Source organism: Campylobacter sp. LMG 17559 (assembly GCF_024723605.1).
Taxonomy (GTDB): Bacteria; Campylobacterota; Campylobacteria; order Campylobacterales; family Campylobacteraceae; genus Campylobacter_D.
In genome coordinates, this window is the sequence record NZ_JANQCZ010000006.1 from 1 (window position 1) to 57523 (window position 57523).

General features: G+C 30.0%; 60 protein-coding genes (1 of these 60 cut by a window edge). 53 read left to right on the forward strand and 7 right to left on the reverse strand.

The window, feature by feature from the left end:
* Positions 1–564 precede the first annotated feature (564 nt).
* A complete protein-coding gene (locus CAMP5082_RS04185; RefSeq protein WP_337205997.1) occupies positions 565–3084 on the reverse strand; it encodes a molybdopterin guanine dinucleotide-containing S/N-oxide reductase in 2520 nt (839 codons plus the stop codon).
* A gap of 1 nt (position 3085) precedes the next feature.
* Positions 3086–3664 carry a cytochrome C gene (locus CAMP5082_RS04190; protein WP_337205998.1) on the reverse strand — a complete coding sequence of 193 codons (579 nt, stop codon included), beginning with the start codon at positions 3662–3664 and terminating at the stop codon, positions 3086–3088.
* Positions 3665–3869: 205 nt separating this feature from the next.
* Between CAMP5082_RS04190 and CAMP5082_RS04195 the strand changes: the two genes are divergently transcribed.
* The 25 genes from CAMP5082_RS04195 to CAMP5082_RS04315 all read left to right on the forward strand — a co-directional run bounded on the left by CAMP5082_RS04195 (position 3870) and on the right by CAMP5082_RS04315 (position 33582).
* A complete protein-coding gene (locus tag CAMP5082_RS04195; RefSeq protein ID WP_337205999.1) occupies positions 3870–7661 on the forward strand; it encodes a type IIG restriction enzyme/methyltransferase in 3792 nt (1263 codons plus the stop codon).
* On the forward strand, positions 7661–9238 hold the full coding sequence (locus CAMP5082_RS04200; protein WP_337206000.1) for a pentapeptide repeat-containing protein: 1578 nt from the start codon (positions 7661–7663) through the stop codon (positions 9236–9238). Before CAMP5082_RS04195 ends, CAMP5082_RS04200 begins: the two co-directional genes overlap by 1 nt.
* A gap of 108 nt (positions 9239–9346) precedes the next feature.
* The gene (locus tag CAMP5082_RS04205; protein ID WP_114640696.1) at positions 9347–10384 is read left to right on the forward strand and encodes an AAA family ATPase; all 1038 of its coding nucleotides are present in this window, start codon (positions 9347–9349) and stop codon (positions 10382–10384) included.
* Positions 10374–10949: a DUF3226 domain-containing protein gene (locus CAMP5082_RS04210; protein ID WP_337206001.1), complete on the forward strand. Its 576-nt coding sequence runs from the start codon at positions 10374–10376 to the stop codon at positions 10947–10949. Before CAMP5082_RS04205 ends, CAMP5082_RS04210 begins: the two co-directional genes overlap by 11 nt.
* A gap of 57 nt (positions 10950–11006) precedes the next feature.
* Positions 11007–12950: a BCCT family transporter gene (locus tag CAMP5082_RS04215; RefSeq protein ID WP_337206002.1), complete on the forward strand. Its 1944-nt coding sequence runs from the start codon at positions 11007–11009 to the stop codon at positions 12948–12950.
* A gap of 42 nt (positions 12951–12992) precedes the next feature.
* Complete coding sequence (locus CAMP5082_RS04220) at positions 12993–14528, forward strand: ABC transporter substrate-binding protein (RefSeq protein WP_337206003.1); 1536 nt, start codon at positions 12993–12995, stop codon at positions 14526–14528.
* Positions 14529–14539: 11 nt separating this feature from the next.
* A complete protein-coding gene (locus CAMP5082_RS04225) occupies positions 14540–15478 on the forward strand; it encodes an ABC transporter permease (protein WP_337206061.1) in 939 nt (312 codons plus the stop codon).
* Positions 15471–16247 (forward strand): ABC transporter permease, encoded by a 777-nt coding sequence (locus tag CAMP5082_RS04230; protein WP_039668901.1) that lies wholly within the window; start codon positions 15471–15473, stop codon positions 16245–16247. The genes CAMP5082_RS04225 and CAMP5082_RS04230 overlap by 8 nt, the downstream gene beginning before the upstream one ends.
* A complete protein-coding gene (locus tag CAMP5082_RS04235; protein ID WP_337206004.1) occupies positions 16244–17017 on the forward strand; it encodes an ATP-binding cassette domain-containing protein in 774 nt (257 codons plus the stop codon). Before CAMP5082_RS04230 ends, CAMP5082_RS04235 begins: the two co-directional genes overlap by 4 nt.
* Entirely contained in the window at positions 17001–17669 is a 669-nt protein-coding gene (locus CAMP5082_RS04240; protein WP_337206005.1) for an ATP-binding cassette domain-containing protein, read from the forward strand. The genes CAMP5082_RS04235 and CAMP5082_RS04240 overlap by 17 nt, the downstream gene beginning before the upstream one ends.
* 119 nt (positions 17670–17788) lie before the next feature.
* The gene (locus CAMP5082_RS04245) at positions 17789–18208 is read left to right on the forward strand and encodes an NAD(P)H-quinone oxidoreductase subunit 3 (protein WP_263679533.1); all 420 of its coding nucleotides are present in this window, start codon (positions 17789–17791) and stop codon (positions 18206–18208) included.
* Positions 18187–18684 (forward strand): NuoB/complex I 20 kDa subunit family protein, encoded by a 498-nt coding sequence (locus tag CAMP5082_RS04250; RefSeq protein ID WP_039619352.1) that lies wholly within the window; start codon positions 18187–18189, stop codon positions 18682–18684. Before CAMP5082_RS04245 ends, CAMP5082_RS04250 begins: the two co-directional genes overlap by 22 nt.
* Entirely contained in the window at positions 18684–19475 is a 792-nt protein-coding gene (locus tag CAMP5082_RS04255; RefSeq protein ID WP_337206006.1) for an NADH-quinone oxidoreductase subunit C, read from the forward strand. Before CAMP5082_RS04250 ends, CAMP5082_RS04255 begins: the two co-directional genes overlap by 1 nt.
* A gap of 1 nt (position 19476) precedes the next feature.
* A complete protein-coding gene (nuoD, locus tag CAMP5082_RS04260; protein WP_337206007.1) occupies positions 19477–20703 on the forward strand; it encodes an NADH dehydrogenase (quinone) subunit D in 1227 nt (408 codons plus the stop codon).
* Positions 20700–20927, forward strand: coding sequence for an NADH-ubiquinone oxidoreductase subunit E family protein (locus CAMP5082_RS04265; RefSeq protein WP_263662748.1), 228 nt, complete (start codon positions 20700–20702; stop codon positions 20925–20927). The genes nuoD and CAMP5082_RS04265 overlap by 4 nt, the downstream gene beginning before the upstream one ends.
* Positions 20924–21640 (forward strand): hypothetical protein, encoded by a 717-nt coding sequence (locus CAMP5082_RS04270; protein WP_337206008.1) that lies wholly within the window; start codon positions 20924–20926, stop codon positions 21638–21640. Before CAMP5082_RS04265 ends, CAMP5082_RS04270 begins: the two co-directional genes overlap by 4 nt.
* Entirely contained in the window at positions 21637–24090 is a 2454-nt protein-coding gene (locus CAMP5082_RS04275) for an NADH-quinone oxidoreductase subunit G (protein WP_337206009.1), read from the forward strand. Before CAMP5082_RS04270 ends, CAMP5082_RS04275 begins: the two co-directional genes overlap by 4 nt.
* Positions 24087–25085: an NADH-quinone oxidoreductase subunit NuoH gene (gene nuoH, locus CAMP5082_RS04280; RefSeq protein ID WP_039619340.1), complete on the forward strand. Its 999-nt coding sequence runs from the start codon at positions 24087–24089 to the stop codon at positions 25083–25085. The genes CAMP5082_RS04275 and nuoH overlap by 4 nt, the downstream gene beginning before the upstream one ends.
* A gap of 8 nt (positions 25086–25093) precedes the next feature.
* Positions 25094–25726 carry an NADH-quinone oxidoreductase subunit NuoI gene (nuoI, locus tag CAMP5082_RS04285; protein ID WP_039629100.1) on the forward strand — a complete coding sequence of 211 codons (633 nt, stop codon included), beginning with the start codon at positions 25094–25096 and terminating at the stop codon, positions 25724–25726.
* Positions 25719–26225: an NADH-quinone oxidoreductase subunit J gene (locus tag CAMP5082_RS04290; RefSeq protein WP_220701703.1), complete on the forward strand. Its 507-nt coding sequence runs from the start codon at positions 25719–25721 to the stop codon at positions 26223–26225. Before nuoI ends, CAMP5082_RS04290 begins: the two co-directional genes overlap by 8 nt.
* Positions 26225–26536, forward strand: a complete 312-nt coding sequence (gene nuoK, locus CAMP5082_RS04295; protein WP_039667768.1) for an NADH-quinone oxidoreductase subunit NuoK — start codon at positions 26225–26227, stop codon at positions 26534–26536. The genes CAMP5082_RS04290 and nuoK overlap by 1 nt, the downstream gene beginning before the upstream one ends.
* The gene (nuoL, locus tag CAMP5082_RS04300; protein ID WP_337206010.1) at positions 26524–28326 is read left to right on the forward strand and encodes an NADH-quinone oxidoreductase subunit L; all 1803 of its coding nucleotides are present in this window, start codon (positions 26524–26526) and stop codon (positions 28324–28326) included. The genes nuoK and nuoL overlap by 13 nt, the downstream gene beginning before the upstream one ends.
* A 1-nt stretch (position 28327) precedes the next feature.
* Complete coding sequence (locus CAMP5082_RS04305; RefSeq protein ID WP_337206011.1) at positions 28328–29797, forward strand: complex I subunit 4 family protein; 1470 nt, start codon at positions 28328–28330, stop codon at positions 29795–29797.
* Positions 29797–31194 carry an NADH-quinone oxidoreductase subunit N gene (locus CAMP5082_RS04310; protein ID WP_263682484.1) on the forward strand — a complete coding sequence of 466 codons (1398 nt, stop codon included), beginning with the start codon at positions 29797–29799 and terminating at the stop codon, positions 31192–31194. Before CAMP5082_RS04305 ends, CAMP5082_RS04310 begins: the two co-directional genes overlap by 1 nt.
* A gap of 24 nt (positions 31195–31218) precedes the next feature.
* A complete protein-coding gene (locus CAMP5082_RS04315; RefSeq protein ID WP_337206012.1) occupies positions 31219–33582 on the forward strand; it encodes a tetratricopeptide repeat protein in 2364 nt (787 codons plus the stop codon).
* On the opposite strand, the gene miaA is transcribed toward CAMP5082_RS04315, so the two are convergent.
* Positions 33573–34448, reverse strand: a complete 876-nt coding sequence (miaA, locus tag CAMP5082_RS04320; protein ID WP_263679521.1) for a tRNA (adenosine(37)-N6)-dimethylallyltransferase MiaA — start codon at positions 34446–34448, stop codon at positions 33573–33575. The genes CAMP5082_RS04315 and miaA overlap by 10 nt on opposite strands.
* Positions 34449–34517: 69 nt before the next feature.
* Between miaA and mqnP the strand changes: the two genes are divergently transcribed.
* From mqnP to purF, 22 genes are all read left to right on the forward strand, one after another.
* Positions 34518–35393 (forward strand): menaquinone biosynthesis prenyltransferase MqnP, encoded by an 876-nt coding sequence (mqnP, locus tag CAMP5082_RS04325; RefSeq protein ID WP_337206013.1) that lies wholly within the window; start codon positions 34518–34520, stop codon positions 35391–35393.
* Positions 35384–35887, forward strand: coding sequence for a hypothetical protein (locus CAMP5082_RS04330; RefSeq protein WP_263708468.1), 504 nt, complete (start codon positions 35384–35386; stop codon positions 35885–35887). The genes mqnP and CAMP5082_RS04330 overlap by 10 nt, the downstream gene beginning before the upstream one ends.
* Entirely contained in the window at positions 35880–36401 is a 522-nt protein-coding gene (locus tag CAMP5082_RS04335) for a hypothetical protein (protein WP_337206014.1), read from the forward strand. Before CAMP5082_RS04330 ends, CAMP5082_RS04335 begins: the two co-directional genes overlap by 8 nt.
* A 9-nt stretch (positions 36402–36410) precedes the next feature.
* Positions 36411–37379, forward strand: a complete 969-nt coding sequence (moaA, locus tag CAMP5082_RS04340) for a GTP 3',8-cyclase MoaA (protein ID WP_263663879.1) — start codon at positions 36411–36413, stop codon at positions 37377–37379.
* Positions 37379–38128, forward strand: a complete 750-nt coding sequence (locus CAMP5082_RS04345; RefSeq protein ID WP_263725174.1) for a 7-carboxy-7-deazaguanine synthase QueE — start codon at positions 37379–37381, stop codon at positions 38126–38128. The genes moaA and CAMP5082_RS04345 overlap by 1 nt, the downstream gene beginning before the upstream one ends.
* Positions 38125–38709, forward strand: a complete 585-nt coding sequence (locus CAMP5082_RS04350) for a 6-pyruvoyl trahydropterin synthase family protein (protein WP_012662122.1) — start codon at positions 38125–38127, stop codon at positions 38707–38709. Before CAMP5082_RS04345 ends, CAMP5082_RS04350 begins: the two co-directional genes overlap by 4 nt.
* Positions 38709–38909: a hypothetical protein gene (locus tag CAMP5082_RS04355; RefSeq protein ID WP_039668882.1), complete on the forward strand. Its 201-nt coding sequence runs from the start codon at positions 38709–38711 to the stop codon at positions 38907–38909. The genes CAMP5082_RS04350 and CAMP5082_RS04355 overlap by 1 nt, the downstream gene beginning before the upstream one ends.
* Positions 38909–39319 carry a hypothetical protein gene (locus CAMP5082_RS04360; RefSeq protein WP_263679516.1) on the forward strand — a complete coding sequence of 137 codons (411 nt, stop codon included), beginning with the start codon at positions 38909–38911 and terminating at the stop codon, positions 39317–39319. The genes CAMP5082_RS04355 and CAMP5082_RS04360 overlap by 1 nt, the downstream gene beginning before the upstream one ends.
* Complete coding sequence (locus CAMP5082_RS04365) at positions 39319–39981, forward strand: 16S rRNA (uracil(1498)-N(3))-methyltransferase (protein ID WP_337206015.1); 663 nt, start codon at positions 39319–39321, stop codon at positions 39979–39981. The genes CAMP5082_RS04360 and CAMP5082_RS04365 overlap by 1 nt, the downstream gene beginning before the upstream one ends.
* 77 nt (positions 39982–40058) lie before the next feature.
* Positions 40059–40259: a 50S ribosomal protein L31 gene (gene rpmE / locus CAMP5082_RS04370; protein ID WP_012662118.1), complete on the forward strand. Its 201-nt coding sequence runs from the start codon at positions 40059–40061 to the stop codon at positions 40257–40259.
* Positions 40259–41077 carry a 16S rRNA (cytidine(1402)-2'-O)-methyltransferase gene (gene rsmI / locus CAMP5082_RS04375; protein WP_337206016.1) on the forward strand — a complete coding sequence of 273 codons (819 nt, stop codon included), beginning with the start codon at positions 40259–40261 and terminating at the stop codon, positions 41075–41077. The genes rpmE and rsmI overlap by 1 nt, the downstream gene beginning before the upstream one ends.
* Before the next feature lie 19 nt (positions 41078–41096).
* Entirely contained in the window at positions 41097–41777 is a 681-nt protein-coding gene (rlmB, locus tag CAMP5082_RS04380; protein ID WP_263693927.1) for a 23S rRNA (guanosine(2251)-2'-O)-methyltransferase RlmB, read from the forward strand.
* Positions 41770–42648: a hypothetical protein gene (locus CAMP5082_RS04385; RefSeq protein WP_337206017.1), complete on the forward strand. Its 879-nt coding sequence runs from the start codon at positions 41770–41772 to the stop codon at positions 42646–42648. Before rlmB ends, CAMP5082_RS04385 begins: the two co-directional genes overlap by 8 nt.
* Positions 42642–43448 (forward strand): hypothetical protein, encoded by an 807-nt coding sequence (locus tag CAMP5082_RS04390; protein WP_263663884.1) that lies wholly within the window; start codon positions 42642–42644, stop codon positions 43446–43448. Before CAMP5082_RS04385 ends, CAMP5082_RS04390 begins: the two co-directional genes overlap by 7 nt.
* Positions 43449–43460: 12 nt before the next feature.
* Positions 43461–44663, forward strand: a complete 1203-nt coding sequence (locus CAMP5082_RS04395; protein ID WP_337206018.1) for an LL-diaminopimelate aminotransferase — start codon at positions 43461–43463, stop codon at positions 44661–44663.
* A gap of 1 nt (position 44664) precedes the next feature.
* Entirely contained in the window at positions 44665–45918 is a 1254-nt protein-coding gene (locus CAMP5082_RS04400; protein ID WP_337206019.1) for a homoserine dehydrogenase, read from the forward strand.
* Entirely contained in the window at positions 45919–46257 is a 339-nt protein-coding gene (locus CAMP5082_RS04405) for a YraN family protein (protein WP_220555475.1), read from the forward strand. It abuts the gene before it with no gap.
* Positions 46258–46308: 51 nt separating this feature from the next.
* The gene (trxA, locus tag CAMP5082_RS04410; RefSeq protein ID WP_012662110.1) at positions 46309–46623 is read left to right on the forward strand and encodes a thioredoxin; all 315 of its coding nucleotides are present in this window, start codon (positions 46309–46311) and stop codon (positions 46621–46623) included.
* Between the two features lie 118 nt (positions 46624–46741).
* Complete coding sequence (gene trxB / locus CAMP5082_RS04415) at positions 46742–47680, forward strand: thioredoxin-disulfide reductase (protein WP_337206062.1); 939 nt, start codon at positions 46742–46744, stop codon at positions 47678–47680.
* A 64-nt stretch (positions 47681–47744) separates the two neighbouring features.
* Entirely contained in the window at positions 47745–48044 is a 300-nt protein-coding gene (locus CAMP5082_RS04420; RefSeq protein WP_070255351.1) for a PepSY-like domain-containing protein, read from the forward strand.
* A gap of 70 nt (positions 48045–48114) precedes the next feature.
* Positions 48115–48843 carry a 4-hydroxy-tetrahydrodipicolinate reductase gene (gene dapB / locus CAMP5082_RS04425; protein ID WP_337206020.1) on the forward strand — a complete coding sequence of 243 codons (729 nt, stop codon included), beginning with the start codon at positions 48115–48117 and terminating at the stop codon, positions 48841–48843.
* Complete coding sequence (purF, locus tag CAMP5082_RS04430) at positions 48844–50184, forward strand: amidophosphoribosyltransferase (protein WP_337206021.1); 1341 nt, start codon at positions 48844–48846, stop codon at positions 50182–50184.
* 3 nt (positions 50185–50187) lie between these two features.
* Here the strand turns inward: purF and CAMP5082_RS04435 are convergent, their stop codons facing one another.
* From CAMP5082_RS04435 to ilvE, 4 genes are read right to left on the reverse strand one after another with little or no spacing between them, the layout of a single operon-like run.
* The gene (locus tag CAMP5082_RS04435) at positions 50188–50718 is read right to left on the reverse strand and encodes a DUF2393 domain-containing protein (protein WP_263663889.1); all 531 of its coding nucleotides are present in this window, start codon (positions 50716–50718) and stop codon (positions 50188–50190) included.
* The gene (locus CAMP5082_RS04440; RefSeq protein ID WP_263702309.1) at positions 50718–51254 is read right to left on the reverse strand and encodes a DUF2393 domain-containing protein; all 537 of its coding nucleotides are present in this window, start codon (positions 51252–51254) and stop codon (positions 50718–50720) included. The genes CAMP5082_RS04435 and CAMP5082_RS04440 overlap by 1 nt, the downstream gene beginning before the upstream one ends.
* Before the next feature lie 17 nt (positions 51255–51271).
* Entirely contained in the window at positions 51272–52342 is a 1071-nt protein-coding gene (locus CAMP5082_RS04445; RefSeq protein ID WP_337206022.1) for a prohibitin family protein, read from the reverse strand.
* Between the two features lie 12 nt (positions 52343–52354).
* The gene (ilvE, locus tag CAMP5082_RS04450; RefSeq protein WP_012662102.1) at positions 52355–53269 is read right to left on the reverse strand and encodes a branched-chain-amino-acid transaminase; all 915 of its coding nucleotides are present in this window, start codon (positions 53267–53269) and stop codon (positions 52355–52357) included.
* A 97-nt stretch (positions 53270–53366) separates the two neighbouring features.
* Between ilvE and CAMP5082_RS04455 the strand changes: the two genes are divergently transcribed.
* The 6 genes from CAMP5082_RS04455 to clpX all read left to right on the forward strand — a co-directional run.
* Positions 53367–53573 (forward strand): tautomerase family protein, encoded by a 207-nt coding sequence (locus CAMP5082_RS04455; protein WP_263727635.1) that lies wholly within the window; start codon positions 53367–53369, stop codon positions 53571–53573.
* Entirely contained in the window at positions 53570–54031 is a 462-nt protein-coding gene (gene bcp / locus CAMP5082_RS04460) for a thioredoxin-dependent thiol peroxidase (RefSeq protein WP_263679502.1), read from the forward strand. The genes CAMP5082_RS04455 and bcp overlap by 4 nt, the downstream gene beginning before the upstream one ends.
* On the forward strand, positions 54025–55098 hold the full coding sequence (locus tag CAMP5082_RS04465; protein ID WP_337206023.1) for an epoxyqueuosine reductase QueH: 1074 nt from the start codon (positions 54025–54027) through the stop codon (positions 55096–55098). Before bcp ends, CAMP5082_RS04465 begins: the two co-directional genes overlap by 7 nt.
* Positions 55099–55166: 68 nt before the next feature.
* On the forward strand, positions 55167–55607 hold the full coding sequence (gene fabZ, locus CAMP5082_RS04470) for a 3-hydroxyacyl-ACP dehydratase FabZ (protein ID WP_039619275.1): 441 nt from the start codon (positions 55167–55169) through the stop codon (positions 55605–55607).
* The gene (gene lpxA, locus CAMP5082_RS04475; RefSeq protein ID WP_337206063.1) at positions 55607–56398 is read left to right on the forward strand and encodes an acyl-ACP--UDP-N-acetylglucosamine O-acyltransferase; all 792 of its coding nucleotides are present in this window, start codon (positions 55607–55609) and stop codon (positions 56396–56398) included. The genes fabZ and lpxA overlap by 1 nt, the downstream gene beginning before the upstream one ends.
* Positions 56391–57523, forward strand: partial view of an ATP-dependent Clp protease ATP-binding subunit ClpX gene (gene clpX, locus CAMP5082_RS04480; protein WP_039619273.1) — the 5' portion only. The gene runs 97 nt beyond the window's last position; 1133 of the gene's 1230 nt are visible here — the first part of the coding sequence; its start codon is at positions 56391–56393; the stop codon falls past the right edge of the window. Before lpxA ends, clpX begins: the two co-directional genes overlap by 8 nt.

Sequence of the window (57523 nt, forward strand, 5' to 3'; positions counted from 1 at the left end):
ATTTTTTATTGTTTTTATTTAGTGGTTTAGTCAGCTTGGTTATTGACTACAGATGGGCTTTAATTCTTATTTTTAGTTGTTTGATTTAGTTTTAGGTTTTTTATTATTCAGCTTGTAAAATAAATTATTTTAGTGTTAGGATGGTATAGATTTTGTTTTATAAGTAGTGTATTTGTAAGTGAGTTTGTGGTGGGTTTTTTGGCGGGATAGTAGTTTTCTAATAGCAATACTTTAATTTGATATTTGAAGCCATTGTGGTTGATAGGTTTTAGTTTTTACGTCTTTGTTTTTATTTGTTTTAATTGCTTATATTTTTTTTTAATCTGATAAATTTGGTTTTTACGTATTTTAGTTAGGTTAGGATTATGTGTTATGAAAATAGTAAATTAGTTGACTAATTTAGTTATTTAGTTGAATTGGTTTATTTTTAGCTTTTTTGTTTTTGGTTGTATTATAAAGTGTTATACGTGATTTTAATTTATAATAAAATCTATAATAAGATACAACATATGGATTGAAAAATCTAGCTTTCTTAGAAGAAATTATCTTCTAAGAAAGAATGCTTTATTCAGCACCTTTTGGAGCTGTAAATGCTGTTATTTCAGGCGGTAATCCTTTGTATTTTTCTATATTTACTAAGCTTGTATGGGAAATGTTTCCGTTTGCTAATTCAGAAGTTGGCATATCAATAGTTAAGACATTTACATTTCCGTATTTGCACATTCCTTCATCATTTGGATCATACCAGCCACCTTCGCATAATCTTACAACATTTGGCATAATGTCTTTAGTTACCACAGCACCTGCGAGAACTTGACCTCTTTTATTGAAAACTCTTACAATATCACCATCTTTGATTCCAAGTTTTTTAGCATCAATAGGATTGATTAAGATAGGTTCTCTATCATTTACTGCATATTTTTCACGCAGTGAAGTATGGCACATTTGTGAGTGGAGTCTATTTGTTGGGTGATTGGTTAGTAGATGAAAAGGTGTTTCCTTGGTAGCATTTCCTAGCCATTCTATTGGTTCCATCCACATTGGATGTGCTTTGCAGTCTTTATAATTATACTTTTCGATAGTTTTTGAGTAAATTTCTATCAAGCCTGATTCAGTGCCTAGAGCATTTAAGATAGGATCTTCGATAAATTCAGAAAATCTAACCCATTCCATGCTTTCTATAGTTGGAGAAAAAGTTATAGGCTCGTTTTTCGCCCAAAATTCTTCAAAACTTGGCATTTTTGGTTCAAATACATCCCCATAAGCTTGAGTTTGTTTTAAAGCGCTATTGTAGTATTCTTTGATAAAATCTTTTGCATTTTTACCATTTTCAGTATAAGCATTAAATACATCATCTCCATACACTTTACAAATATCAGCAAAAATTTCATAGTCATCTTTACTCTCGCCTATTGGTAATACTGCTTGCTTCATTGGAACTATATTCATATTAGAATAATCACCACTCATGGTAATATCATCTCGTTCATAAGAACTTGTGGTAGGCATTACAATATCTGCCATTTTGGCAGTTGGAGTCCAATAAATTTCATTTACAACTATAGTTCTTGGTTTTTGCCATGCTTTTACATTATTGTTTGTATCTTGATGATGAACTATAGGATTTCCACCCGCCCAATAAATAAAGTCAATATCAGGATAGGTTATCTTAGAACCATTATTGTCTATAACTTTCCCAGGATTTAACAAAGCATCAGCTATTCTAGCTACTGGAAAAGAATAACTAGCAGCATTTTGTAGCCATTCGGCACCACCTTGACTAACTCCTGCTTTTGGTAACCCCTTAAATTTTCCATTTTCCCAAATTCCCACAGCTCCTGCTGTAATACCTCCTATAACACCACCTTTGCATGATGGAACCCCACCATTACTATAGTGATAGCTTAAGCCAAAGCCACCTCCTTTAGTACCAATTTGTCCGATCATTGAAGCTAGGGTTATTAACATCCAATGAGGTTGTTCACCATGATGAGCTCTTTGCATACCCCAACCACTCATGAGCATGGTAGGGTTATCATAAAAGCTTTCAGCTAGTGTTTTAATGGTTTTTTCATCAATCCCGCAAATTCTGCTTGCCCATTTTACATCTTTTTTAATACCATCATTCTTGCCATCTAAATAAGCTTTAAATTTATCAAAACCGCTTGTATAATTGTCTAAAAATTCATAATTGACTTTATTTTTTTCGATCAAATGACTAGCCATACCTATCATCATAGCAACATCTGTATTTGGTCTTGGGGAAATCCATTGTGCATTTAAAAATTTAGCAGTTTCAGTTTTTATAGGATCTATACAAATAACCTTAATCTTGCTATTTTTTAATTTTTCAAAATACTGCAAACCCCTTTGGTCGTTTGAAGTCCAAGCTATTCTTAAAGTGGCGATAGGATTAGCACCCCAAATAACTACTATTTTAGAATGTTCTAAAATATTTTCCCATGAAGTTTGTTGTTCATAAACTTCAATAGAGCCTACAACATAAGGCATGATCACTTGAGAAGCTCCGGTTGAGTAATCTCCAGTAGTCCCTACAAAACCACCTGTGATATTTAAAAATCTATGAAGTAATATTCTACAATTTTGCATATTTCCGCTAGATTTCCACCCATAACTTCCACCAAATATGGCTTGAGTTCCTTTTTGCTCTCTTGTTTTTTTAAGTTCTTTTGCTATAAGTTTTATAGCCTCATCATAACTTACACGCACAAATTCATCTTTTCCTCTAAGCTCAGGTTTTGGGTTGTCAGGATTTTCAAGATAACTTTTTCTTACATAAGGATATTTCACACGTGATTTATAGATCATATCTGCTGTATAGTGTTGTAAAGGATTGTCAATTTGTGTTACTTTTTCCCATGGCTCACTTTTGATCACAATGCCATCTTTTATGGTAAGCTTTAAAATTCCCCAATGTGCTGCTGTTATAACGCTTCCATTTTTTACTAAACCTGAATTTATAGTTGAAGCTTCAACATTTTTTCCCATAACTAAACTAGGAACCAGAGGCAATACACTTAAACCAGCACCAATTTTTAAAAATTTTCTTCTATCAAGCCCCATTTTATTTTACCTCCTTAAAATCTTTTGCATTTTTTTGTAAATACTGTATCACTAACCAATGATCTTTTTTATCAATTCCTGTTCTATTTACCATTGATCTAAAAGTAGCAGGCCAACCATTAGTGCTAAATTCACTTTCTTTATGAACGCTATGACAAATTCCACAGTTATTCATATAAAGTTCTTTTGCTTTTATAAACATTTCTTTATTGCTTTTTGTAAAATCTTTCTTATCAGTCCAAACTTCTATGGTAGTTTTATCCCATTTGCCATTTTTACTTTTAATGTAGGTTTTAAAATCAAGTTTTGTATTTTTAGAAAATGCAGCAACTATGATTCTTTGACTATCGTTATAATAAAGCACAGAAGGCGAAGCAGGATTAACATAGCCTGTGATCTTGACTAAAACTTTATCTCCATCAGTTTTTAATATTTCAAAAGGATTTGTAGGTAGCAATCTACCAACAGCTTTTGTGTCATTTTTGCTTAAGTAAAGTGAGCTTACTTCACTTGTAAAAAATTCATTTTTAGCACAAACAAAAGAAACAAGTGCTAAGCAGAAAACCAAAATTTTTCCCATTTTGCCTCCTTGATATTTTTTGATATAAACTTATTGTATATCAATAAAATTAAAAATTTCTTAGCACAAAAATCACAAAATTAAATATTATTTAATAATTTTTTATTGATTTGTAATTTATTTGTTTTTATATTTTCACAAAGTCTTTTCAATCCTTTAAAGTAAATTTTAGTAAAATACAAAATATTTTTTATAAAGGTTAAAAATGCACTTTACTTTGTTAAATGAAAAAGATTTTTTCAACCCCTACTACCGCAAAAAGCAAATCACACAAAATGAATTTGACACTTTTTGTAAGGCTTTAACGCAGTACATAAAAAGACTTGAAAGCTCACAAAGTGAAAATGAAGACTATCTTGTGGCTAATGCACTTAGTCCATTTTTAACCACGCTAAATTTCAAAACCCACATCAAAACCAAGCAAAAAGGCAAAAGTGAGATTGATTTAGCCATCGCTAAAGATGAGCTTAGCAAAGACTTAGAAGTTCTCATCGAAGCTAAAAAGCCCAACTCAAAAGAATTCATCACCCACACAAAGCTAAATTCTAAAGCCTTACATGAGGCTATTTTGTATTATTTTAGAAATAGAGAACATAGCTTTAGCTTGAAATTTATCATCATCACAGACTTTTATAAATTTTACATTTTCAAAGCTAGTGAGTTTGAAGAGCTTTTTTATAAAAACACAAGCTTTAAAAAGCTTTTTGAAGAATTTCAAAGCTCAAATTCACTTTTTAAAGGCAACAACGATGAATTTTACAATGAAGCAAGCAAACTCATAGAAAATTTCAAAGAAAGCTTAAAAGGCTTTTTCATCGACTTGGCGTTTTTAAAAGACAAGCAAAAGTCAAATTTCAAAAACCTAGCAAGCATTTTTAAAACCTTCCACAAAGACTTTTTGCTAAATGAATTTAGTCCAAATGACGCAAACTCACTAAACAACGCATTTTATAAAGAGCTTTTATACATCCTAGGTTTAAGCGAGAGCAAACAGCTTTCTAAATTCATCATCACACAAAGTGAGCAAAGCAAGCAAGCTCAAGGCACGCTTTATCATCTCATAGCGAGCAAACTTCCAAAGCATGACTTTGAAGAGGTGTTAAAATTCATCATACTTTGGCTAAACCGCATTTTATTTTTAAAGCTTATCGAGTCTAATTTAGTTAGATTTAATGATGATAAAACCCTTAAATTTCTAAACTATGAAAAAATTCCAAATTTTACTACCCTTTCACACCTTTTCTTTGATATCTTAGCTAAAGAAAAGCACACAAGAGCGCAGAGTAAATTTAGCTATTTGCCTTATTTAAATTCATCACTTTTTGAAAAACAAGCCATCGAAAAAACCACGCTAGAAATCGCCACTTTAGAAAATGACGCTTTGCTAGAGTATCACCCGCACACGCAGTTAAAAGATGACAAAGGCAAAAGCAAAAAAGGCAAAGTAGGTTTGCTTGAGTATTTGTTTGAGTTTTTAGACAGCTTTGATTTTGGAGCAGATGAGCAAAGCGAAGAATTCATCAAACAAAAAGAACTCATTAACTCAAGCGTTTTAGGAAATGTCTTTGAAAAGCTAAATGGCTACAAAGAAGGTAGTTTTTATACCCCAAGCTTTATTACTTCATATATGTGTAAAGCAAGTATAGAAAAAGTCGTGCTTGATAAGTTTAACCATACTTTTAAGCTAAATGCCACCAAGCTAAGCGAGCTAAGAACCCAGCTACGCCAAGAAAAAATCCCTCAAGAACAAAAACTAGCCTTGTTAAATTCCATACGCATTTGCGATCCTGCGGTGGGAAGTGGGCATTTTTTAGTTTCAGCTTTAAATGTCATGCTTATGGTGCATTATGAGCTTGGTTTGTTTGAAGAGGATTTTTACCTAAGCGTACAAAATGATGAAATTTTAGTGCAAAATCACAAAGGCCAGTTTTTAGAGTATAAACGCCCTGATTTTGACAAAGACAAAACCCACCTCTGTCAAAAAGAACTTTTTGAGCGTAAAAAAGATATCATAGAAAACAACCTTTTTGGAGTAGATATCAACCCAAACTCATGTGAGATCACTAAACTAAGGCTTTGGATAGAGCTTTTAAAACACAGCTTTTATGAAAGTTTTGATGATACAAATTATCATGATCTTAAAACCCTGCCAAACATCGATATTAACATAAAATGCGGGAATTCGCTTATAAGCTATTTTGAAATTCACAAAAGCCTTTCTCACTACCCCAACATCAAAGAACGCATGGATAAATACAAACGCATAGTCAAAGACTACAAAGAAGGCTTTTACACCGATAAATCTCTCATCACAAAAGAGATCAAAAACCTCAAAGAGTCTTTTAAAAATTTCTGCTTAAAAGACAAATTTGCCAAAGAGATCAAGCAACTTACCAACGGCGCTAATGAATACTCTAAAAAATACGGCGATTTTTTAGCACAAGATGAAAAAGATGAGAATTTTAGAGCATTTTTCTCTAAAAATATGTTTGAATTTGACTTTGATGAAAGTGCTGCTAAGAAAGAATTTAAAAAGCTTAAAAAGCTTTATGAGAGTATATTTGACTTAGAAAGTGCAAATCCTTTTGAATGGCGTTTTGAATTTAGCGAAGTGCTTGATGAGGGTGGGAGCTTTCAAGGGTTTGATCTCATCATCGGCAATCCACCTTATATAAGAATACAAGGGCTAGATAAAAATTTATCGCAGTATTATAAAAAACATTTTAAAGTGGCAAGTAAAAATTATGATATATATATTTTGTTTGTAGAGCAATGTTTTAAGCTTATAAAAAATAAAGGCACAATCGCTTTTATAATGCCTCATAAATGGATTAATGCTGATTTTGGGTTAAATTTAAGAAAAATTGCAAAAGATAAGATTAGCAAGATTATATCTTTTGGGGAATTTCAGGTTTTTGATGCTTCAACATATACCGCTTTACAATGGTTTGAAAATAATTCTTCGCATTTGAAATTTATTCAAACGGATAAAAATATCAACTCAAAAGAAGAAATGTCAAATTTTATTTTTAATTTACAAGAAGAAGATTTTAAAATTATAGACAATAAAAAACTATCTTCATCATTTTGGAGTTTTGAAGAAAATTTAAATCAAGAAATTTTCTTAAAAATCAATCAACATATATTGGTAAAGGATTTATTTAGGGTTTTTGTAGGCTTGCAAACAAGCAAAGATAGTGTTTATTTTTTAAAAGATTGCAAAGAAAATAAAAATCTAGTTAAAGGATATTCTAAAGAGCTTAATAAGGAAGTGGAGATAGAAAAAGAAATTTTAAAACCACTTTTAATGGGTGATAATTTTCATAGATATGAAAAACCTGTTTCAAATTCAATGGTTTTGTTTCCTTATTATAAACAAGATGATGTAAATGCTAAAGCAAAAATGTCTCTTTATGATGAAAAGGAATTAAAAGTTAAATTTCCAAAAGCTTGGAGTTATTTAAAAGAGTGTGAAAATGTTTTAAGAGCAAGAGAAAATGGAAGATTTGACAATGCAAAATGGTATCAATTTGGCAGAACACAAGGCATAAACCAAGAGAATATAGAAAAATTACTTTGTCCAGATATTTGTAATAATACTCATTTTGCTTTTGATAATCTCGGAAAATTTTATTTCACTACAACTATTTATGGTTATGTTAAAAATGAAGAATATAAAAATTTAGATTATAAGTATTTAATAGCTATTTTAAATTCATCATTAACTTGGTGGTTTTTGCAAAAAACTAGCGTTGTGATGAGAGGTGGATTTTATAGGATTAAACCAGCTTATATAGAAAAATTTTGCATACCAAAAATAAATTCTAAAAATGAAAAATTAGCAAACGAGCTTATAAGCTTAGTCGATGAGATTTTAGTTTTAAAAGAACAAGACAAAAATGCAGACACCAAAACCCAAGAAGACAAAATAAACTCTATCGTTTATAAACTTTACAACCTAACCGAAGAAGAAATAAAAATCATCGAGGGTAAGTAATGAATGAATTTGATAAAGAAAAAGCTATAGAAGATATAGTAAATGGATTAAATGTAGAGAGAGATAAAATAGTCTATACAAACCTTTTAGATAAATTTCAAATTGGTGATTATTCTGTATTTCACTTGTTTCAAATCAATGAAAGTTGTATTTCTATTACTGATGCTACAATTTTTCAAAAGTATAATTTGCATTTTTTTGCATGTGAAATACCATATTTGCGTTTAGACTTTTTTGAAAATTTTATAAAATTTCAATCATGTGTTTTTAAAATTGATTTTACAATAAGAAGATCTAGTGGAAATATATTAATAGAAGATAGTATCTTTAAAGGACATTTTAATATTTCTCGAATTGAAGAAGAAAAGTGTAAAATACATATCAATGGAAATACTTTTAAAGAAGTAAGTATTTTCTATAATAAATGTTTTAATTTTAATTTCGAAAATAATTCAATTCAGGGTATTACTGTAAATGAAAATTTATTCAAAAATGCTTATTTTAATTATAATATTTTTGAGGAGTGTGTATTTTATAAAAATTCTTTTGAGAAATTATCTTTTTATGGATCTATTTTTAAAAAATCTTTTAAATTTTTTCAAAATACTATAAGAGATAGTTTAAATATTGTAAATGTAAGATTGGATTTTACTTTTAACAATTTACAAAAAATAATTAATGCAAACAATCAAACAAAATTTTTAGAACAAAATGCAAATGATTTTAGAGATTCTTTTAGAAATTTTAAAAGTGCTTTGATAAAAGATAATAATCTTTTAGAAGCTTCAAATTTTCACAAATACGAGCTTTATTGTAAAGAGATAGAGTTAAAAAATAAAAAAGGTAAAACTCTTAAAGATATAGTAGATAAATGGCAACTCTTTTTTTACCGTAAACTTTGTGATCATCATACAGACTTGCTAAAGGTGTTTCATAATCTACTTATAATCATCATGCTTTTTAGCGTTTTTTCTTTTGTGCTTGATAAATTTAAACAACCCAGCATAGAAAATAATGCAAAATATCACATCATTCAAGTAGATACTAACGAAAGTTATATCTTTAAAGAACACAATAAAACGACTTATAATTTTTTATCCTTGAATATAGAGCAAGAATTTAAAAACTTGGATAGTTTATTATCTAAAACTGAGATTTATTTTTCTCTCGGTTTTGTATTGCTAGTGATTTTTGTTGCTTTGTTGAATAAACAATACTTATGGTTTTTGCTTTTGCCTTTGTTTGTAGGGGTGGTTTATTACATAGGATTTCCTGTGTCGATTATTACTCATTTTATGATTATAATGCTATTTGCATGCACTTTTGTATTTATAATGGTTTTTGATAGTAAGCCTGAAAGATTTCTTTTTGTAAGTGTTTCTTATATAGTTTGCATTTTTGCACTACTTGCAAAACCTAGTTTAATGCTTCCTGTGTTTGGAAGCTTTTTAGAAAAAGACACCAACGCTACTTATCCTTTACTGCTTAGTTTATCGGTGGTGTATTTTATACTTGTAGCTTTAGTGATATTCTCACTCCAAAAAACCGCACGTAAAAACTCCATAGTGCCAAGCTAAAGCTTGGCTTTTTTTATTTTGTGTTATTGTAAAAATTTAGCTTAAAAGATATATAATTAAAATCAAAGAATAAATCTAGCATTAAATCAATTTTTCTTAGGAATTTAAATGATTAAAACTATAAAAATTACAAATTTTAGAGGTTTGAAAGATTTAGAAATCAAAGATTTTAAGCGTTTTAATATTTTTGTCGGAGAAAATAGTTGTGGTAAAACGAGTATCTTAGAAGCTATTTTTATGTGTTATAGTCAAGAAGAAGCAAATTCTTTGATAAGAATTCAAAATTTTCGTCGCACTATGGTAATACCTGCTAATCTTTCTAGTATTTTTTATAATTTTGATTTTTTAACACCAGTTAAAATACACTCAAACTATGATGAAAAAAACATCCAAGTTCAAATTCAACCAAAAACTGAAAGTGAAAGCATTTCTCAAGAAAAATTTAAACAAAGTTCTATGCTAGAGCAAAATATCAATGGTTTAAATTTCACAAGAATACACGAAAAAAAAGAATTTAACTCTCATTTTAGTGTTCAATTTAATGGCGATATACAAGATTCCACCAAAAGCGACGAGCAACTTCCACTTTTAGCTTTATACCTTCCAAGTGATATAGAGCAGTGGGGTTTGAAGTATTTTATTGATATTGTAAGAAAAGAGAAAAAAAGAGATGAGCTTTTGGGGTATTTAAGACTTTTTGATGAGAGAATTATCGATATAGAAACACAAGCAAATAGTGTTTTGGTTAATCTTAAAAACATAGAAAAGTTGATTGATATTAATTTTTTAGGTGAAGGGTTTAAAAAATACACTTGCATACTTGCTTTAATGCTAGCAGCAAATCAATGGCATACGCGTTTTTGCGTTTGTATAGATGAGATTGAAAATGGTCTGCATTTTTCTAGCACGCAAAAACTTTTAAAAAGTATTTTAAAATTATCAAAAAAATTAGATTTTCAATTCTTTTTTACCACTCATAGTCTTGAATTTTTAGACATAGCAAGAAAAATTTTAAATGATGAGAGTAAAATATTTAAAGTAGCTTTAACAGAAAAAGGCATTAAGACTTATTCGTATTCTCAAAATGGCGAAGCTTATTTCACTCTTGATAGGATAGATCCTAGAGGAGAAAATAATGAAAATTAATATTTTTGTAGAAGGAAAGCATGATAAAGAATTTTTAGAACAATATTTAAATTTTTTAAAACTTCCAAATGCAAATATAATACCATGTGGAAAAAATCATCTTGATGAAGATGCTATATCTAAAATGGAAGAAGTAAAAGATAATAATGAAAAAATTTTACTTATTTTTGATACAGATAAAAATTTTAACTCAACATTAGAAAGGATTAAAAAAGAAAGTAAAGATTTATTACAAGATGAAAATATCTTTCTTTTTCCAAATAATTTTGAAAATGGAGAACTAGAAACCCTTTTATTTGCCATAGCCAAAGAAGCACAAATTTGTCAGTGCTTTGAAAATTATAAAAAATGCATAGAAAAGCTTAATCCACAATATAGTAAAAATATCCATAAAAAATCAGCTAGATTTGCTTATTTTGAAGCATTAGGTTTTTCTCCATCAAATGATGAAAAAGCTAAAAAAGCAAGAAAAAATTCTTATGCTGAAATTTTTGATTTTAATCACATAGCACTTAAGTCTCTGAAAGATTTTCTCATAAAGCATTATAATAGTTATTGTAAATAGGTTTTTTGCTCGTTTTTAGCTTATGGTATAATGAAAATTATCCAAAAAAGGAGTACCATGCTAAAGACAAGTTTTAAAAAATCAGTTTTTATCCCAAGCATTAGCATTATAATCATCTTAAGTCTTAGTTGTATTTTCTTGCCTAAACTTACAAATGATTTTATCAATCATATCAAAAGTGGTATTTTTGCAAATTTTTCATGGTTTTATGTACTAAGCGTGAGTTTTTTTGTGTGTTTTATGCTCGCACTTGCACTTTCAAAATTTGGCGATATCAAGCTTGGCGATGATGATGAAAAACCTCATTTTAAATTCACTTCATGGCTTGCTATGCTTTTTGCTACGGGTATGGGCGTGGGGCTTATGTATTTTGGTGTGGCTGAACCTCTTATACATAAAAAAGCCTTGCAAACAAGCGATGAAGAAGCTATGCTACATACTATCTTTCACTGGGGAATTCACCCATGGGCTATTTATGGGGTATGTGCTTTGGCTATGGCGTATTTTGGTTTTAGATATAAAATGCCTCTTAGCTTGCGTAGTGCTTTTTACCCTTTGCTTAAAGACAAAATTTATGGTTTTTGGGGAAATTTAGTCGATATGCTAGCTTTAATTGTCACGGTTTTTGGCATTAGCACTACGCTTGGTTATAGTGCTTCTCAGCTTAATGCTGGCTTTTTAAATTTAGGCATTTTAAGCGAACAAAGCTTTTTAGAACAAAGCGTGATTATAATTATCATCATTTCTTTAGCTACGCTTTCATCGATTAGTGGTTTGACAAAGGGCTTAAAAATTTTAAGCGAGGTAAACTTGGTTTTTGCAGTGTGTTTAATGCTTTTTGTACTTTTTTCAACCAACACCATTCAAATTCTTTCGCAATTTAGCTCTAATATTGGCAATTATTTGCAAAATTTAATTTCTTTGAGCTTTAAGACTTATTATTATGAAAAAGAAAATATAGAGTGGTTTAATAATTGGACTATTTATTATTGGGCTTGGTGGCTTAGTTGGGCACCTTTTGTGGGCTTTTTCATCGCTAAAATTTCTCGCGGTAGAACGATAAGGGAATTTATCTTTGGTGTGCTTGTAGTACCTACTAGTTTTAATATACTTTGGTTTAGTATTTTTGGTAATAGTGCTTTAAATTTCAATGATATTTTAAGCCCTTTTACTTCAGCACCTGAAAGCTTGTTTTTTTATTTTTTACAAAATTTTTCTTTTTCTTATTTTAGTTCTTTGTTTGCACTTTTGGTTTTAGCTTTGTTTTTCATCACTTCAGCAGATAGTGGGATATTTGTGCTAAATTCTTTAAGCAGTGGCGGGGTTCATGAGCCATACAAATGGCAAAATATCCTTTGGGGTTTTGTACTTGCACTTTTAGCTACTTCTTTGCTGTATTCAGGTGGTTTGGGAGCGATTTTAAGTATTACTATGATAGTGGCTTTACCTTTTGCATTTTTGCTTTGTTTGATGTGTTTTTCACTGCTTAAGGGTTTAATCGTAGATGTAAATTACTCTTTAACTAAGCTTAGTCAAAGCAGTGTGTATTTTTCAGGGGAATTTTGGCAAGAAAGACTAGCTAGAATTTTAAAACAAAGTAAAGAGCAAGACATACAAAATTTCTTAAATACTAAAGTCAAAAATGCTATGGAATCACTCAGCCAAAGCCTAAAAAACTACGGCTTAAAAACACAAATTGTTCAAGAAAAATCAAGTATAAGTTTGATTATAAAAAAAGAATTTGCAAAAGATTTTATCTATGGAGTGCAAGTAGTAAAAAAACAAGCAAGCCAAAGCATAATCGATGATAAATTTATGCCAACTTATTCTAAAGAATTTATTTTTGAGCCACAAACTTTCTTTGCTGATTCGCGTAATGGTTATAATATAGAGTATTTAAATGAACAAGAAATCATCGTAGATATACTAAAGCAGTATGAGAGGTATTTGCAACTTTTATTTGATGATAAAAATGAAATTTTTACCAAAGCTTATGATTAAAAAGCGTTATAATTTCACTTTATTTTACAAGAAAGGCCTTTTATGTTGAGATTTTTTATCATGCTTTTTTGTGCTTTAAATCTTTTTGCTGCTACGCCAAAAGATACGATTGTTATAGCAGTGGAGAATGAACCAGAGCGTATTAATCCTCTTTTTAGTGAAGATCACGATGTGGCAATTGCTCTTGTGTTTTCAGGACTTACACGCTTTGATGAAAATATGAATCTAGCGCCTGATCTTGCTAGTTCTTGGAAGGTTAGTAAAGATGGGCTTGTTTATGAATTTACTTTAAGAGATGATGTATTATGGCATGATGGAGCTAAATTTAGCGCTAAAGATGTGGAATTTAGTATAAATGCTTTAAAAGATGAGAAATTAAATTCGCCTTCAAAGGTAAATTTTGACGCAGTTAAAGAAGTAAAAATCATCGATGATTATCGTTTGTCCATTACACTTTCAAAGCCTTTTCCTGCATTTTTAGATGCTTTGAGTGTAGGGATTTTACCAAAACATTTACTTGAAAAAGAAAATTTAAACACTACTAAATTTAATCAAATGCCTATAGGAACAGGATCATATAAGCTAAAACAATGGAAAAAAGGCCAATATATGATCTTAGAGGCAAATGAAAATTATCATTTAGCTAAAGTAAAAACACCAAAACTCATACTAAAACACATTAAAGATCCAAGCATTAGTGCTATTGAGCTTAAAAACGGTTCTATTGATGTGGCTTTGGTTGATTTTGCTCTAGCTTCAAATTTTGCAAATGATAAAAACTTTAAAATGCTTATAGAACCTTCGGCTGATTATCGTGCTTTGATGTTTAATTTTAATCATGAGTTTTTAAAAGATCAAAATGTGCGTTTAGCACTAAATTATGCTATCGATAAACAAGCTATTATAAATTCACTTTTGCATTCTTTTGGAAAAGTAGCAAATCATCCTTTAGAAAAATCATGGGCAAATCCTAAAGAATTTGCAAGCTATGCTTATGATGTAAAAAAAGCAAATGAGCTTTTAGCAAAAGCAGGTTTTGTAAAAAATAAAAATGGTGTTTTAGAAAAAGATGGCAAAGAATTTAGCTTTGAAATGTATGCTATGAGTGAAGATCCACTAAGAATAGCTTTGGTAAATATCTTACAAAGTGAGTTTTTAAAGCTTGGCATAAAAGCAAAAGCGGTAGCTAAGCCAAGTGGAAGTTTTGATTATACGAAAATTGATAGCTTTTTGGTGGGTTGGGGTAGTCCTTATGATCCTGATTTTCATACCTTTAGAGTTTTTGCAAGCTCTCAAGATAGTGCTTTAAACTCAAGTGGATGGAATTTTGGCCATTATCAAAATGCTAAAGTTGATGAGGCTTTAACAAAGGCTAGAAATTCACTTGATGTAAATGAAAGAAAAAAACACTATAAAGAATTTATTGATGCTTTATATAAAGATCCTGCGTTTTTATTTATAGCTTATATTGATTATCCTTTAGTTTTTGCTAAAAATATCCAAGGTATAAAACCTCACATTTTAGGTCATCATGGGGTAGGTTTTACTTGGAATGCTTATGAGTGGAGCAAAAATTAGTGCTAAAACTCATTTTCAAACGCCTTTTATGGGCGTTTTTCTTGATGATTTTTGCAAGTTTTTTATGCTTTGTGATGATTTATCATGCTAAAGGAAGCGTGGTTTTTGCTAGTGTGCCTCAAGGAACTAGTATTAAAATAAAAGAGCAAATCGAGCGTAATTTAAATTTAGATAAACCTTTATTAGAGCAGTATGAAAATTGGCTTTTTAATGCCATGAAAGGTGACTTTTCATACTCTTTAATCAGCGGAGAAAAGGTTAGTAAGATTTTAAAAGAAAAGCTTCCTTATACTTTTATACTAGGTGGGTTAGCTTTTTTAGTGCTTTTCATGTTGTCTTTGACTTTGGCGCTTTTGTGTGTGTTTTATAAAGATAGTTTTTTGGATAAATTTATCACTTTTTCAACGATGAGTTTTTTTGCATTGCCTGCTTTTTCTTTATCACTAATGCTTATTTTGGTTTTTGCTGTATTTTTTAAGTTTTTTCCAAGTTCAGCTATTGCAGATATTGGTTTTGAAGATGATGTGTTTAATCGTTTGTGGCATTTGTTTTTACCAGTATGTGCTTTAGTGCTTTCACATTTGGCTGTTTTTGTGCGTTTTATAAGGACAAGTTTGATCGATAGTTTAAATCAAAGCTTTATAGAAAGTGCTTTTGCAAGAGGGCTTAGCAAAACAAGAATTTATTTGCACTTTGTGTTAAAAGATGCTTTTGGTTCTATACTTGCGTATTTTGGTGCTTCTTTTGTGAGTTTTTTAATGGGAACTTATATAGTAGAAAGCGTGTTTTCTTATGAGGGTGTGGGAAATTTGGTGATTAAAAGCATATTGTTTAAAGATTATCCTGTGGTGCTAGCTGTGGTGATTTTTAGCATTTTGGTGGTGGTGCTTGTAAATTTGATCGTAGAAATAATTTGCAAGATGATTAATCCAAGGTTTGCTAATGCGTAAGTTTTGTGTGATGATGATTTTGCTAAGTTTTATTTTAGCACTTTTTGCACCTTTAATAAGTTCTTATGATCCAAATTTAGTAGATTTAAGCAAGGCTAAAATAGCCCCAAATTTAAGTCATATTTTTGGCACAGATTTGCTTGGTAGAGATGTTTTTACACGTATTTTATATGCCTTGCGTGTTTCTTTGTTTGTAGGGGTAATGGCAGCATTTTTTAGCGTACTTTTTGCTTGTGTTTATGTGTTTTTAACAAGATTTTTTGCTTATGCTTTTTTTGCTAGGGTGCTTGATATGCTTTTAGCACTACCTTCTTTGCTTGTGATTATGTTTTTTCAAAGCTTTTTGGCGGGATCTTTGTGGAGTATGATTTTTATCATCGCTTTGGGGCATTTTGCTTTTGTGGCAAAAGTGCTTGATACCCAACTGAATAAATTTCAAAAACTTGAGTTTTATCAAAATGCTATCATTTTAGGTTCTAGCAAGATGAAAGCTTTATTTAGTGAGCTTTTGCCTGCTTGTTGGAATTTGCTTTTTGTGCTTTTTGTTTTAAATATTGCTCATGCTATTACAAGTGAAGCTACTTTGAGTTTTTTTGGTTTGGGTGTAGAGCTTTGGACTCCAAGTTTAGGAAATATGCTAAATGAAGCAAGTAAGGCCGTGTTTTTAGGGTTTTGGTGGATGATAGTTTTTCCAGTAGCCTTTATACTTATGCTTATTTTGCCTTTGCTTGCTTTGGGTAATGATTTGCAAGAAGAGATTAAAGCATGATAGAAATTGCAAATTTAAATCTTAGCTTTAAAGATAAAATCTTACTAAAGGATGTAAATCTTAATTTAGAAGATGGCAAAGCTTTGGCTATCATGGGTAAAAGTGGAGCGGGAAAAAGCTTGCTTTTAAAAAGCATGATTAAGCTTTTTGATAAACACTATAAACTCAATGCACAAAAATTTCAGATAGATCAAAAAGATATTTTAAATTTAAAAGAAAAAGAACTAAATGCATTAAGAGCTAAGGTAAATTTGCTTTTTCAAGATGTTTATGGGAGTTTTTATCCTCTTGTTGATATAGGGAGTTATTTTAATATAGTTTTAAAAACTCATACTAATTTAAGCACAAAAGAGATTAAAGAAAAGGCCTTTTATTATTTTGAGTGTTTAGGGCTTAAAAATCATGATCTTTTGTGGCATTCTTTTATATATCAGTTAAGTGGTGGTATGGCAAGACGTATTCAAATAGCGCTAGCTTTGTTAAGCGAGGCTAAGTATTTATTGTGTGATGAGATTACAAGTTCTCTTGATAGGGCTAATGAAGAAAAAATCATCACTATTTTAAAAGAGTTAAAAGCACAATTTAAAAATCTCATTTTCATCACGCATGATATAAATTTAGCCAAAGAGCTTTGCGATGAGGTGGCCATCATAGAAGATAAAACTTTGCTTTATCAAATGCCTATGAAAGAGTTTTTAAACAATCCAAAAGGTATTTTTGCCAAAGAATTGTTAAATTATTTTGAGAATGAAAATGTTTTTAGAAGTTAAAAATTTAAGCAAATCTTATAAATTTAAAAAACACTGGTATTTAAAAGAAGAAGAAATTTTTGTTTTTAAAGATGTGAGTTTTTCTTTAAATCAAAATGAGAATTTATTGCTTTGTGGGGAAAGTGGTAGTGGCAAAAGCACTCTAGCTAAAATTCTTTGTATGCTTGAACGAGCAAATACTGGAAAAGTTTTATTTGAAAATGAAAATATATTAAATTTAGATTTTAATACTCAAAGAAAATTACGCCAAAAAATTCAATATGTTTTCCAAGATCAAAAGCTAGCTTTAAATCCTTATAAAAGCACTAAAAGACTTTTACTTGATGTATATGAAAATTTTAAACTTAAGCCTGATTTTGAAGAGCTTTTTAAACTTTTTGATGCTTTTGAACTTGAAAAAGATATTTTAAATTTAAAACCCTCTAAGCTAAGTGGTGGTCAAAGCCAAAGATTAGGTTTGATTAGAGCTTTGCTTTTAAGGCCAAAATTGCTTATTTTAGATGAAATCACAGCAGCGCTTGATGTGGTGACTGCTTATAAAATTTTAAACTATTTGCACGCTTTTCAAAAAATGCATGATATTACTTATATATTTATTTCTCATCAAGAAAAAATCTTGCAAGATATATGCCATAAAAAAGTGTTTTTATAATAAAGATAAAAATTGTTTCATTTTGAAATACCTAAAAAATTATTTTTTTGATAATAAGTTTTTATATAGCTAAGTTAAAGTAAAATAAATTTTAATTATGCTTGAATAAAAGGTTTATTATGACGCACGCAACTATAGAGCATCAATACTTTGGCATCTTTGCAATGCTTGTTATTGCAAGTGTTATATTTTTTACTTTGGTGTACATTTCTTCTAAAATAGGATCCAAACTCGCCTCTCATAATAGAAAAAAACTAGGACTTGGGATTTATGAGTGTGGGCCTATGGCTTCTAAGCAAGCAAACAAAATTAATTCTCAATTCTTTGTTTTTGCTTTGATTTTTATTTTGCTTGATATTGAAGTGGTGTTTTTATTTCCTTGGGCGGTAATTTTTAAAGATTTAACCGCAGAGCTTTCAAATTATGGCCTATCTTTATTTGCCTTAGTAGAAGTATTTGTTTTTATTTTATTGCTTGCAATAGGTTTTTTATACGCTTATAAAAAAGGAGCATTCGCATGGCAGAGTATCAAAAAATGAGCAATGCACCAGTTGTTTTAACTACGGTTGATAAGTTAGTGCAATGGGGTAGGAGTAATTCTTTATGGGCACTATCTTATGGGCTTGCCTGTTGTGCTATTGAAATGATGGCAGCAGGTGGTGCAAGATATGATTTTGATAGATTTGGAACGATTTTTAGAGCAAGTCCAAGACAATCTGAAGTAATGATTATAGCGGGTACTTTAAGCAAAAAACATGCTGAATTTACAAGAAGACTTTATGATCAAATGCCTGATCCTAAATGGGTTATTTCTATGGGTTCTTGTGCAAATACCGGTGGTATGTTTAATACTTATTCTACCGTTCAAGGGGTAGATAGAATCATTCCTGTTGATATTTATGTACCAGGTTGCGCCCCACGCCCTGAAACTTTTCAATTTGCTTTGATGATTTTGCAAAAAAGAATTCGTAAAGAAAAAGCAAGCAGAAAAATAGCTCCAAAAAGGCTTATATGATGAGAAAATATAGCGATAAGAAAAATGCTCAGCTAAAAAATTATTATGAAGATAGATTTTACCATGCATCTGCAACTAAAAAACTAAGTACAGAGAGTAGTGTTTTTGAGAGTGATCATCAAATTTTAAGCCAAGAATTTGAGTTAAAAAATTCTTTTATAGAGCTTGATTTTTGGGTGATTGAAATAAATAAAGATGATAATGTTGCTATTCTTAGCAAGCTTAAAAATTTAGGTTATAGTTGTTTTACTGATGCAAGTGCGATTGATTTTGTCGCTCAAAAACAAGGTTTTGAAGTATATTATCAGCTTTTAAATATGGAGAAAAATTTAAGAGTGAGAATAAAGACTTTCGTTGGTTTAAAAGAAAGACTTCAAAGTGTTATGAGTGTTTTTAAGGGTGCTAATTGGTGTGAGAGAGAAATATATGATATGTTTGGAATTTTCATTATCAATCATCCGAATTTAAAAAGACTTTTAATGCCTGATGATTGGTATGGACATCCTTTTTTAAAAAGCTATCCTTTGCATGGTGATGAATTTGCTAAATGGTACGAGATAGATAAAATTTTTGGAAAAGAATATCGCGAGGCTGTAGGTGAGGAAAATAGAGATCCAGGTTTTGTAGATGAAAAAGACACGCTAAACTTTAGCAGAATTTATCATGAGGTTGGTAAAGGCGAAGCCCCAAGAGAAGATAAATACCTACAAGAATATCAAGAAGAAGGTGGCGTGCCTTTTGTGAAAAAAGCTAAAAGAACGCAAATAAAAATTTTAGATAAGAGAAGATAAAATGCAAATTTCTACTAAATTAAAACCTTATTATGAAAATATAAGCTTTGAGCGTGAAGATGGTACTATGATAGTAAATCTTGGTCCCCAACACCCTAGCGCTCATGGAAATTTACGCCTTATTTTAGAACTTGATGGAGAAGAAATCACCAAGGCTGCTCCTTGCATAGGCTATATGCATCGTGGTATGGAAAAAATGGCTGAAAATATGATCTATCAAGAGTTTATCCCAACTACCGATAGAATGGATTATATCGCAGCTAGTGCAAATAATTATGCCTATGTAGCTGCTGTGGAAAAACTTTGTGGTTTGGAAATTCCACGCAGAGCAAGTGTGATAAGGATGATTTTGCTTGAGTTAAACCGCATTGCTTCGCATTTGCTATGGCTTGCTACACATGCTCTTGATATTGGTGCGATGACAGTATTTTTATATTGCTTTAGAGAGCGTGAATATGTGCTTGATCTAATAGAAAAATATTGTGGGGCAAGACTTACACATTCATCTATGAGAATAGGCGGGGTAATGCTTGATTTACCTGAAGGTTTTTTAGATGAGCTTTTGGCATTTTGCAATAAATTTCCAAATGATATAAAAGATTATGAAGCCTTGCTTGATGATAATAGAATTTGGCGTGCAAGAACTGAAAATGTAGGAGTGGTAAGTAAAGAACAAGCGCTAAGTTGGGGTTGTAGCGGGGTTATGCTAAGAGGAAGCGGGATTGCTTATGATGTTAGAAAAGAAGAACCTTATTTGCTTTATGATGAGGTAGATTTTGGCGTACCTGTGGCTAAAATGGGTGATTCTTATGCAAGATATAAAGTTTATATGCAAGAATTTAGAGAAAGTTTAAAAATTTTAGTTCAATGTGCTAAGCTTTATCAAGATACTCCGCTTGAAATTTTATGCAATCATCCTGAGTATGTAAGTGCTTCAAAAGAGCAAATCATGACACAAAATTATTCGCTTATGCAACATTTTGTCCTAGTAACCCAAGGCTTAAAACCACCAAAAGGAGAGGTGTATGTACCAACTGAAAGTCCAAAAGGCGAACTTGGATTTTTTATCCACTCAGATGGTAGCGGTAGGCCATATAGATTAAGAGCTAGAACCCCAAGTTTTTTTCATTGTGCATTTTTAGAAGAAATGCTTGTAGGGTCATATTTGGCTGATGCGGTGGCGATTTTAGGAAGTATTAATATAGTTTTAGGTGAGATAGACCGATGAGACGCGTGGATTTAAGAAAAAGTCAAGATTTATTTAAGGATTTAGAACAAATCATTCAAAAAGCCTATATGGGTGAAGTTTTAGTGGTTTTGTTTGAAATAGGAGATTTTTCTAATGTAGAAAAAAGTTTTGCTTTCATAAAAGAGCGAAATTGTGAACTTTTAAATTCTTTAAAATTTAATCAAGTAGATTGGACTATAGTTTTTAAAAAGGTAGGACAATGAAATTAGCAAAATATCAAGAAGGCTTAAATGCTTTGTGTTTTGTGGATTTGCTTTCTTTAAAAAATCCTTCACTTTGTGCTAAGCTTAACAAAAGTAAAAATTACAATATTTCCTGTTTAGAAGATAAAAATTTAAAAGCAAGCTTTTATAAATGTGAGATTGCGAGTGTGCCTTTTGTGCTTGCATTACTTTGTAAGATAAGTTTGGATACTGAATTTAACGAGCTTGATGAGGGTTATTTAAGTGCTGAATCTTGCTTTGGCGAAGAAGAGGCTTTAGAGATTTTGGAGTTTTTAAAAGAAGCAAAGTGTATTATTTTTGATGAAAATTTATACCAACATAAAGACTTTGAAAATATTAAGTATTTTTTAGAAAAACTTTGTCATAAATTTGAACTTTTATTGATTTGTTCTAATGAAAATGAAGAAAATTTGTCAATACAAAATTCTTTTAGTGAACTTTTAGAACTTGATAATTTTGACGGAACTATCATCATGCAAGCACCTTTAGAGGATAAAAATTTGCATTGTTCTTCATCTTTTGCTTTGATTGCCAAGGTTAAGGATGAGGATAAAATTAATTTAAAAATAAACACTCAAGAATTTACAACTATAGTAAAAATCAATCATGATTTAAAAGGCACGGTGGCTTTGTTTGATTATGAAAGCGCTGGTTTTGCTTTTTCAAAAGCTCAAGTTAAGGTTATAAAATGAAAGTTATCATTAATGGTATAGAATGTGAGGCAAATGAGGGTGAGTATATCTTAAATGTCGCAAGAAAAAATGATATTTTCATTCCTGCAATTTGTTATTTAAATGGTTGTTCTCCAACACTTGCATGTCGTATGTGTATGGTAGAAGCTGATGGTAAAAAGGTTTATTCTTGTAATACTAAAGTTAAAGAAGGTATGGTAGTAGAGAGTGATTTGCCAAATTTATGGGATGAACGCAATGCTATCATGCAAGCATATTGTATCAACCACCCTTTACAATGCGGGGTATGTGATAAATCTGGCGAATGCGAGCTTCAAAACTTTACACACAAAACAAGAGTAAATGTGCAAAATTATTGGATTAAAGATACCCATAAAGAACATAAAAAATGGGGCGAGATTAATTATGATCCAGCTTTATGTATAGTGTGTGAAAGATGTATCACAGTTTGTAAAGATAAAATAGGTGAAAGTGCTTTAAAAACTACTCCAAGAGGAGCAAACGCGCCCGATGCAAGTTTTAAAGAGAGTATGAGTAAAGACGCGCTAGCGATTTGGACTAAATTTCAAAAGAGTTTAATTGCGCCAAGTAGTGGTGATATGCTTGATTGTTCTTTTTGCGGAGAATGTACAAGTGTATGTCCAACAGGAGCCTTGGTGGGTTCGGCTTTTCAATATACATCTAATGCTTGGGAATTAAAGAAAATTCCAGCTAGCAATCCACATTCAAGTGATTGTGAGTTGATGTATTATGATATTAAACAAACTAGTATTAATAATCAAAAAGAAAAAATTTATAGAGTGAGTAATGATTTTGCTTTTGCTACGCTAAATAAAGCTGCAAGATATGGTTTTAATACCCAAAATGAAGTTCAAGATAAAGATGAAAAAGCCTTTGAAAAACTAGTAAATATGATAAAAAATGATGAAATAAAAAATATTTTATTTAATAGTTTTATTACTAACGAAGAAGCTTTAATCTTGCAAAATTTAAGTAAAAAATTTAATCTTAATCTTATAAATCATGAAGCTAAAAAATTCCAAGATTTTCTAGCTTGTTTTTATCAAAATGCAAATGCAATGTATAATGCAAATACAGATGATATCACTCAAAGTGATTTTTTAATCATCGTAGGTTCATTTTTACGCTATGATGCGCCAACGCTAGGATATAAAGTTAATAATGCTTTAGTGATGAATAAAGGCGCAGGGCTATATTTTCACCCTATAAAAGATAAAGGTGTGGATAAATACTCTAAAAATTTCTTGCAGATTAATCATGATATTAAAGATAATGAAAATATTTTATTGTTTATCTTGCAAAAATTTGCTAAAGAGTTTCCGCAAGATTTTAAAAATACATTAGAAAATGCGTATTATCAAGGCACTAAAGAAATTGAAGAAACTATCAATGAAGAAGTTATTGAAAAGATAGAAAAGCAAAATGAAAATGGCGAAACTATTATAGAAGAAGTTAAAAAGCTTGTGCCTAAAAAAATTAAAAAAAGCATAGAGGTGCAAAGATCAAATTATGCGAAAAATCTTGGCATAGATGAGGATATTTTAGAAACTTTATTAGCTAAAAAGCAAAAATTTACACTTATTATAGGAAGTGATTTTTACTATGATGAGCAAAGTGCAAAGCTAGCAAAACTTTGTGCTTTGGTGCAAAAATATACCGATTTTAAAGTCTTTTTAAATCCAACTTGCACTAATACTTTAGGTGTGAGTTTGATTTGTGATTTAAGTCAAGATTTTCAAGCGGGAAAAACACTAGGTTATAATGAAAAAGGTGATTTTACTTTTTCTTATGATGGGCATTTTGATCTTGCAAGTTCTAGTTTAAATCAACAAGAAGGTAGCTTTGTAAATTATGACAAAAGATTAGTTCCTACAAATGCAGCTTTAGAATTTAAAGGTTATTTTTTAAATGATTTAGCAAATGCTTTAGGTTTTGATGAAGAATTTACAATCAACTATACTAAATTTTTACCACAAAATAAAGGCTTTAGGGCAATTGATTTTGATGAGTTAGAAAATCATTATGATAATGGTGGGGTAAATCATAGAGGCTATGAGCTTGATTTTTCTCATTTTGAGTTTGAAAAAATATTAAACACCCAAGAAGTCAAAGAACAAAATGAAGGAAATTTAACCTTATATCATGCAAATCGCATTCATCAGTTTTCAAAGCTTAGTAATAGAGCTTTTAATGAGGTTGGAGCTTTATTTTTATCGCTTGATTTAATGCAAAAATTTGATTTAAATCAAGATGATAGTGTTATTTTAAAAAATGAAAAAACTCAAATTGCTATAAGTGTAAAATGTGATGAATCTTTAGAAAATGGTGCGTATTTGGGGGATTATGATAGTAAGATTGATTTTAAATCTTTATTTGATAATGCTCGATATGCAAAAGTTTGGCTTGAAAAAGCAGGAGCTAAAATATGAGTGATATTACTTTTTTTATTATAGAAACAATTATCAAATGCGTGCTTGTTATAGCTATTTTTGCTACTTTAGCAGGCTTGGCAACTTATCTTGAAAGAAAGGCTTTAGCTTTATTTCATCGTCGTTTGGGACCTGATATGGTAGGTCCTTTTGGATTGCTTCAAGTAGTTGCTGATATGATTAAGCTTTTTACTAAAGAAGATATAGTGCCAACTTATGCTCAAAAAGTGGTGTTTTTAATCGCTCCATTGATTGCAGCAATTTGTGCTTTTGTGGCAATTGCAGCTATTCCTATTTTTCCTGAATTTACTTTATTTGGTAGAGTGATTCGCCCTATTATTGCTGATATTAATGTGGCCTTACTATTTGTCATAGGCATGGGCGGGGTTAGTTTTTATGCTATTTTTTTAGGAGGCTTGGCAAGTAATAATAAATGGTCATTGTTAGGTGGGGCAAGAGGGCTTGTTTCTATTATCTCTTATGAGAGTGTTGCAGGTCTTTCTTTGGTATGTGTGGTAATGCTTGTTGGTTCTTTGTCTTTGGTAGATATTAATAATTATCAAAGTGAAGGCATACTTTCTTGGCTTATTTTTAAACAACCTTTGGCTTTTATTTTATTTGTAATAGCCATTTTTATAGAAACTAATAGAACCCCACTTTGTTTAAGTGAAAACGAAACTGAACTTGTTTCAGGTTATGGCACTGAATATAGTGGGCTTAGATGGGGTATGTTTTTTATCGGAGAATATACAGCCATGATTACCGGAGCGATTATGATATCGCTTTTATTTTTGGGTGGATTTAATGATTTTTGGATTATACCAGGGGCTATTATGATGCTTTTGAAAGTGTCTTTTGTGTTCTTTTGGTATTTTTGGGCTAGAGGGGCTTTTCCGCAACTGCGTCCTGATCAAGTAATGAGAATGTGTTATTTGATTTTAATTCCTTTAGCGGTTTTAAATTTATTAATTAGTGCTTTAGTACTTGTGATATAGGAAAAACAATGAAAAAAGGTTATTTTAAAGTAGATTTTGAGCGTAAAAATCCTCAAAATGCTTATGAAAAATTCATACAAGTAATCAAGCGTTCTTTAAATACAGAACTTTTTGTAGGTTTGTTTGTCGTATTAAGAGAAATGTTTAAAAAAAATAATAGCGCAACGATTAAATACCCTATGGAAAAAGTTGCTTTAGATAATCGCTACCGTGCGGTACATCGTTTGATGCGTTTTATTGAAAGTGAAAATGAATGTTGTATTGGTTGTGGATTGTGCGAAAAAATTTGCATTAGCAATTGCATAAGAATGGAAACAAGTTTAAGCGAAGATGGACGTAAAAAGGTTGAAAATTATAGTATCAATTTAGGACGTTGTATTTATTGTGGCTTTTGTGCTGATGTTTGTCCTGAACTTGCTATTGTACATGGTAAAGAGTATGAAAATGCAGCAGAGCAAAGATCGTATTTTGGTCAAAAGCAAGATTTTTTAACTCCTATTGATGAGCTTAAAAATCAAGTGGTATTTGAAGGAAGTGGTAGTTTAAGAAAAGATGCTGATGATTTAGTAAAGAAAACTCCAAATTATTACGAGATAGATTTGCAAAGACAGCAAGATACCCCAAAGGAAGAAAATGTTTGAAACGATAGCTTTTTGTTTGTTAAGTGTTTTGGTATTGGGATTTTTTCTAATTAGCGTTTTAAGTACTAGTGTGCTTTATGCTATTAGTTCTTTGGCTGCGGCTATGGTTTTTTTGAGCGGATTTTATTTTTTACTTAATGCTGAATTTATTGGAGCAATTCAAATTATCGTTTATAGCGGGGCTATTTTAGGTCTTTATAGTTTTGCTATGATGTTTTTTGATGCTTCGATAAAAGTAAAGGAAAGTCTAAAAGGTAAAAGAGTATTTATTTTTGCTGTGGTTTTTAGTGCTATTTTGTTAATTAGTATTATTATGGGCTATAACTTTGGTTTAAATGAAACTAGTGAAGTTTATGATCTTGATTCAACTCAGCAAATAGGTTTTACTTTATTTACAAAATACATGCTTGCTTTTGAATTTATGGCAATTTTACTTTTAATAGCTTTAATTTGTGCAATAGCACTTACTCAAAAAAATATAAAAAAGGATGAGCAATGATGTTAGAAAAATACTACATTGTGGCTATTTTGATGTTTATCATTGGTCTAATAGGTATTATAAAACGCCAAAATTTAATTATGCTTTTTATTTCAAGTGAAATTTTATTAAATGCTGCTAATTTGGCCTTAGTTACAGCAGGGGCTTCCCATAAAGATATAGAAGGACAAATTTTTGCTTTATTTGTAATGGGGGTTGCAGCTTGTGAAGTAGCTGTTGGGATAGCACTTTGTGTTTTATGGTATAGAAAAACAGGAACATTAGAACTTAGCTCTTTAGCTGAAAAAGGAGAGTTAAAATGCAAAATTTAGCCTTAATTGCACTTTTTTCTCCTTTGGTTTCAGCTATTGTTTTAGGTATTTTTGCTTTTAGTGTTAAGAAAATTATTTTAGGTTATTTAGCTTCTTTATTTATAGCTTTTTCAGCATTTGCTTCAATTATTTTATTAAGTAATGGAGTGCATTTTAATTTTGAACTTGGTACTTGGATATCTTTGGTAGATGTTAGTTTTGGTTTCAAAATAGACTCTATTACTTTAGTTATGATGAATGTAGTAAGCATAGTTGCTACTTTTGTGCATTTGTATAGTATATTTTATATGGAGCATGATGAAGGGTTTAATCGCTATTTTAGCTATTTGGGACTTTTTGTTTTTTCTATGATGTTTTTGATTATGAGTGATAATTTCTTAGGACTTTTCATAGGTTGGGAAGGCGTTGGACTTTGTTCATGGCTTTTGATAGGTTTTTGGTATTATAATGAAAAATACACCTTTGCTGCTAATGAAGCATTTATCATGAATAGAATCGCAGACTTGGCTTTGCTTTTAGGAATTTTCTTAATTTATATAGAGTTCAATTCTTTAAAATATGATGAGTTTTTTACCCTTTTATCTTTAGGGCATGAAAATGACATGATTTTGATTTTAATAGCGCTTTTACTTTTTGTGGGTGCTATGGGTAAATCAGCACAATTTCCTTTCCATACTTGGCTTGCTGATGCTATGGCAGGACCTACGCCGGTTTCAGCTCTAATCCATGCTGCGACTATGGTTACTGCGGGTGTTTATTTAGTGATTCGCGCAGGAGAGCTTTATTTGCAAGTTCCTGAAGTAGGATATTTTATCGCTATACTTGGAGCTTTTGTGGCACTTTTTGCTGCTTCAATGGCTATGGTAGCTAAAGATTTAAAAAGAATTATTGCTTATTCAACGCTTTCTCAACTTGGATATATGTTTGTAGCAGCAGGTCTTGGAGCTTATGCCATAGCTTTATTTCATCTAGCAACCCATGCATTTTTTAAGTCTTTATTATTCTTAGGCGCGGGTAATGTAATGCATGCAATGAATGACAAGCTTGATATTAGCAAGATGGGTGGGCTTTATAAAAATATGCGTTTTAGTGCTATTTTAATGTTTATAGGTTCTTTAGCTTTAGCAGGAATTTATCCTTTTGCAGGATTTTTCTCTAAAGATTTAATTTTAGGATTTTCTTTTATAAGTCATCATCATGGAATTTTCTTGGTGCTTTTAATAGCAGCTTTTATGACAGCTTTTTATAGTTTTAGACTTTTAATGCTTGTATTTTTTACTCCAAAAAGACATGAAGAACATCCTCATGAAGCTAGTAAAATAGCTTTGCTTGCGATGAGTCCTTTGGCTTTACTTGCTATTATTGCAGGATTTTTTGAGCATAGTTTTATGGAGTTTGTGAGTCAAAACTTAGCTTTTATTGATGGACAAAATTCTTTAGTTATGGTGCTTGCAAGTGCTGCTGCGGTACTTGGAGTGCTTTTAGCTATTATAGCTTATTGGAAAAATTGGTTTAAACCTTCACTTTCTAAAACAAGTATTTATAAGCTTTTGTTTAATGAATACTATATACCAAGGTTTTATCATCAATTTATTGTTAGTAAATATGCTTTATTTTGTGAATTTTTAAGAAAAGCTGATAAAGAAATTTTAGATACTTTGGTAGATAGTGTTGCATTTTTCCTTAAAACTTTTGCTAGAACTCTTAGCATAGGTAAGGATTATTCTTTGGTTTTAAGAATTACAGTGTTGGCTTTTGTATGTTTATTTTGTTTAGCGTTGGCGGTGTAGAATGCTTAGTTTGTTAATGTTATTTCCATTTTTTGCAGCTTTTATAGCTTTGTTTTTACAAAAAGAAGATAGTAAGTCTTTTGCTATTTTAGTTAGCTTTTTGATTTTAGTTTTTAATATTTTTTTGTTGTTTAATTATCATGGTGGTATAGCTTATGAGTTTAGTTTAAATTCTTTAATAGTTAATTTTCATATTGGTGTAGATGCTATAGCGCTTTATTTAATGTTGCTTTGTTCTATTATGATTTTTTTATCTTTTGTATGTTTGGATATTCAAGATAAAAGTGTTGTAGTAAGTATATTTTTATTGCAATTTTGTATTATAGGGCTTTTTGCTTCATTAGATGCTTTATTATTTTATGTATTTTGGGAGTTTTCTCTTATACCGCTTATTTATTTAATAGGCAGATATTCAGATAATTATAAAGCAGGGATTAAATTTTTCATTTATGCATTTTGCGGTTCTATGCTCATGCTTTTAGCGATTATTTATGTAGGATTTTTGTATTATCAAAGTTTTGGGTATTGGAGTTTTGATTTACTTGCTTGGTATAAGAGTGAATTTTTCATACCTGAAAGTGTGCAAAATTTAATCTTTATAGGATTTTTTATCGCTTTTGCGATTAAAAGTCCTTTATTTCCTTTCCACACTTGGGCGCCAAAAGTTTATGCAAAAAGTCCGACTTTAGTATCTGTAATGCTTGTTAGTTTTAAAATGGCTCCTTTTGGATTTTTGAGATTTACCTTGCCTTTAACACCTGATACTTTAAATCATTATTATTCTTTACTTGCTATTTTATGTATAGTTGGAATTTTATATGCAGCTTTAATTGCTTTTAAAACTAAAGATTTGAAAGAATTAATTGCTTATAGCTCAATTTCACATTTGGGTGTGGTGATTTTGGGTATTGTGACTTTTACTTATAATGGGCTAAGTGGTTCTGTATTTTACATGTTTGCACATGGTATAGTAACAGGCGGTTTGTTTTTGGCTGCTTATATGCTTTATAAAAGATATCATACTTTTGATTTAGACTTTTATAAAAATTTAGCTAAAACAGCTCCATTATTTAGCTTTTTCTTTGCGGTGTTATTATTTTCATCTATTTCACTGCCTTTGACTATTTCTTTTGTAGGTGAGTTTTTAATTTTACAAGGCATAGCAAGTGTGAATTTGTGGTATGCATTATTTGCAGGTGGTGTGATTATTTTAGGGGCTATTTATATGCTAAATATTTATAGAAATATGTTTTTTGCCACTAGTGAAGAAAAAATGGAGAAATTAATATTAAAAAAAGGTGAAATTTTTGTTTTGGGTATTTTAAGTGCCTTGGTAATTTATTTAGGGATAGCTCCAAGTGCTATGCTTGATGAAATTGCTTTGAATGTAAATAGCATTCTTGAAGTTATGCAAACAAGAAATATTGCAATAGAAAATCAAAAAATCATAGATGATATAAGAGGTTTTTAATGAGTGGCTTTAGTTTAGAAAAATTCAATTTTGTATTATTATTTCCTGTGTTATCATTGCTTTTTTGGGCTATTGTTTTGCTTTTATTGGATGCATTTAAAAAACTTTCTAGAAATTTTTATATAGGAGCAAGTGTTATAGCTTTATTTAGCGCTTTGTGTTTTTTATTGCTTTATAATGGCTTTGTTTTAGATAATTCTCATGCCTTTTTTGGTTTATTTGTAAGTGATAATTATGCAATTTTTGCTCAAATAGTTATTTTAGTTTTTTCAATGCTTTATTTATTAATGGATAAAGATGAGCAAAAGGCAGAGTTTTTTTCTTTGTTTTTATTTATGATTGCTTCTTTGATATTAATGATATCAAGCACTAATTTAATTGTAATTTTCCTAGCTTTAGAAGGTTCTTCTTTAGCTCTTTATACGTTAATAGCACTAAGAGGAACTCATAATGCTATTAGCTCTAGTATAAAGTACTTTACTTTAGCTGCAGTAGGCGCTGGGTTTTTTGTCTTTGCTTGTGCTTTTGTATATTTAAAAACAAAATCTTTGGATTTAGATAATCTATTGCATTCTGAATATATTTCAGATCCTATCTTGCTTTGTGCTGGGGTAATGTTTTTAGTTATTGTTGGAGTAAAACTTTCTATTGCACCTTTTCATTTTTGGTTAAAAGATGTGTATTGTGGAGTGCATACAAATTTTATAGCATTTATATCTATAGTACCAAAAATAGCTATGATAATAGTAGTTTTAAGAATTTTTTCTGCTTTGGGCGGTGGAGTAAAATTTGAATACATAGTAGCATTACTAGCAATTTTTTCTATGCTTGTTGTAAGTATAGTAGCTTTAATCCAAAAAGATGTGAAAAAAATGCTAGCATATAGTTCTATTACTCATTCTTCTTTTATATTAGCAGTTATTGTTTCTAGTATGAGTGTGAGTTCTCAAGGAGATGGGACTTCTTATTTGCTTTCAATTTTTGCTTTGTTTGTGTATTGGATATCTTTTGCTTTTGCAAATTATGGAATTTTTTTAATATTGAGTTTATTTCAAAAAAGCTCATTTGAGAGTTTTTCAGGTTTGTTTGATCAAAGACCAGTATTGTCTATAATGCTAGCTATATTCATTTTGTGTATAGCAGGTATTCCGCCTTTTGGTATTTTTTGGGGTAAAATTTTAATTTTAGCTTCTATTTTAAACTCAGGCTATTATGTACTTGTATTTGCTATAGCTTTAAGTTCTATGATTATGCTTTATGCTTATTTAAAAATTTTAATTTATGTTTTTTTCAAAAAGGCTCAAATCATAGAAAGTGCAAACTTAGATGTAAAACAAAAGATTATTTTATGCTTGTGTTTGATTGGAAGTGTTTCTTGCGTGTTTTTGCTTTTGTAAAATAATATTGCTATAATCACGCTTATGATAAGGGTTTTATTTTTATTTTTATTAAGTATAACTTATACATTTTCTTTTGAAATTATTGTTAATAAAGGGGAAGAGCATAAACGCCCTTTTACGCTTTTGCATTTAAAAGATGATAAGGATTTTACTTGCAAAAGTGTTTTTGAATTTGAAAAAACCCATTTTGAGTGCAATGTTTTAGGTGTTAGTAATATGCAGTTTCAAAATAAAGAGTTTGATGATTTTACAATTTATTTTGAAAAGCACCAAACCTTTTTGACAATCAAAATCTATCCTAAAATTTTAGCTAAGATGTTTAATTATTCCCAAGATATTTTTAATGCAAAAGAAATTCAAAGTCAAAGTGGAGATACTTCTAAACACTTTGTGTTTATTTTTACTAAAGATTTAAGATATTACAAACCTAGCGATGGGCTCGATTTTGATATTTATTTTGATGATGGATTAATGCCTTATATTGGAGCATTAGATTTAAATTCTAATCCTATGGAAACTTCAAAAAGTGCAGATTTTAACGCTTATTTTAGTATAAAACAAGAATATGAAGCAAAAAAATATGATCAGGTTTTAAGGGATGCAACTAGTGCTATTAAGCGTTATCAGGGTAGTGTATTTATGAATGAATTTGAGCTTTATAAATTAAGAGCTCAAAATAAACTATACACTTATGAACTTGATAAAGACCAGGTAATTTTAGAGCAAATGTTAGATGATGCTAAAAGATGGGTGAGAACTTATATTAATGATAAAGATTATACAGAAGTGATGTATATTATGATGAGAGTTTATATGGGTTTATCGCAAAGATCTAATGTTGAATATATTATAGATACTTTAAATACTGAACACAAAGGCGATAAATATACTATAATGGCTTTACTTGATTATGCAGATTATTTGTATCATTTGGGTAAAAAAAATACCGCAAATAATATTTATCAAGATGTGTATTATTCTACTCCAAATGCAGATTTAGCCAGTAGAGCTGCTTTATTTTTATCAAAAAATCATCTAGAGGCAAAAAATATAAAAGAAGCCAAAGAATTAGCAAATAAAATTTTAGAATCAAACCCTGAATTTTTCATGAGCGATTTGGAAAATTCTTTATTATTAGCAAAAGCTTTTGCTAATAATAGGGTTTATGATTTAAGTTCTAAAATTTATGAGTATATTTTTACGCATTTAACCAAGGTAGATAAAGAATATGAAAGAGTATTAAAAGATCTTGCCTTGTCTTTATTAAATGCAAATGAACATATTAAAGCTCAAAAATATTTAGATCTTTATGCAGAAGATTTTCCTTTGGGTGAATATGTGAGTTTAATTAAAGAAGCACAAGATAAAAACTTTTTATATTTAAAAGATGCTAATGCAAGCTTTTTGCATCAAAAATATGAAGAAATTATGAAAAAATACGCTGGAGAAATTTCTAGTAAGGCGCTGTTTGATAATGTCAAATTATATTTTCAAGAAAAAAATTATGAAAAGGTTATAAGTTATCAAAAAGACATTGAAAAATACTCCAATAAAGAAGTAAAAAATCTTTTAGAGCAAGCTGCTATTTTGGTTTTAGAGCAAAGATTAAAAAATGATGAGTGTTTGGCTGCTATTAAAATATATGATGATTTTAAAGCCTATAATATAGGAGGCAAAATACAAAATAAAAAACAAATGCTTGAATGTTTTAAACGCACAACGCGTATAGAAGAAGCTAAAAAATACATAGTGGAAAATGAAAATGATGATATTATCTTTTATAAGCTTCAAAGTGCTGATTTAGCTCTTAAAGATAAACGCTATAACTTTGTTATAAAAACAATTAACGATATTTTAAACACAAGAACGATTATTAGTGATAATGAAAAATTTGAAGCAAATTATATTAAATTTTTTGCTGAGCTTAGATTGCAAGATTATAATGCCATGATAAGAACTTTACAAAAACTAGAGCAATTTCCTATGAATTATCGTATGGTGGAATTATATTATGAGTTTTTGCGTTATTGTGAAAAAAATAATTTTCTAACAAGTATTTTAAACTATGCTCCAAAGGCTATTGATTATCAAAACTTAAAGGGAGTAAATCTTTTTAGTCCCGATTTAGAATTTATCTATATCAAAGCTTTAAAACAAAGCAATCAAGCTCAAAAAGCCTTAACTTTGTTTAAAGACTTACTTGCTAATCCTTTAAAAGATGATGAGCGCGCAAGAGTTTTTTATGTGCAAAGCAATATTTATGAAGATTTAAAAGATGTGCAAAATCAAAAACAAAGCTTACAAAATTGTATAGATATTAATGTAACGAGTAATTGGCAAAATTTATGTAAAGATAAATTAAATGTCTTAAATACTCAGCCTTGATATTTTTTTAAAATATAAGCTTTTAAATTCTCATAAGCACTTTGAAAATCTAAAATTTCTTTATTGAATTTTTTATTAAAAGTTCTTTGTCTTTTGGCAAGTTGTCTTGTATGGATGATGATGAGCTCTTCAAGCTCATTTAAATTTATTTTTTTATCTAAAAACTCTTTGCATTCTTTTAAACCTATGGAATTTAGTGCTTTTAAATGATGATCATAATTATCAAATAACATTTTAGCTTCATCTATTAAGCCCTCATTTAGCATATTTTTAGTGCGCTTGATAATGCGTTTTTCTAAAAGATCTTTTTGCCAAGAAATTTCAAAAATATCAAGTTTTTTAATCAAAGCTTCTTGTTTGGTTTCTTTTAAAACTTCACTTGGAATTTTATTGGTTTGCTCATAAATTCCAAGCCATTTTTTCAAACGATAAGTATCGTTTTTTTCTATTTTTGCTTGTGGATCAATTTTTATCATTAAATGATAAATTTCATCATTACTTAGTGTGCTTTGGCTTTCTTTAAAATTTTCACTCAAACCATCCATTAAGGCTTTTAGATAAAAACTAGTTCCACCTGTGATGATAAGCATTTGATTGTTTTTTTGAGCAAAGGCTTTTGCTTTTTTGTATTCTTCAAAAAACAAAGCAATGTTAAAATGCTCATTGACATTTAACAAATTTATACCAAAATAATCAAGCTCATCTAGGGTTTTTTGCTCTGTTTTTGCTGAAGCGATGTTGATTTGTTTATACACGCAAAGACTATCAAGGCTTAAAATGCTTGCGTTAAATTCATAAGCTAGTTTATTAGCAAGTTCTGTTTTGCCACTTGCAGTGGTTCCAATGAGTGCAAATTCAAAAAACATCGTAAAAATATCCTAAATTTAAAATTATTTTAGTAAAATCATAACAAAAATATATTATAAAGAGAAAAAATGCCTATATTAAAAGAAAAATTGAAAGATATTTTAGACTTGATAGTTTTTAAGCATTCTATTTTTGCTTTACCTTTTTTATTCACTTCAATGATTGTGGCTTCTGTTATTTTAAATGATAGCACTTGGTTTGGCTTTAAGGCTTTATTTTTGGGTGTTATTTGTGCAGTGAGTGCAAGAAATTTTGCAATGGCGATTAATCGTTTGATGGATGAGGATATTGATAAAAATAATCCAAGGTGTGCAAATAGACCTAATATCGATGGGCGTATAGGTAAAACTAGTATTTTACTTTTTATTATTTTAAATGCTATTGTTTTTGTTTTGGCAAGTTATTTTATTAATAAGCTAGCTTTTGCTCTTTCTTTGCCGGTATTGTTTATTTTAGCTATTTATTCAGCTTTTAAAAGATTTTCATCCTTAGCGCATTTAGTATTAGGATTTTGCTTAGGGCTTGCTCCTATTGCAGGTAGCATTGTAGTTTTGGGAAGTATTGAAATTTATAGTGTGATTTTGTGTTTGGGTGTTACTTTTTGGACAGCTGGTTTTGATTTGCTTTATGCTTTGCAAGATATGGAATATGATAAAAAAACAGGCTTGTACTCTATACCTGCTAAATTTGGGCTTGAGGCAACCTTATTTATCTCAGCATTTTGTCATGTTTTAGCAGTACTTTTTTGGCTTTTATTTGTTTGGGTGGCTCCAACGGGAAATATTGCCTTTTTAGGCGTGATAATTAGTGCGATTATTTTATTTTTTGAGCACCGCATAGTTAGAAAGAATTTTGCAAAAATCGATAAAGCATTTTTTGCTTTAAATGGGTATTTAAGTATAGTGTTTTTTATATTTATTTGGGTTGATCTTTTATGGAGATAAATTTTTTTAAAAGCTCATTAGAACTTGAGTTTGAAGAGAGTAAAGAAAGATATGAAGAGTTTTTGCAAGAATATCTTTCAAGTAATAACTATGTTAATTTAAGCAAATGGAAAAAGCTTGCCTCAAGAGTGGAATTTAGCGAGGGTGAGCAAATTATTTTTGATTTGCTTATGGATTTAAAGCAAGAATTGTATTTGATAAAAAATGATATCAATAAAACAAAATTATTTACAGATTTAAAATATAAAGCTTTTGTGGTAGGTGTAAATTTTGCACACATTCAATTTAAAGAAAAGTGTTTGACTCAAGATGAGGAATATTATGCAAGATTTGAGTTAAATGGTCAAAAAATTAGTATTTTTTTTAAAGCTTTAAATGAAAATGAGGCAAAAATTACACAAATAAAAGCAGAAGATGAGCTTGTGTATGATAATTTTGTGGCAAATATGCAAAGAGCGATGATTAAGATTTTAAAGGAGCAAGAAAATGGATAGTGATTTATTATTGTGGCTTGTGGTAGCTTTATTAATTTTTGCTATGTTTGCTTATATGATGATAAAAGAAAAAGAAAGTATTGCTAAGATTAACGAGCTTGGTAAGATGATAGAAGATTTAAATAAGCAATATCATTATTTAAAAAAAGAAAGTTTAGATGAACAAGAGCAAGAAAAAGAGGAAATAGATACTGAAGCCATTAAAGAAGAGCTAAAAGAAGAACTTTTGCAGATATTAGAACAAAAAATTAATCAAAATATCATTCCTATTTTAAGTGCTTTAAAAGAAGTAGAAGAGGTGATTGAAGAATTTCAAAGTGAGCAAAAAAATCGTTTATTAAATTTAGAACAAAAAACCCAAAGCATTACAAAATTAAGCCCAAGCTATGATAATGAAGAACAAAAGGTAATAGAGCTTTTTAATCAAAAAAAATCCATTGAGCAAATTGCCAAAGATTTGCGTATAGGTATGGGTAGAGTTGAGCTTATTTTGAAATTTAATAAATTATTATAAAGGTCTTTGATGTTGGTAGATAGTTATGGAAGAGTGATAGATTATTTAAGAATTTCAGTAACACAAAGATGCAATTTTCGTTGCCTTTATTGTATGCCAAAAACTCCATTTGAATGGAGTGCCAAGGAAAATCTTTTATCATTTGAAGAACTTTTTATGTTTGTTAAAGTTTGCATTGATGAAGGGGTTAAGAAAATTCGTATTACAGGCGGTGAGCCTTTAGTAAGAAAAGATTTGCATAAATTTATTGCTATGATTAGTGAGTATAAGCAGGATATAGACTTAGCACTTACTACTAATGCTTCTTTGTTAAAACAACAAGCAAAAGATTTAAGACAGGCAGGTTTAAAAAGAATTAATATCTCTTTAGATACCTTAAAAGAAGAAGTGGCTTTTAAGTTAGCCCAAAAAAATATACTTAAAGATGTATTAAATGGTATTAATGAGGCTTTAGAATTAGGCTTTAATATTAAATTTAACACCGTAGCTCTTAAAGGGATTAATGATAGTGAATTTATCGATCTTTTAGAATTTGCCAAAGCACGCAAAAGCCAAATTCGCTTTATAGAATTTATGGAAAATTATCATGCTTATGGAGATTTAAAAGGCTTAAAATCAGCAGAAATTTTAAATATTATTGCTCAAAAATATTCTTTTAAACAAGGACAAAAAAGTCCAAATGCACCTGCGACTATTTATGAGCTTGAAGATGGGTATGAGTTTGGCATTATTGATCCACATAGTCATGATTTTTGTGATAGTTGTAACCGTATAAGACTTTCAGCTGAGGGTCTTTTGATACCTTGTTTGTACTATGATGAGGCTTTAAGCATTAAAAAAGCTATACGCAATAAAGACATAGCAGGTGCCTGTGAGGTTTTAAAAACCGTGATAAAAAATAAATCAGAAAAAAACAGATGGGCTGAAAATGAGGCTAATCAAAGTTCTACAAGAGCCTTTTATCAAACAGGTGGATAATGGAAGTTGTTGAAACTTTTTTAAGCTTGCAAGGTGAGGGAAAATATAGTGGAAATTTAGCTGTATTTGTAAGGTTTGCTGGGTGTAATTTTAACTGTATAGGCTTTGGAGTAAAAAAAGAAAAAGATTCTAAAATACTTTTGGGTTGTGATACTATAAGAGCTGTTTTTACTAAAGAATTTAAAACTTGTTATAAAACATATACTTCAGTAAAGCTTTTTGATGAGGTTTTAAAACTAGCAAATTCACACAAAGCTATGGTTGTTATTACAGGTGGTGAGCCTTTATTAAATTATCAAAATAAAGATTTTTTGTGTTTTATTAATTTGCTTTTAGAAAATGATTTTAAAGTGCATTTTGAAACCAATGCAAGTATTGAAATTGATTTTGAAAAATATCCTTTGTATAAAAAATGTTATTTTGCTTTAGGAGTAAAGCTTAGCAATAGTGGTGTAAAAAAAGAAAAAAGGATTAATGAAAAAGCATTGAAAGCTTTTAAATATTATGCTAAAGATAGTTTTTATAAATTTGTTTTAGATAAGGATTTTTTACAAGAAAGTAAAGCCTTAGGCGAAATTAATGAAATTTTACAAATTTGTGAAAATGAGGTATTTTGTATGCCTATGGGGTCAAGTGAAGAAGAAATTTCTAAAAATGCCTTAAGTATTGCTGAATTTTGTATAAAAAATGGATATAATTACTCCGATAGATTGCATATTAGAATTTGGGGAGATAAAGAAGGCGTATGATTATTAGAAAAATGTTTGAATTTGAAAATGCTCATATTGTTAGATTTTGTAGCTCCAAGCGATGTAAAACAAGCATACATGGACACTCTTATAAGGTAGAAATTTTACTTGAGAGTAAATACCTTGACAATGCGGGAATGGTATATGATTTTGGTTTGTTAAAAGATGAGATAAAACAAATTATTGATAGTTTTGACCATGCTATTACGCTTTTTAAAGATGATGATAAAGTTTATTTAGAAGATATGAAAAAACACTCACAAAGATGGGTAAGTTTACCTGTGAATGTAAGTGCAGAAAATTTTGTACGCATATTTTTTGTACTGATAGATACTTTGCTTTTAAAGACTAAGATGGTCAATGGCGAGCAAGGTGTTAGCTTAAAAAGTATTATTGTGCATGAAACAAGAACAGGCTATGCACAAGGTTTTAGAGAAGATGCTTATAGTGAGTTTTTACCAAAGATAAATTTGGCAGATATTGAATTTTCACAAGCTATAAGCGATGAATGGAAAGATAAAGATTTTTTTAAAAAACTTCAAGATGCAAATTTTGTTTTTATTAATCAAAAGGAGGTGTAATGAAAAAGATTTTATTGATTGTGCCATTATTGTTTTTTATTGCTTGCTCAAGTCAAGAAGATACAAGCGTAAAAAAAGAGGTGCAGACTGAGCAGGTTCAAATTGAGCAAAGCGATTCTAATGTGATTATAGATGATGATACGCTTCCTATACCTGTAGATGATGATATCAAAGATGAAAATAACACACAAGGACAGTGATGGATCAAAGTTATGAGTTTTTTTTAGCATTACATGTATATAGTTTATACGCAAATGGCTTTTTAATGTTGTTTTATTTGTATTTAACTCAAAGTAGTTTTTCGCAAGAGTTTATTTTTATAAAAAGAATTCGCCTATTTTTGCCAATTTATTATTTATTTTTAGCAATTACACTTTTTACAGGAAGTTTGCTTTGGGCTTTAAAGCATTTTGAGCTAAATTTATACATGCTTTCTATGTGGTTTTGTTGGATTTTTATCTTTGCTTTGGCTATTTATCAATTTGTTTTATTTAAAAAAGCAAGATTGTTCAAACGTTATGCTAAATTTAGATTTTTAAGCTTTTTTATTTTGTGTTTAGGTATATTCTTACTTTTTGTGCCTTATTTGCTTCAAAGGTTTTATTTTTAATGCGATTTTTGTATCACCCACAAAGTGGTGCTTTAAATTTAGAGTTAGAAAATGAAGCTTTCTTGCATTTAAAAGCTAGAAGAATTAAAGTAGGCGATAAAATCATATTAAAAAATTTAAAAGATTTTTTTGCTTATACTTATGAATGCATAGAGTTTTCTAGACGCTCATGTGCATTAAATTTACTTGATAAAAAAGAAGAAAAACAAGAATTAAAAACGCATTTACATTTAGCTTTAGCGGTGATTGATCCAAAGATTATAGAAAAAACCTTACCTTTTTTAAATGAACTTGGAGTAGCTAAGCTTTCTTTTGTGTATATGGATTATTCACAAAAGAATTTTAAATTAGATTTTAAAAGAATGGAAAAGATTCTTATAGAATCATCCCAGCAATGCGGTCGTGCCTCTTTAATGGAGCTTGAAAGCTTTGACGATTTTAAAAAATTTCAGCAAGCTTATGAAAATATTGTTTTAATAGACTTTGAAGGTGAAGATTTGATGAGATTTGAACCTAGTAAACATGTATTTTTAATTGGAGCTGAAGGTGGATTTTCGCAAAAAGAAAGAGAGGAGAATGTAAAAAAAGCAAAATTACAGGCTGGTTTTATACTTAAAGCGCAAACAGCTTTAATAGGGGTTGCTTCAAAATTCATAATTTAAAAACATGCTTAAATTTAGCTATTTTTTATATAAAAATTTATATAATTACGCCTTAATGTTTTGAAAAAGGATAAACAATGAAAAAAGAAATTCACCCAGAATATGTAGAATGCAAAGTTAGTTGTGCTTGTGGAAATTCTTTTACTACTAAGTCAAATAAACCAGAAATTAAAGTTGATATTTGCTCAAGTTGTCATCCATTTTTTACAGGTAGTGAAAAAATCGTAGATGCTGCGGGTCGTGTAGAGAAATTTAAGAAAAAATACGCAATGCAATAATGTTATATTTTATTCCTACGCCCATAGGAAATTTAAACGATATTTCTTTTCATTCTTTAGAAATTTTACAAAAATGCAAACTCTTTTTATGCGAAGATACGAGAGTTTGCAAATCCTTAGTTCATCTCCTTAATGAAAAATTTAATTTAGAAATAAAACCTGATAAATATTTAGCCTTACATACTCATAATGAAAAAGATTTTTTAGCAAAAATAGATGATGATTTTTTTAAACAAGATGTTGCATATTTGAGTGATGCGGGTATGCCAGGTATTAGTGATCCGGGGCAATTTTTAATTGAATATGCCATTAAAAATAATATTGATTATGAAGTCTTGGCAGGGTCAAATGCTGCTTTACTTGCATTAGTTTCAAGTGCATTTTGTAAAAAAGAATTTATTTTTATGGGTTTTTTGGCTAATAAAAATCCTCAAAGACAAAAAGATATTGAAAATTTAATGCTTAATCCTTATCCTAGTATAGTCTATGAAGCACCTACTAGGATACTTAATTTAGTAGAAGAAATTAGTAAAATTGATCCTTTAAGAGAAATTTTTATCATAAAAGAAGCAACAAAGAAATTTGAAGCCAAATTTAGAGCAAATGCCTTAGAAGCTTTAGAAAAATTAAAAACAATGAACTTGCGTGGTGAATGGTGTGTAGTCGTAAGTGCTAAAGAAAAGCAATTTCACCAAAATACCTTGTGTGAGCAAGATATTTATGAACTTGATTTGCCTTTAAAAACAAAGGCAAAGCTTCTTTCAAAAATCAATGCGAAATCTCCAAAAGAAAATTATCAAAAACTGCTTTTAAGTTGAATTTGGTTATTATTTAAAAATGATAGTTTATGGTAAGCAAGTGTTTTTTTATATCTTAGAAAAGCACAAAGAAAAAATTAAAGAAATTTATTTAGCAAAAGAATGTGAAAAAGCTGATTTTTCAAAAATAGCAAAAGCTTCAAAAAAAATTAAAAAGCTTGATTTTAAAACCGCACAAAGCTTAGCAAGAGGTGGAAATCATCAAGGTTTTTTAATGGAAATTGATGAGTTTGAATTTAGCTCTTTTGAGAGTTTAAAAGAAAAAGATTTTATAGTTATTTTATATAATATTAGTGATGTTGGAAATATAGGCGCTATCGTGCGTAGTGCTTATGCTTTGGGTGCTGATGGGATTATTTTGGTAGCTAAAAGCGTGGCTATGGATGGAGTTATTCGTGCAAGTAGTGGCGCGGCTTTAGATATGAAAATAGTTTTAAATGATGATATTTTAAGCATGATAAATGAATTAAAACAAAAAGGTTTTTATATCTATGCTAGCGCAAGCGGAGGTAGTGATATACATACTATCAAGGCCAAAAATAAAAAAGTTTTGATTATGGGAAGTGAGGGTTTTGGTATAGCACCAAAGGTGCTTAAAAAATGCGATGAATGTGTAGGGATAAAAATGCACAATGATTTTGATAGTTTAAATGTTAGTGCAGCATTTGCAATACTTTGCGATAGGATGAAAAATGGATAGTTGGAAAAAATTAGAAGATTTAAATTTATTAGAAGTTCAAAAAAGAACACAAATAGAAATAACTTGTCTTGAATATATTATTAAAAAAGATTTTAAGTCTTTATCTCGTTTTAATATAAATGGTTTTATCAAAATTTTACAAAGAGAATATGAGCTTGATTTTTCTAGCTTTTTAGAAGAATATCATGCCTATTTAGAAGAAAATGGTATTGAGAAAAAAAATCATGTGCATATTGCTCCTAGAATGAACTCATATACCAAAGAAAGCTCAAGTGTATGGTATATTGTAATTATAGTAGTAGTGCTTTTGATAGTGGCTTTAGCTTGGGGTGTTTCAAGATTTTTCCAAAGTTCCACACTAGATGAAAATACTACTAATGTGCTAAATCAAGAACAAATTATCTTAGAAGAAAAAGTTGATGAGAATGAAACTCCGGTTCTTAATTTTTTTGCTGATGAAACCACAGAAAATAATGAAACAAACACAAGTGCTATTTTAGAACCAATAGATGAGAGTAATAATACTATAGAAGAAACATTAGAGGGTAATACTAGTTTAAATATGTCCGAAGAAAATATGGTTTTGCTTAAAGAAAGTATTATAAAACCAAGTGCAGAACTTTGGCTTGGTATGGTGGATTTAAAAACTTTTAGAAAAAGTTCTTTGACTATTAAAAATGATTATACTTTATCTTTAGATAAAGATATGCTTATTACTACGGGTCATGCTGCTTTTAGTTTAAATGATGAGAATAATAATACTTTAGAGTTTAAAAATGGTGTGTCTAAGTTTTTAATGATTAAAGATGGTAAAATCAAACAAATTACAAAAGCTGAGTTTATAAAAGAAAATAGAGGAAAATTATGGTAAGAATTTTAATATTTTCCATTTTTTTTGCTCTTAATGCTTTTGCGCTAAGTGCTTTAGAAGTTGCTAAGCATATTGTTAATGATAATTCTAAAGATGCACAATTGGAACTTTTGTTTGCAAGAAATGATTATAAAGATGAGCGTGGAAATGTAGATATTTACACTATTTCTCAAATTTTAAAAACCAATTCTTTGGCAAATTTTATATTAAATGAACCAAAAACTTTAACTTTTAGTTTTAAAGCCCAAGCTGATTCTGTTTTATTTTTTAAAACTATTAATGATACTTTAAATGAACTAGGTTATATTTATTTTATACCAACTGAATTAACTTTAAGGGAAAACTATATCACATATAAGTTAGCCGTAGATTCTCAGTACATGCTTGATCCAGGAGTTTTTTATAAGGCTTTGCTGGGTAGTTCTGTTTTTATTAAAGATATTTATAAAATTTCAGAGTTAAATTATGAATATGAGCTAGATTTTTCAAAAGCAAAACCTAAAGTTAATACTCAAATTCCATTAAATACTATTACTCAATTAAACAAACCTTTAAGAGAATATATTATTGATTTGCAAGGTGCAAAAAGTATGGAGCTTAGTGCGCACAATCTTGATTCTTGGTTTTGCAAAATTCAATTTTTAGATAAAAACTTAAATTTTATACAAGGTGTAGAAAATACACATAAGCAAAATGAAGTAAATGTAAATATACCATTGGGCGCAAAATATGCTATTATAGGAGATATGTTTAGCCTTGATAATATAAAAAGGGGTTTAAAAATTTACTTAAGACGCTAAAAAGGACGGACGATGTTTGAAGAAATTCATTTTAATACCATAGAAAGACTTCCAAATTATGTTTTTGCTGAAGTTAATGCGATTAAAATGGCAGCAAGAAGAGCAGGGGAGGATATAATAGATTTTTCTATGGGAAATCCTGATGGCAAAACTCCTCAACATATTATAGACAAGCTTTGCGAAAGTGCAAATAAAGACAAAACTTCAGGGTATTCTGCTTCGAGTGGAATTTATAAACTAAGACTTGCAATTTGTAATTGGTATAAAAGAAAATATGATGTTGATTTAGATCCTGAAAGTGAAGTAGTTGCAACGATGGGCTCTAAAGAAGGCTTTGTAAATTTAGCAAGAGCTGTTATTAACCCAGGAGATGTAGCTATTGTGCCTACGCCTGCTTATCCTATACATACTCAAGCTTTTATCATAGCAGGTGGTAATGTAGCAACTATGAATTTTGATTTTAATGAAAATTATGAATTAAACGAAAATACTTTTTTTGAAAATTTACAAAAAACACTGCATGAAAGTATTCCGCGTCCAAAATATGTAGTGGTAAATTTTCCGCATAATCCTACAACAGTTACAGTGGAAAAAAGTTTTTATGAGAGATTGGTTGCTATGGCAAAAAAAGAAAGATTTTATATTATTTCTGATATTGCTTATGCGGACTTAACTTTTGGCTCTTATAAAACTCCTTCGATTTTTGAAGTTGAAGGTGCTAAAGATGTAGCAGTAGAAACCTATACACTTTCAAAATCTTACAACATGGCAGGTTGGCGTGTAGGTTTTGTGGTAGGTAATAAACGCTTAATTGTGGCTTTGAAAAAGATCAAATCTTGGTTTGATTATGGTATGTATACGCCTATACAAGTTGCTGCTACTGTAGCTTTAGATGGAGATCAAACTTGTGTTGAAGAGATTAAGGTAACTTATGCAAAAAGATTGGAAGTCTTACTAGAATCATTTTACCAAGCAGGATGGGAATTAAAAAAACCTAATGCAAGTATGTTTGTTTGGGCAAAACTCCCTCAAAGCAAGGCTCATCTTGGTAGTATGGAATTTTCTAAGCAGCTTTTACAAAAAGCAAATGTAGCAGTAAGTCCTGGAGTTGGCTTTGGTGAAGCGGGTAATGAGTATGTTAGAATAGCTTTAATAGAAAATGAAAACCGTATTCGTCAAGCAGCAAGAAATATCAAAAAATACTTAAGAGAATAAAATGAAAATAGCGATTTTAGGCTATGGCACGGTAGGAAGTGCTGTTGTAGAAACTTTGTTAAAAAATCAAGATTTAATTAAAGCAAGATGTGATGAAGAAATTATTCCGGTAATTGCTTTGGCAAGAAGTGCAAAACCAAATGCATTGATTCCTGTGGTTAATGATATTGATGAGGTTTTAGAGTGTGAAGATATTGATGTATTTGTGGAGTTAATGGGTGGTATTGATTTACCCTTTGAGATAATTTCAAAAATTTTAAAAAGAAAAAAATCAGTAGTAACTGCTAATAAAGCTTTACTTGCTTATCATCGTTATGAGCTTGAAAAATTAGCACAAGATACAGCTTTTGGTTATGAGGCAAGTGTAGCAGGTGGAATTCCTATTATTAAAATTTTAAAAGAGGGTTTGAGTGCCAATAATATCGCTTCTATTAAAGGCATTTTAAATGGCACAAGTAATTATATTTTAAGCAAGATGGCAGAAGATAATGCCAAATTTCAAGAAGTATTAAAAAAAGCCCAAGATTTAGGATATGCTGAAGCTGATCCTACTTTTGATATAGAAGGATTTGATGCTGCGCACAAGCTTTTAATTTTAGCAAATATTGCTTATGGACTAAGAGTAAAACCTGAGGATATCTTGATTGAGGGTATTAGTAAGGTAAGCGATGAGGATATTTATTTTGCAAAGGAATTTGAGTACACCATAAAACATTTAGGTATTGCTAAAATAAAAGATGAAAAAATAGAATTAAGGGTTCATCCTGTTATGTTAAATAAAGATAAAATGTTAGCAAAAGTTGATGGGGTGATGAATGCTATCAGTATAGATGGGGATATTTTGGGCGAAAGTTTATACTATGGTCCAGGAGCAGGTGGCAAGGCAACTGCAAGTGCTGTTGTAGCAGATTTAATTGATATAGCAAGAAAAGAAAAAAATAGTGCTATTTTTGGATATTTAAACGATACTTCTTATAAGCTTTTAAATAAGGATGAAATTTATACAAGATACTATCTAAGATTAAAGGTATTAGATAAAATAGGGGTTTTATCAAAAATTACGCAATTAATGAGCGAACATCAAATTTCAATCGATACTTTTTTGCAAAAGCCAAAAAAAGAAAAGCAAGATTGTAGTACTTTATTTTTTATTACTCATCAAACTTATGAAAAAAATATACAAATTTTAACTCAAAAACTTAAAGAACAAGAATTTGTTAAAGATGATGTTTTTATGATGAGAATAGAAGATTAAATGGCTTTATCACAGTATCTTTTTGGTATAAAAGGTGAAGATATAGCATGTGAATATCTTAAAAATAAAGATTTTGAAATTTTAGAAAGAAATTTTCATTCTAAATTTGGAGAAATTGATATTATTGCTAAAAAAGATAAAATTTTACATTTTATTGAAGTTAAAAGTACACAAGGAAATTATGAAGTAGCCTATAGACTAGATGGCAAAAAATTTAACAAAATTATTAAAACCATAGAGTATTACTTTATGAAACACAAAAGTAATGAAAATTTTCAATTAGATTTACTTTGCGTGTATAAAGATGATATAAAACTTTTAGAAAACATTAGTTATTAAGAGAATGTTTATTTTAATCTAATAAAATCTTAAAAAATTAAAGGAGATAACATGGGAAAATATATTGATTTAACTGCAGAAAATTTTGCACAAGCAAAAGAAGGCGTAGCTTTAGTAGATTTTTGGGCTCCATGGTGCGGACCTTGTAGAATGCTTGCACCGGTAATTGATGAGCTTGCAAACGATTTTGATGGCAAGGCTAAAATTTGCAAAGTAAATACAGAAGAGCAAGGTGATTTAGCTGCGCAATTTGGTGTAAGATCTATTCCAACTATCTTTTTCTTTAAAGATGGTGAAGTGGTTGATCAATTGGTTGGTGCTCAATCAAAACAAGTTTTAGCAGATAAACTAAACTCACTTTTATAATCTCAAGCCACTTTTAGTGGCTTTTCTTCATATTTTTTACTATTTAATAATTTTTATTATTTATAATTAAAGAAAAATTTGTATAATATCTCTGAAATAAATCACAAGGAAAACAATGATGTTAGATTTAGCTATTATAGGCGGTGGCCCTGCTGGTTTAAGTGCGGGATTATATGCTACTAGAGGCGGATTAAAAAATGTTGTAATGTTTGAAAAAGGTACACCAGGTGGGCAAATAACTTCAAGTTCAGAAATTGAAAATTATCCTGGAGTTGCACAAGTTTTAGATGGAATTTCTTTTATGGCTCCATGGAATGAGCAATGTATGCGTTTTGGTTTAAAACATGAAATGATAGGTGTAGAACAAATTAGCAAAAATACTGATGGTAGTTTTAATATTAAATTAGAAAATGGTAAAGTCGAACAAGCAAAGGCTGTTATTGTTTGTACAGGTTCTACTCCACGTCGTGCAGGTTTTAAAGGCGAGGATGAATTTTTTGGCAAAGGTGTAAGTACTTGTGCAACTTGCGATGGATTTTTTTATAAAAATAAAGAAGTAGCTGTTTTAGGTGGAGGAGATACAGCCTTAGAAGAGGCATTGTATCTAGCTAATATTTGCTCAAAAGTATATTTAATCCATAGAAGAGATGAGTTTAGAGCAGCGCCTTCAACGGTAGAAAAAGTAAGAAATAATGATAAAATAGAATTAATTACAAATGCAGTGGTTGATGAGGTTTGTGGTGATAATATGGGTGTTAATAAGGTAAAAATAGCATTTAATGATGGCTCTAAAAGAGATCTTGATGTGCCTGGAATTTTTACCTTTGTTGGATTGAATGTGAGAAATGAAATCTTAAAACAAGAAAATGGTGAGTTTTTATGTGCTATGGAAGAAAGTGGTCAAGTGAGTGTTGATCTTAAAATGCAAACTAATATAGCAGGGTTGTTTGCAGCAGGTGATTTAAGAAAAGATGCTCCAAAACAAGTAATATGTGCAGCAGGCGATGGAGCAGTCGCAGCACTTAGTGCTTTAGCATATATTGAAAACTTGCATTAATCTTCACATAAATTTCACAAAAATTAATTAAGATTCTCCTATAAAAAATCAAGGAGAATCTAAAATGAAAAAAATACTAATTCTAAGTACAACTTTAGCACTAATGGCTAGTGCAAATATTACACAACAAAATACTAATTCATATCAACAAAATATGCCTCATATGCCTCAGCATAATCCTTATGCGCAAAATTATTATGGGCTTTCTAAACCTATTATGGATAAAATTCAAAGTTCTTTTCCTGGAGCTTTTATTGTAGATGTGGATTGGGAAGAATTTGGTTATGAAATTAAACTAAGTAATAATATGGAAATGTTTTTTGATAGAAATGGAAATTTTTTAGGGCAAAAATGGGATGATTAATTAAAAGCGTTATTTGCTTTTAAATAAATAAACGCTACAATTTTCCAAATTCTAAAAAGGCAGATTTAAAATGATTAATATTGGAATCCATGGAAGTAATGGGCGTATGGGTGCTCAAATAAGACTTTGCCTAGAAGATGATGAGCAGGCAAAGGCTAGTGCGTTTTTTGATCAAGGATCAAATTATGAAGATTTTTTTAATAAATGTGATGTAATTATTGATTTTTCTACTCCAAAGGGTTGTGAGGATTTGCTTTTATATGCAAGAAGTAATCCCAAGCCTTTGGTGATAGGTACTACAGGTTTGGATGCTAAGCAAAATGAGTTAATGCAAAGTGCAAGTATTACTATGCCTATTCTTTATGCAACTAATATGTCTTTGGGTGTGGCGATTTTAAAAAAGCTTTCTTATTTAGCTAGTGAGGCTTTGAGAGATTTTGATATAGAAATACTTGAAATGCACCATAATAAGAAAAAAGATGCTCCAAGTGGTACCGCAATGACTTTAGCACAAAATGTTGCTAAAGCTAGAAATTTAGACTTAGAAAAGGTCAGAGTAAGCGGTAGAGATGGGATTATTGGGCAAAGAAGTAAAGATGAAATCGCGGTGATGAGTTTAAGAGGCGGTGATATAGTAGGTTCACATAGGGTTGGTTTTTACAATGAAGGTGAATTTATAGAATTAAATCATACGGCTACTTCAAGAGCTACTTTTGCAAAAGGTGCGATAAAATGTGCAAAATGGTTAGCTTCTCAAGAAAATGGCTTATATGATATAGATGATTGTTTAGGAATTTAAATGTGTGCAGTAGTTGGAGTAATTAATTCAAAAAATGCAAGTACGGTGGCTTATTATGCTTTATTTGCTATGCAACATCGTGGACAAGAAGCAAGTGGGATTAGCGTAAGTGATGGTTTGGGTATCAAAACACACAAAGCTAAAGGTGAAGTAGGGCAAATTTTTAATACACAAATTCTAGCAGGATTAAAAGGCGAGATAGCTATAGGACATAATCGTTATTCTACTGCAGGAAATTCTTCTTTGCATGATGCCCAACCTGTTGCAGCTACTTGTTCTTTGGGTGATATTTCTTTAGTGCATAATGGAAATTTGATTAATAAAGAAGAAGTTAGAAAAGAATTGATTAACAACGGGGCTATTTTTCATTCTAATATGGATACAGAAAATGTGGTACATTTAATAGCAAAAAGCAAAAAAGAAACTTTGAAAGATAGATTTATAGAAAGCTTGACTCAAAACAAGGGAGCGTATTGCTTTATGCTTGCTAGTAAAAATCAACTTTTTGTCGTAAGAGATCCTTATGGGGTTAGACCTTTATCTTTGGGTAGATTAAAAGATGGTGGGTATATTGTAGCGAGTGAAACTTGCGCTTTTGATTTGATAGAGGCTGAATTTATCCGCGATGTAAAACCAGGCGAGATGTTGATTTTTACTCAAGGTAGTGATGAGTTTGAAAGCATTCAAGTATTTGATAAGACAGATCCAAGAATTTGCGCATTTGAGTATATTTATTTTGCTAGACCTGATAGTATTATAGAAGGTAAAAGCGTATATGAAGTGCGTAAAAAAATGGGTGAAGCCTTGGCTAAAAAATTTAAAGAAAAAGTGGATTTTGTAGTGCCAGTTCCAGATAGTGGTGTAAGTGCTGCTATAGGTTTTGCGCAATATTTAAAAATCCCACTTGAAATGGCAATAGTGAGAAATCACTATGTTGGAAGAACTTTCATAGAGCCAACTCAAGAAATGAGAAATTTGAAGGTAAAATTAAAACTCAATCCTATGAAAAAAGTCTTAGAAGGCAAAGATATAGTGGTGATTGATGATAGTGTGGTAAGAGGAACAACTTCTAAAAAAATCATTGCACTTTTAAAACAAGCAGGTGCAAGAAAAATCCATTTAGCGATTGCATGTCCAGAAATTAAATTTCCTGATATTTATGGTATAGATACACCTACCTTTGAAGAATTAATCTCAGCTAATAAAAGCGTTGAAGAGGTTAGAGAGTATACAGGTGCAGATAGCTTGACTTTTTTGGATATTAATGAACTAGTTTCAAGTATAGGCAATGAAAGAAAATACTCTTTAATTAGTTTTGATGGGGATTATTTTATTAAATAATCCTTATCTGCATTTTAATTGTTTAAATACCTTATAGCTTTGAAAATGAGGCGGTAATCCCACTTCAAATGAAAAATCTTTATAAGTATGCCCTGGTAAATTTTTTGCAATATTGATATTATATGAAGCATCTCTTTGTTCTTGATTTGCTCTTTTTATGCTATCAAAATTTTGTTGATTAAAGATTTCACCACTTACCTCATGTTTTTTGTTATCATCAATTATCCTAAGTTCTAAAAAGCATTCAGAAATTTTAAAATTAGTATCATTAGTTACTCTACCTTTTACAATAATACTTTCTGTTGCTAAGCGTCTGTAGGTTGAAAAATTACTCAAACTTGCTTTTTTGGTATATTGATCTATAGTTAATAGTAATGAAATGGTTAAAATTAATGCTAGTATAAAACTCACTATGCAAAAAATAATCATATATTTTTTATTTTGAACTTTTAAGTAAAGCAAAACCCAAGTTAAACCTGTAGAAGCTAACATAATAACAATGATTAAAATATGAAAAAATGTAAAATATCCCATTAAAAACACTTTGAACTAATCTCAATGTCAAAATTTTGACCTTCTTTAAAATCGGAAAATTTGGTTTTTAAATTAATAGTTTGTTGTGGATTTATTGTTTTTTCTATCATGGTTGATTTGCTTCTTAGAGGTTTTATAGTATGTATTAAATTTTTAAAAGTACTATTATCATCACTTTTCTTAAAAACTTCTACTTTTAATTTGCAGTATCTAAAGCTTTTTTTAGAAGTATTTGTTAAGCTATAATCAACGCTGAGTGAGTTATCATATACAAAAAATTGAGCATTATCTAAGCTGGTTATTCTTGATCTAACTTTAGTATCAATTAAAAAATATCCTAAATAAGCGATACCTGCTGAACATAAAATTCCTAAAAAAATAATTGTAAAAGCAAAAGCAGGCTTGTTTCTAATGATTAAAGCTAAAAATAAAGTGATAATGAAAAAAAATATAACCAAGGCCATTAATAAAAAATCTACTAAGTGCAAATGAGTAGTATAAAAAATCATTTGCTCTCGAATGTGTTGGGCATTCATTATCACTTCTTTAGTTTTTAATTTGTTACTGAGCTTGTTCTTTTATTATCTTTGCTATCAACCCAAATATTTGGTACAGCTCCACCAGGTGTTAAGAAAATTTTAGCGTCTTTATTAACCTTAAGTGCTTCGTTAAACTGCTTTTGAGTTTCAATTTGTTTTAAATCAAGCAAAGGGTTATTTAAGCTTTTTGCTATTTCTCTATTTGAATACGCTTGTGCATCAGCTTCTATTTTAACCGCACTTGCTCTACCTTTAGCACTAATTATGGTTGCATTTGCTTCCCCTTCAGCTAAAGCTGCTTTTTTAAGTGCTTCTTGATTAGCTCTTTCTACTTCGTATTTGGTTCTTTCAGCTTCTTGTTTAGCAATTTGTACTCTTTCAATTTGCTCTTTTACTTTTATAGGCAAGATAATCTCTCTAAGTTGAACTGCTTGAAGCTCAGCAGGCTCATTTGGTTGGCTTTCTATAGTTTTTCTAATACCTTGATCAATTTGCACTGCTATGGTGTTACGATTGGTTGGAAGCTCTTCTGCAGTATATTGACCTACCACATTTCTTACTACATCTCTTACAACTGGGTCAATGATTTTATTTTCCCAATTAAGCCCCCAAGTAGCTATGGTTTGAGGAACTTGTAAAGGATTTAATCTATATTGAACAGTTACATCAATAGACACAGGCAAACCTCTTGAATCAAGTACAGAGATACTATTTTTATTTACAACACCTGAACCTATTTGTAAATTTTCATTTACGCCTTCAATAGAAGCATAATTAATTTGTCTTACTCTAGTATCTACTATAGTGATTTTTTGTAATACTGGCATAAAAAAATGAAGTCCTGGCTCAAGCGGAGTAGGGCTGTATTTACCCGTGGTAGACTTGATCCCCATTTCTCCTGAATTAACTATTGCAAAAGGTTTAAAAAGCGCAAAGACTAAAACAATTGCAATCGCGCTATAAATTAATGGAGAAAATTTCCCAAAACCTTTGAAATTAAATTCTGGGGCTTTGAAATTTAAATTTTGCTTATTGTTGTTTTGATTGTTTTTTTTATTAAAATAATCATTCAAATCAGCTGGCATTTAGTTCCTTTGTTAAATATAAGTTAGCATAGAAGCGTATTTTTCATTGCGTCCATAAACTATATCAAAATACGCATTTTGGAGCTTTGTCGTTAGCTCACCTCTTTTTCCATTTCCTATAATTCTTGCATCAATATTATTTATTGGGGTTATTTCTGCTGCAGTTCCTGTGAAAAATGCCTCATCGGCAACATAAACTTCATCTCTTGAAATTCTTTGGCGCACTACGCTTATGCCCAAATCATGTGCAATTTTTAAAACAGTATCTTGGGTAATACTTTTTAATGAAAAATCATTTGGCGGGGTGATTAATTTCCCGTCTTTAACCATAAAAAAGCACTCGCCTGTCCCTTCTGCTACAAAACCTTCTTCATCAAGCATTAAAGCTTCTTCATATCCTGCTTCTATAGCTTCATATTTAGCCATTTGAGAATTTAAATAATTTGCACTTGCTTTGGCTTTACCTAGGCTAGATTTTACGCTATTTCTAGCAAAAGAAGAAATTTTAACCTTAATACCTTTTTCTAAGCCTTCTTCGCCCAAATAAGCGCCCCATTCCCAAGCAGCAATAGCTACTCTAACAGGAGCTTTAGCATGATAAACTCCCATAGTTCCATCACCCAAAAAGATCAATGGGCGCAAATAAGTGTTATTTTGAAAATCATTTGCTCTTAAAAGTTCAACTTGTGCATTTTCAAGTTCTTCTTGAGAAAAAGGTGAGTTGATTAAAGTGATTTTTGCAGACTCTAAAAGTCTTTTGGTATGTTCTTTTAATCTAAAAATTGCTAAACCATTTTGTGTTTTATAAGCTCTTGTTCCTTCAAAAACTGCATTTGCATAATGTAATGAATGTGTTAAAACATGAATTTTTGCATCATCAAAATCAATGATTTTTCCATCCATCCAAATTTTTTTTGCCCTAATCATAAATAAGCCTTTATTGAAAATAAAACTAATTTTATCAAAAATATACTAATAATTGCTAGAATATAGTAAAATTCTTTATTTAAAGTAAGGAAAAATAATGCCTATTATTAGTATCAAACTCGCTAAACCAGAATTTAGCAAAGTACAAAAAGAAGAGTTAATAGCAGATATTACAGAGCTTTTGCATATAAAATATAATAAACCAAAGCAAAATATAGTCATAATGCTAGAAGATATTGAGCCATATAATATTGCTTTTGGTGGTGAAAGTGTAGAAAAATTAAGATTGAAAGGTAAAAAATGAAAGAATTGCAAATTGGCGATAAAGCCCCAGTTTTTGAACTTTTAAATCAAGATGGGGTTAAAATTTCTCTAAGTGATTTTTTAGGTAAAAAAATTATTTTGTATTTTTATCCAAAAGATAATACCCCAGGTTGTACTACACAAGCTTGTGAATTTAGTCAAAATTATGAAGATTTTTTAGGGCAAAATGCTGTGATTATAGGTATTAGTCCAGATAGTGTGAAATCACATGAAAATTTCATAAAAAAATATGATTTAAAGCACACTTTGTTAAGTGATAGCGAAAAAGAAATTTGCAAACTTTATGGTGCTTGGGGTTTAAAGAAAAATTATGGAAAAGAGTATGAAGGGCTTATAAGATCTACTTTTGTAGTTGATGAGGAAGGAAATATCGCAAAAATTTATAAAAATGTAAAAGCTAAAGATCATGCTTTTAAGGTGTTAAAAGAATTATGTTAGTTCATATTTGTTGTAGTGTGGATAGTCATTATTTTATACAAGAATTAAGCAAAGCCTATCCTGATGAGAAAATCATCGGGTATTTTTATGACCCAAATATTCATCCATATAGTGAGCATGAGCTTAGATTTTTAGATGTTAAACGCAGTTGTGATAAATTAGGCATTAAACTTTATAAAGGTGAATATGAGTATGAAAAATGGCTTGAGAGTGTAAAGGGTTATGAGGATGAGCCTGAAAAAGGTGCAAGATGTCAAATTTGTTTTGATTTTAGAATGCATAAAAGTGTTGAATTTGCTCAAAAAATAGGAGAAAAAAAACTTACAACAACTCTTTTAACATCTCCTAAAAAAGACCTAGAGCAACTAAAATTAGCTTTGCAAAAAGAATGTGATAAATTTGGCATAGAGTTTTTAGCGCCCGATTTTAGAAAAAATGGAGGTACGCAAAGACAATTTGCCCTAGCAAAGCAAGATATGCTTTATCATCAAAATTATTGTGGTTGTATTTATGCGCTTTCTAAACAAAAAGGTCAAAAAGCCTTTATAGATGAGCTGATGAGTCCTATTAATAAACAAATATTGCCTTCAAGTATAGAAGAGAAAATTAAATTCTACAACCAAGTAAAAAATTTAGAAAAAAAGGGCATTAAATTTGAAATTCAAAGAGAGAAATTTTTAAATTATCGTTTATTAAGAGCTTTGATAAAACAAAACAAGCAAGCTATAAAAACTCATGTTTTATTTTATTCACATTTTAAAAATTCTTACACTAAATTTAGTGTTTTAGATGAGGGTTTAAAGCATTATAAAAGTGCAAAGGATGAGATTAATTTATGGAGTTTTGATTATTTTAATAGCTTATGTAAAATGCGATTTAAAAATTACGAAGATTTTTTACAAAATCCTTTAAAAATAGAGCAAGAAATCAAAATAAGACAAAAGCATTTTGGTGCTTATGATCTTTCACCGGTGATTATTGTTGAAAATATTATTAAAGGTGCTTATGAATTTATGGCAAAAAGTGAAATTTATTTTGATAGTAAAGAAAAGATTGTGAAGTTATAAAACTTAATTAATTTATTAATATTTTTTTTGTAAAATCTGAATTTTGAATATATTTTAAGGCTAAATTTATGATAGATGTAATGCAAATTCAAAAAATTTTACCACATAGGTATCCATTTTTACTTGTAGATAAAATCGTAGAATTAAAAAACAAAGAAGTTGTTAGAGGTTATAAAAATATTAGTATAAGCGATCATGTTTTTATGGGACATTTTCCAGATCATCCAATTTATCCGGGTGTGTTAATTTTAGAAGGCATGGCACAAACTGGAGGGGTTTTAGCATTTGAAAGTATGGATGATAAAGTAGATCCAAGCACCAAGGTGGTATATTTTACAGGCATTGATAATGCTAAATTTAGAAATCCAGTGCGTCCTGGTGATAGACTTGATTATGAAATGAGTGTAGTAAAAAATCGTGGAAATATGTGGATTTTCCAAGGAAAAGCTTTTGTAGATGGGCAATTAGTTGCAGAAGCTGAACTTAAAGCCATGATAGTAGATAAATGATGAGCAAAATTCATCCAAGTGCAGTTATAGAAGATGGAGCTATTATAGCAGATGATGTTGTAGTAGAAGCTTATGCTTATGTTGGTAAAAATGCTAACATAGGTGCAAATACCATCATCAAACAAGGTGCAAGAATTTTACCTAATGTAACTATAGGTGAGAATTCAAAAGTGTTTTCTTATGCTATAGTTGGAGATATCCCGCAAGATATATCTTATAAAGATGAGATAAACTCAGGTGTTATCATAGGAAAGAATGCGGTTATTAGAGAATTTGTTACTATTAACTCAGGTACAGCTAAAGGCGATGGCTTCACAAGGATAGGCGATAATGCTTTTATCATGGCTTATTCTCATATTGCGCATGATTGTACTTTAGGAGATCACATCATTTTAGCAAATAATGCTACTTTAGCAGGCCATGTAGAACTTGGAGATTATACTGTAGTAGGTGGGCTTACTCCAATACATCAATTTGTAAAAGTAGGAGAAGGGTGTATGATAGCAGGTGCTAGCGCACTTTCTCAAGATGTGGTGCCATTTTGTCTAGCTGAGGGAAATCGTGCAAGCATTAGAAGTTTGAATTTAGTAGGCATTAGAAGACGCTTTGATAAAGAAGAAGTGGATGTTTTAAGTAAAGCTTTTAAATTTTTATTCAGACAAGGAAATTTAAAAGATAATGCTTTGAATTTATTAGAAAATGCTTCTAGTGAAAATGTTAAAAAAATGTGTAATTTTATCTTAGAAACAAAAAGAGGAATTCCTATATATAAGGAAAAAAACCATGGTTAAAAGATGTAGTTTTTGTAACGAAATAGAAACAAGCGAAAGAAGAATTTTAGTAAATGATTATAATAATGCCTTTATATGTGAGTATTGTGCTGAAAGTGCTTGCAATATTTTCTTTGGAGAGGAAAAAGAGCTAAAAAATAAAGAAGTTGATAAAGAAAATTTTAAAGACATAACCCCTAAAGAATTAAAAGCATATTTAGATAAATATGTCATCGGGCAAGATAGGGCTAAAAAAATCTTTAGTGTAGGGGTGTATAATCACTACAAAAGACTTTTTAGATCTGACTTAGAAGATGATGATACAGAATTAGCAAAATCAAATATTTTATTAGTAGGTCCAACAGGAAGTGGAAAAACTTTACTAGCACAGACTTTAGCTAGATTTTTAGATGTGCCTATTGCAATTTGCGATGCGACTTCTTTAACTGAAGCAGGTTATGTAGGAGAAGATGTTGAAAATATCCTTACTCGTCTTTTGCAAGCTGCTGATGGAGATGTGCAAAGAGCTCAAAAAGGGATTATATTTATCGACGAGATAGATAAAATCGCAAGGATGGGTGAAAATCGCTCCATTACAAGAGATGTGAGCGGTGAGGGTGTGCAACAAGCTTTACTTAAAATCATCGAAGGATCTTTAGTAAATATCCCACCAAAAGGTGGTAGAAAACACCCAAATCAAGATTTTATACAAATAGATACGACTAATATTTTATTTGTGTGTGGTGGAGCTTTTGATGGTATTAGCGATATCATTAAAAGAAAACTAGGTGATAATGTCATGGGCTTTTTTACTGATGATAAAAAAGATGAAAAAGAAGCCTTGCTTCAAAGATTAGAGCCTGATGATTTAGTGCATTTTGGGCTTATCCCTGAACTTATAGGAAGACTGCATGTGCTTGCTTCTTTAGAAGAGCTTGATGAAGAAAGCATGGTGCGTATTTTAACTGAGCCAAAAAATGCTATTATTAAGCAATATCAAAAACTTTTTGCTATTGATAATGTGGAATTAAAATTTGAAGATGAAGCACTAAGAGAGATTGCTAAGCTTTCATTAGAGCGTAAAACTGGGGCTAGAGGTTTAAGAAGTATTATTGAAGAGATGATGGTAGATTTGATGTTTGATTT

Coding starts and splice junctions, on each gene's coding strand:
- CAMP5082_RS04185 (WP_337205997.1), bottom strand. CDS start 3,084: ATGGGGCTTGATAGAAGAAAATTTTTAAAAATTGGTGCTGGTTTAAGT.
- CAMP5082_RS04190 (WP_337205998.1), bottom strand. CDS start 3,664: ATGGGAAAAATTTTGGTTTTCTGCTTAGCACTTGTTTCTTTTGTTTGT.
- CAMP5082_RS04195 (WP_337205999.1), top strand. CDS start 3,870: ATGCACTTTACTTTGTTAAATGAAAAAGATTTTTTCAACCCCTACTAC.
- CAMP5082_RS04200 (WP_337206000.1), top strand. CDS start 7,661: ATGAATGAATTTGATAAAGAAAAAGCTATAGAAGATATAGTAAATGGA.
- CAMP5082_RS04205 (WP_114640696.1), top strand. CDS start 9,347: ATGATTAAAACTATAAAAATTACAAATTTTAGAGGTTTGAAAGATTTA.
- CAMP5082_RS04210 (WP_337206001.1), top strand. CDS start 10,374: ATGAAAATTAATATTTTTGTAGAAGGAAAGCATGATAAAGAATTTTTA.
- CAMP5082_RS04215 (WP_337206002.1), top strand. CDS start 11,007: ATGCTAAAGACAAGTTTTAAAAAATCAGTTTTTATCCCAAGCATTAGC.
- CAMP5082_RS04220 (WP_337206003.1), top strand. CDS start 12,993: ATGTTGAGATTTTTTATCATGCTTTTTTGTGCTTTAAATCTTTTTGCT.
- CAMP5082_RS04230 (WP_039668901.1), top strand. CDS start 15,471: ATGCGTAAGTTTTGTGTGATGATGATTTTGCTAAGTTTTATTTTAGCA.
- CAMP5082_RS04235 (WP_337206004.1), top strand. CDS start 16,244: ATGATAGAAATTGCAAATTTAAATCTTAGCTTTAAAGATAAAATCTTA.
- CAMP5082_RS04240 (WP_337206005.1), top strand. CDS start 17,001: ATGTTTTTAGAAGTTAAAAATTTAAGCAAATCTTATAAATTTAAAAAA.
- CAMP5082_RS04245 (WP_263679533.1), top strand. CDS start 17,789: ATGACGCACGCAACTATAGAGCATCAATACTTTGGCATCTTTGCAATG.
- CAMP5082_RS04250 (WP_039619352.1), top strand. CDS start 18,187: ATGGCAGAGTATCAAAAAATGAGCAATGCACCAGTTGTTTTAACTACG.
- CAMP5082_RS04255 (WP_337206006.1), top strand. CDS start 18,684: ATGAGAAAATATAGCGATAAGAAAAATGCTCAGCTAAAAAATTATTAT.
- nuoD (WP_337206007.1), top strand. CDS start 19,477: ATGCAAATTTCTACTAAATTAAAACCTTATTATGAAAATATAAGCTTT.
- CAMP5082_RS04265 (WP_263662748.1), top strand. CDS start 20,700: ATGAGACGCGTGGATTTAAGAAAAAGTCAAGATTTATTTAAGGATTTA.
- CAMP5082_RS04270 (WP_337206008.1), top strand. CDS start 20,924: ATGAAATTAGCAAAATATCAAGAAGGCTTAAATGCTTTGTGTTTTGTG.
- CAMP5082_RS04275 (WP_337206009.1), top strand. CDS start 21,637: ATGAAAGTTATCATTAATGGTATAGAATGTGAGGCAAATGAGGGTGAG.
- nuoH (WP_039619340.1), top strand. CDS start 24,087: ATGAGTGATATTACTTTTTTTATTATAGAAACAATTATCAAATGCGTG.
- nuoI (WP_039629100.1), top strand. CDS start 25,094: ATGAAAAAAGGTTATTTTAAAGTAGATTTTGAGCGTAAAAATCCTCAA.
- CAMP5082_RS04290 (WP_220701703.1), top strand. CDS start 25,719: ATGTTTGAAACGATAGCTTTTTGTTTGTTAAGTGTTTTGGTATTGGGA.
- nuoK (WP_039667768.1), top strand. CDS start 26,225: ATGTTAGAAAAATACTACATTGTGGCTATTTTGATGTTTATCATTGGT.
- nuoL (WP_337206010.1), top strand. CDS start 26,524: ATGCAAAATTTAGCCTTAATTGCACTTTTTTCTCCTTTGGTTTCAGCT.
- CAMP5082_RS04305 (WP_337206011.1), top strand. CDS start 28,328: ATGCTTAGTTTGTTAATGTTATTTCCATTTTTTGCAGCTTTTATAGCT.
- CAMP5082_RS04310 (WP_263682484.1), top strand. CDS start 29,797: ATGAGTGGCTTTAGTTTAGAAAAATTCAATTTTGTATTATTATTTCCT.
- CAMP5082_RS04315 (WP_337206012.1), top strand. CDS start 31,219: ATGATAAGGGTTTTATTTTTATTTTTATTAAGTATAACTTATACATTT.
- miaA (WP_263679521.1), bottom strand. CDS start 34,448: ATGTTTTTTGAATTTGCACTCATTGGAACCACTGCAAGTGGCAAAACA.
- mqnP (WP_337206013.1), top strand. CDS start 34,518: ATGCCTATATTAAAAGAAAAATTGAAAGATATTTTAGACTTGATAGTT.
- CAMP5082_RS04330 (WP_263708468.1), top strand. CDS start 35,384: ATGGAGATAAATTTTTTTAAAAGCTCATTAGAACTTGAGTTTGAAGAG.
- CAMP5082_RS04335 (WP_337206014.1), top strand. CDS start 35,880: ATGGATAGTGATTTATTATTGTGGCTTGTGGTAGCTTTATTAATTTTT.
- moaA (WP_263663879.1), top strand. CDS start 36,411: ATGTTGGTAGATAGTTATGGAAGAGTGATAGATTATTTAAGAATTTCA.
- CAMP5082_RS04345 (WP_263725174.1), top strand. CDS start 37,379: ATGGAAGTTGTTGAAACTTTTTTAAGCTTGCAAGGTGAGGGAAAATAT.
- CAMP5082_RS04350 (WP_012662122.1), top strand. CDS start 38,125: ATGATTATTAGAAAAATGTTTGAATTTGAAAATGCTCATATTGTTAGA.
- CAMP5082_RS04355 (WP_039668882.1), top strand. CDS start 38,709: ATGAAAAAGATTTTATTGATTGTGCCATTATTGTTTTTTATTGCTTGC.
- CAMP5082_RS04360 (WP_263679516.1), top strand. CDS start 38,909: ATGGATCAAAGTTATGAGTTTTTTTTAGCATTACATGTATATAGTTTA.
- CAMP5082_RS04365 (WP_337206015.1), top strand. CDS start 39,319: ATGCGATTTTTGTATCACCCACAAAGTGGTGCTTTAAATTTAGAGTTA.
- rpmE (WP_012662118.1), top strand. CDS start 40,059: ATGAAAAAAGAAATTCACCCAGAATATGTAGAATGCAAAGTTAGTTGT.
- rsmI (WP_337206016.1), top strand. CDS start 40,259: ATGTTATATTTTATTCCTACGCCCATAGGAAATTTAAACGATATTTCT.
- rlmB (WP_263693927.1), top strand. CDS start 41,097: ATGATAGTTTATGGTAAGCAAGTGTTTTTTTATATCTTAGAAAAGCAC.
- CAMP5082_RS04385 (WP_337206017.1), top strand. CDS start 41,770: ATGGATAGTTGGAAAAAATTAGAAGATTTAAATTTATTAGAAGTTCAA.
- CAMP5082_RS04390 (WP_263663884.1), top strand. CDS start 42,642: ATGGTAAGAATTTTAATATTTTCCATTTTTTTTGCTCTTAATGCTTTT.
- CAMP5082_RS04395 (WP_337206018.1), top strand. CDS start 43,461: ATGTTTGAAGAAATTCATTTTAATACCATAGAAAGACTTCCAAATTAT.
- CAMP5082_RS04400 (WP_337206019.1), top strand. CDS start 44,665: ATGAAAATAGCGATTTTAGGCTATGGCACGGTAGGAAGTGCTGTTGTA.
- CAMP5082_RS04405 (WP_220555475.1), top strand. CDS start 45,919: ATGGCTTTATCACAGTATCTTTTTGGTATAAAAGGTGAAGATATAGCA.
- trxA (WP_012662110.1), top strand. CDS start 46,309: ATGGGAAAATATATTGATTTAACTGCAGAAAATTTTGCACAAGCAAAA.
- trxB (WP_337206062.1), top strand. CDS start 46,742: ATGTTAGATTTAGCTATTATAGGCGGTGGCCCTGCTGGTTTAAGTGCG.
- CAMP5082_RS04420 (WP_070255351.1), top strand. CDS start 47,745: ATGAAAAAAATACTAATTCTAAGTACAACTTTAGCACTAATGGCTAGT.
- dapB (WP_337206020.1), top strand. CDS start 48,115: ATGATTAATATTGGAATCCATGGAAGTAATGGGCGTATGGGTGCTCAA.
- purF (WP_337206021.1), top strand. CDS start 48,844: ATGTGTGCAGTAGTTGGAGTAATTAATTCAAAAAATGCAAGTACGGTG.
- CAMP5082_RS04435 (WP_263663889.1), bottom strand. CDS start 50,718: ATGGGATATTTTACATTTTTTCATATTTTAATCATTGTTATTATGTTA.
- CAMP5082_RS04440 (WP_263702309.1), bottom strand. CDS start 51,254: ATGAATGCCCAACACATTCGAGAGCAAATGATTTTTTATACTACTCAT.
- CAMP5082_RS04445 (WP_337206022.1), bottom strand. CDS start 52,342: ATGCCAGCTGATTTGAATGATTATTTTAATAAAAAAAACAATCAAAAC.
- ilvE (WP_012662102.1), bottom strand. CDS start 53,269: ATGATTAGGGCAAAAAAAATTTGGATGGATGGAAAAATCATTGATTTT.
- CAMP5082_RS04455 (WP_263727635.1), top strand. CDS start 53,367: ATGCCTATTATTAGTATCAAACTCGCTAAACCAGAATTTAGCAAAGTA.
- bcp (WP_263679502.1), top strand. CDS start 53,570: ATGAAAGAATTGCAAATTGGCGATAAAGCCCCAGTTTTTGAACTTTTA.
- CAMP5082_RS04465 (WP_337206023.1), top strand. CDS start 54,025: ATGTTAGTTCATATTTGTTGTAGTGTGGATAGTCATTATTTTATACAA.
- fabZ (WP_039619275.1), top strand. CDS start 55,167: ATGATAGATGTAATGCAAATTCAAAAAATTTTACCACATAGGTATCCA.
- lpxA (WP_337206063.1), top strand. CDS start 55,607: ATGAGCAAAATTCATCCAAGTGCAGTTATAGAAGATGGAGCTATTATA.